Below are 42,280 nucleotides of genomic sequence, written 5' to 3' on the forward strand. Positions count from 1 at the left end.
TACCATGTAGAGGACTTTCGCCTCCCGATCCATGCCGGCTTTTACCGGCGCTTTCGGCCTGATCCTTGGATTTTCAACTTAACCCTTGCCTTTCATATCCGGTACGTGCTAGAGTCACTCCAACTAAGCAAGTTTGTGCAGGTTTTTTTCGACGCCCAACCGCTTGACAAGGTGTCAACATGGATCAAAACACGCAGACCCGTTTGGGGATGCGTGTTTTTTTATTTTCCGGGCAACTGACCGGCACAACAAAAAGTTCCCAACAAGGGAAACGTGGAGAAAAAAGATGGCTGAAGGTACTGTAAAATGGTTTAACGACGCAAAAGGTTTCGGTTTTATCGAACAGGACAATGGACCCGATGTGTTCGTTCATTTTTCTGAAATTCAAGGGGACGGCTTCAAATCGCTCGCCGAGGGAGACCGTGTCAGCTTCGAGGTCACCCAGGGGCAGAAAGGCCCGCAGTCGGCCAGCGTGCGCAAAATCTGAAATCCGCGGGACGTCGCAGACCACGACAGTCTTGCGGTTCTTGCATTTGCTCAAAAGGCCTCGCGGATTTTCGCGGGGCCTTTTACTGTTCACAGATCAAAACACGCTCCCCGGGAAGGATGGAATAAATGGCCAGAAAACCGAACTACAACTATGAAAAACGCCAGAAAGAACTGGCCAAGAAAGCCAAGAAGGAAGAGAAGCTGAAACGTCGCCAGGAGCAGAAAGTGGAGTCCGCCAGCGACGACGCAGAATAACCGCCCCCGGGCAACACCCGGCAGCAGTCGCGGAAAACCAGCGGCAACCGGGTGGCCATCAACCAGGCTCGCCGGCCAGCTCCTCGAAACGATTCTCCGCCACGTTCTTGCGAGCATGCCGCGGATCGAAGATGCGGCCATTCATGGCGATGTAGACTCCGGCCGGAAGAATCTGGGACGCGGTCAGAGCGCTGGCAACATTGAACAGCGCATCGGTGGAGCGGAACCTGGCCGGCTGCATGGCACCGGTCAGAACAATTGTCTTGCCGGTTATGCCGACCAGCGCCTTGCCGGTTTCAACCATGGTGTCGGTGCCATGGGTGATGACAATCTTTTCGGCAGTCGCCTCTTCCGCGGCCCGCCGGAGGAGAGCGCGATCGGCATCGGTCATCTCCAGGCTGTCCTTACGCAGCACTGATCGCACCTCGACGTCGAGGGTCAGGTTCGCTTCCCTGAGCAACTCGCCGATCGGTGATTCGCCGACCTGAAAACTGCTTTTGGCGTCAAAATAGATCTTGTCGATGGTACCGCCGGCCGTCAGAATCAGAATATCCACGATTAAAACTCCTGTTTTCTTACCCGGCTGCCCTGCCGGGTGCCGCGCCGTTCCAGCTCGGCGTCGATGGCGTTGAGGACTTCCCATTTCTTCAGCGACCAAAGCGGCGCCAGCAGGTAATCACGCGGGCCGTCACCGGTCAGGCGATGGATCAGGGTTGTCGGATGCAGCCGTTCGAGAACATCGCAGACCAGCGTGACATACTCATCCCGCTCCAGCAGGCGGAATTCCCCGGCCCGGTAGCGCTCACCCAAAACCGTCCCCTTCATCACATGCAGCAGGTGCAGCTTGATGCCGTCAACCCGCAACCGGGCCATCTCGTCAGCCGTCTGCAGCACCTGCCGGCGCGATTCACCCGGCAAGCCGAGGATAACGTGGACACAGACCTTGAGCCCCCGCTCTTTCGCCCGCCGGTAGCTATCGAGGAAACAGGCATAATCGTGACCGCGGCGCAGCCACTCCAGGGTCGCATCATGGCTGCTCTGCAAACCGATCTCCAGCCAGAAACAGGTCCGGCGATGGTAGTCGGCAAGCAGGTCGAGAACCTCATCCGGCAGACAGTCGGGCCGGGTCCCGACCGCAAAACCGATGACATCGGCTACGGCGAGGGCTTCATCATAGAGCGTCCGCAATCGTGCCACCGGGGCAAACGTGTTTGAAAATGGCTGAAAATAGGCCATGAAGTGTTTTGCCTTGTACTTGCGGGTCATGACCTCCTTGCCCGCCTCGATCTGCCCGCGAACCGAGAGCCGACGTTCCAGGCCGAATGAGCCCGACCCTCCCGGATCACAGAAAATACACCCGCCCCCCCGGCGGCCGCCATCGCGATGGGGGCAGCCGAAACCGGCATCGACGGAAATCTTGTGCACCCGACCGCCGAAGCGTTGCTTGAGGTCCTCGGAAAACAGATTGTAACGCTTCGACCGCATGCGGTCTTTATGACATGCCCGACCCGATCCGGCAAGTCCCTTCCCGATTCGCAACCTGCCCGTCACAAACCGTTGCAGCCCCTGAAAGGATTGATATACTTGAAAAGTTCTGCTGATCCAGAACCAGGAAATACCGGCGGCAACCGTGACAACCGCCCATTGAAATGACTTTCCCGGGAGGACTCTTTGAAAGCCGTGATCATGGCCGGGGGCTTCGGCACCCGCATCCAGCCGTTGAGCATCAACCTGCCGAAACCCATGATCCCCCTGGCCAACCGGCCGATCATGCTGCATGTCATCGAACGCCTCAAGGCTCACGGCATCGATGAGCTGATCCTGCTGCTCTACCACCAGCCGGAAATCATCAAGAATTATTTTCGTGACGGCAGCGAATTCGGCGTCCATATCACCTATGTCACGCCACTGGAAGACCTGGGAACCGCCGGCGCGATCAAGGCCGCTGCCAAATTTCTCGATCAACGCTTCCTGGTGGTCTGCGGCGACCTGCTGACCGATATCGACTTCGACAGCGTTCTGCGGTTCCACCGGCAGCATCAGGCTATCGCCACCATCGCCCTGAAGCCGGTTCCCGATCCCTTCCAGTACGGGATGGTCATCACCGACCAGGAAGGACGCATCAGTCGTTTTCTGGAGAAACCGGGACCGGGCGAGGTTTTTTCCGACACGGTCAATACTGGCATCTACGTCGTCGAACCACAGGTTCTCGACTTTATCCCCCACTCCGGCCCGAGTGACTGGTCAGGGGACATCTTTCCGGCCATGCTTGCCGCGGGGGTCGAACTGTTCGGTTGCCGGGTCGACGGTTACTGGGCCGACATCGGCAATACCGACGCCTATCTTGAAGCCTGCGCCGACATCTGCTCCGGGCGCATCAACGTCGGGCTGCCGGGAGAACCCGACGCCGCTCACCCCCAGTTTTTCGCGGCCGAAGACACCCTGATCGGCGATGACGCCAGGCGACAGCTCGAAGGGCTGGTGGTCCTCGGCAGCAACAGCCAGATCCGCGGCCGGGCCCGGGTCGGCAACTGCATCATCGGCCGCAACTGCATCATTGAAGATGGCGCCGAACTGCGCGACACGGTTCTCTGGGACAACGTCTTTGTCCGCAGGAAAGCCAGGATCACCGGGGCGGTCCTTGGACACCGGGTCCGTATCGGCGAGGATGTCGACATCGAACGGCAGGTGATTATCGGAGATGAAACCACCATCGGTGACCGGGCCCTGTTGAAATCGGCTGTCAGGATCTGGCCGCGCAAACGGGTCGAAAGCGGCGCCACGGTCACCAGCAATCTGATCTGGGGTGAAAAATGGCGCAAGACACTGTTCGAAGGACCGCTGATCAGCGGACTGACCAACATCGAGCTGACTCCTGAATTCACCGCCCGGCTCGGCGCCGCATTCGGTTCGACCCTGCCGCGCAACACCTCGGTCCTCGCCGGGCGGGACACCATCCTCTCTTCACGAATGCTGAAACGCTCTTTCGTCGGCGGCCTGCTGTCAGCCGGAATCAACGTCCATGACATCAAGATGTCCTCCCTGCCGGTCATGCGTCGCCGGCTGGCGGCATCGGATGAGGTCGGCGGGGTCTATTTCAGACAGTCACCCCGCGACCAGGCCAGCACCGAAGTGGTCTTCTATGATGCCGAGGGGCTTGAGTTTTCCACCGCCATGGCGCGCAACGTCGAACGTATCTATTACCAGGAGAACTTCCGCCGGGTCCATCACAGTGAACCTGGCAGCATCCTGGAGTTGCCGCGCATCTACGATGACTACCGTGAACGCTTTCTCCAGGCCCTTAATCCGCACCTGCTGCGCCAGGAACGCCCCAAGGTCGTTATCGACCTCAACCACTCACCAGCCGGCGACCTGTTGCCGCAGTTGCTGAGCGATCTCGGCTGCGACGTTGTCGAACTCAACTCTCATGTCGCCGAGCATGGCTCGGGAGCCACCCCACACCAGATCGAAAAAGCGATGCGGCAATTATCGGACATTGTCGTCAGCCTCAAGGCCCGGGCCGGTTTCTGGATCGGCCCTTCAGGAGAGACCCTGACCATCGTCGATGATCAGGGGAAGGTCCTGGAACATGCGGAGAGCCTGACCGCCATCACCGCCCTGGTCAGCCATGAACGCCGCCCCGGCTGCCTGGTGATGCCGGTCGCCTCGCCCAGGATCGTCGACGATCTGGCACAACAGGGAGATCTCGATATCCGCCGCTGCAAAGCTGACGGCCGCTCCCTGATCGAAACAGCCCTTGACGAGGATGCCCAGCTGGCCGCCAGCCTCGACGGCCGCTATGCCTTCACTCACTTCCAGGCCAACTTCGACGCCCTGTTTGCCGTCGCCAGAATTCTCGAACTGCTGGTCTCCGGCAGACATCGCCTTAGCGAACTGCGGCAGGCGGTTCACCGTCGCAGTTACCTCAGCTGCCAGGTTCCCTGCAGCCAGGAATACAAGGGCGGGGTCATGCGGCGCATGAGCGAGGACTCGGCTGGGCGAAAGGCGTCCTTCATTGACGGCGTCAAAATCGAGGAACCTGACGGCTGGGCGCTGGTACTCCCGGACGAATACCGTCCGGCGATCCATATCATCACTGAAGCCGATGACCCGGAACGGGCGCGACAACTGCTGCACCATTATCAGAAAAAAGCCACCGACTGGCGGAACGAACTCGCCGCAGAGTCCTGAAACCGTGAAAGTCCTTCTTGTCGCCTCCGAAGTCGCTCCGTTCGCCAAAACCGGTGGGCTCGCCGATGTCACCGGCGCCCTGCCGCGCGCCTTGACCCGGCTCGGTCACGAGGTGCGCGTCGTTCTGCCCTGTTATCCGGAGGTTGTCAGGCGAGGCTTTTCGCCACGAGACAGCGGGCTGAACTTCACCATCGAGCTGGGACCACGCCGTTGCCGGACCCGGGTGCTGGAACTCGACCGGGACGGAATAACGACCTGGTTCATCGAACAACCCGAACTCTTCGATCGCCCCGGGCTCTACGGTTATTCCAGTGGCGACTTCCCCGACAATATCGAACGCTTCGGCTTTTTCTGCCGGGCGGTTCTCGCCCTGTTGAAACAGGGCGGTTTTCGCCCCGACATTCTGCATCTCAATGACTGGCAGACCGGACTGATCCCGCTGCTGCTGAAAACTGATCACATCGGAGAGCCCTTTTTTCGCGACCTGGCAACCCTGTTCACCATCCACAATCTTGGCTACCAGGGCCTTTTCCCGGCTTACAATCTGTACCGGACCGGCATCCGGCTGGACCCCGCCCACCGGCGTCAGATCACCCATCATGGCCGGATCTCCCTGCTCAAGAGCGGCATCCTCTTTGCCGATCGGATCAACACCGTATCACCGAACTACGCCCGGGAAATCTGCACACCGCAATACGGAGCCGGCCTGGAAAACCTTCTGCAGACGCGGCGCAAGCGACTGAGCGGCATTCTCAACGGCATCGACCCCGACGACTGGAATCCTCGCCGGGATACCGAACTGCCCGCGAATTACGATTCCGACGACCTCTCCGGCAAAGCCCGCTGCAAACAGCACCTGCAACAGGAACTCGGCCTGCAGGAGGATGAAAACCGGTTGCTGGTCGCCCTGGTCACCAGGCTGGTCCCGCAAAAAGGACTTGACCTGCTGGCGGAGATCTGGAACAAACTGCGGCAGCGACCGATTCAGCTGGTGCTGCTCGGCACCGGAGACGAGGACATACGCCGGCAATTGGAATCCCTGCGGCGCGATCATCACCAGGTCGCCCTGCGCTTCAGCTTCGATGAACCCCTGGCGCGACGCATCTATGCCGGTGCCGATCTGTTCATGATGCCGAGTCGTTACGAACCCTGCGGCCTGGGGCAGTTGATTGCCCTGCGCTACGGAGCGGTTCCCCTGGTCCGGGCCACCGGCGGACTGGCTGATACCGTCATCGACATGGATGACAACCCTCAGCAGGGCACCGGATTCCGCTTCATCGCCCCCGAAGCCGATGCCCTGCTGCAAGCCATCGATCGGGCCCTGGCCCGGTTTGCCGAAAAAGACGGCTGGAGAAAGCTGATACGACGCGGCATGCGCCGGGATTTTTCCTGGCGGCGCTCGGCCGCCGCCTATCTTGACCTGTACCGACAACTCCGGGAATACGCAGATGACTGAAGAGAAGAGCAAACACTCCACGGACGACACGGCACCGCCGGAAGAAACCGAACGCTACCCGGAACTGGCGGAACTGCAGCGCGAAATCGACCGCCGCATTCGCGACAACCAGAAGTTCCTCGATCACTTTCTCGACGAAGACTTTCCCGATGAAGAAGACGATGCTCCCACCGAAGAAGAACCTTTCCCCGAACTCTGACCTGACGCAAATTCGATAAAACGGCTTTATAAACAATTCCCCCTAAATCTTCCCGCCCCCCGCTCCGATACGCCTACCTGACATGGCTGACGGCAACAGCGTCACCTCTTTTGCGCACAAAATGCGTCTATTCACCGGCTATTTACCGGTAATTAAAGATTAGAGCTGTCAAATGCCAAGCAATAATTTTTTCTCATTTCAGATGACCACCCCCAAAACACATCAGATAACACGAACTTGGAATGCGTTAATTAATCATGGCACAAATTGGCACAAATCCTGAAAGTTAAATATGCAAAAGATCAACTATAGGGATCAATGGATTTTTGCGAACAAGGTTTTACCGTCGCAAAAAAAAATGCCCGTCAGGCTCCTTGCCGCAACGGGTCCGACAACTCTCTTAAACCCCGATGGAGGAAAAGATGAAACTGATCAGCAAAACAATCGCGATTCTGGCTGTTGCCGCCTTCCTCGCCACCCCGGTGCTGGGCGCCGAAGGGGGCAACCCGAAAAAGGGCAAATACCTCTACAAGAAGAACTGCAAAACCTGCCACGTCGCCGGGGCTGAAGGCGGCGCTCTCACGCCGCTGTCGAAGACCCAGTCGCAATGGGACCGTTTCTTCAAAAAGAACAAGCATAAAGCGAAACCGGAAATCTGGGGTAAGTACAGCGAGAAAGATCTGAAGGATATCAACCAGTTCCTCTTCGATCATGCCGCCGACTCCGACCAGCCGGAGACCTGCGGCTGAGTCGCAAAGGTTGTCAAATCAGGGAACATACATTCCAACAGGAGGCAAATCCATGAAGACGATTCTTGCGTTGCTGCTCGCCGGAGTACTGATGGTACCCGCCCTGGCGTTCGGTACCTCGATGGATGACCTGGAGAAAAAGATTCAGGATCTCAATGAGCAGATCAACGACCTGCAGGACCAGATCGACAAGAACACCATGCACTCGGCCACCGACCGCATCAGCTTCTATGGTGACCTGCGTGCCAAGGCCGATTCATTGCATTACAAGGACCTGACCAACGTCCAGCCGGCGTTTGTCAACGACCCCGGCACCGGCCTGCTGGTGCCCAACTTCAACCCCGACGGTACCCTGAAACGCAAGACCGACGACTTTGACAACAACCTGCTCTACACCACCCGTCTGCGGCTGGGCATGAAGGCCAAAGTGGCCAGGAATGTCAAATTCCACGGCCGCCTGCTGATGTACAAGAACTGGGGTGATTCGACCGGGGTCAAGGTGTTCGATTCCTGGAATTCCTTCACCATGGACGGCACCAACAGCGGCAACACCACCGGCGATTTCCTGCGGGTGGAACGCGCCTACTTCAGCTGGAGCGATATCGGCCACAGCAACTTCTATCTCTCCATCGGCCGTCGTCCCTCGACTTACGGACCGCCGACCAACATCCGTGAAAATGAGATGCGCGGCGGCACCCCCTCGGGGCACCTGGTCAACTTCAACTTCGACGGCATCACCGTCGGCTACAAGCTCGGCAAAATCACCGGCTGGGACGGCCAGGTGGTCCGTTTCTGCTACGGTCAGGGGTACGAGTCCGAATTCGGCAACGGCGAACTGTTCAATGAAATAGACCTCGAAGACACCCATCTCGGCGGTTTCAACATCGATCTGCTCAATGACGGCACCAACTTCATCCAGCTGACCCTGTTCGGCGCCAAGGACATCACTGACGGCTTCAAAGGCGTGCTGGCGGTTCCCAACAGCTTCCTGCCGGCCAGCTTCCAGGCCGCCATCTTCCCCGGCTTCAACATGCTGACCCGGGTGCAGGCGACCCACAACATCGGCGACGAGCTGCTCGGCGGTATCGGCTTCATGCGTGAAGAAGACAACGGCATCAAGTGGTTCACCAGCCTCGGCTGGACCCGCACCGACCCCAATGGTGAAGCCGGCCTGTTCGGCGGCCTGAACAAGGATGCCGAGATGATCCCGGTCGACGCCAACGGCAATCCGGCGACCATCGGCGTGGACGCGGTCGCCTTCGCCCCGACCGGCAGGACTCTCGACGACAGTGCCGAGAACGGCTACTCGATCTATGCCGGCGTCCAGGTTCCGGCGCCGATGGGCAAGCTGGGTCTCGAATACAACTACGGGTCCAAATACTGGCTGCCCTTCACCCAGGCCCAGGACGACATCGTCGGCAGCAAGCTCTCCACCCGCGGCCATGTCGGTGAAGCTTATTACATCGTCGATGTCAATCCGCGCATGTTCATGAAGTTCGGCATCATCTACTACGACTACGAGTACACCGGCAGCGGTGCTCCGGTCGGCGAACCGAAGAAGATCGATGATGTCAAGGACGGCAAGGCGTATTCCATGCTGCCCGCCATTGACAAGGTCTATGACATCAATGCCTCGATAACCGTCAAGTTCTGACCCGAGCGGGCAAAGGGGGAGGGACAGCCTCCCCCTTTGCCCGCCCAGACGCATCCAAGTATCTGAATTAATCGAACAAACAAGGAGCAAAGGAGTCTGCCGTGTCCCTGATCAATAAAAAACTGAGCCGACGCCGTTTTCTCGGCATGTCGTCCTGCACCCTCGCCACGGCGGTGGTCGGCTCACAGGTCAAGGTTCTGCACGCCCTGGCCAAAAACGGAGACGTCACCACCCCGCAACGGGGCAAGGATGACGATGTTTTCACCAGCTGCGGCATGTGCGTCAACAAATGCGGCGTCATTGCCCGGGTCCGCAACGGCGTCATTGAAAAACTCGACCCGAACCCCAACTTCATCAAGAGCCGGGCGATGCTCTGCGCCCGCGGCAATGCCGGGGTCGGCGTGGTCTATGATCCCGACCGGCTCAAGTACCCGCTGATCCGCACCGGCAAGCGCGGCGAAGGCAAGTTCCGCCGCGCCGGCTGGAAGGAAGCTCTCGACCTGGTGGCGAAGAAGATGAACGAGGTGGCGGAAAAATACACCCGCGCCGGCGTCATGTTCGCCTCCACCGAGGGAACCTACCAGGATCATTTCTTCATGCAGCTGGCCGAATGTTTCGGTTCACCCAACAATGTCCGCCACCCGACACTGTGCCTCTCCTCCAACATCCAGGGGTTCATGGCGACCTTCGGCACCAATCCGACCCCGGACGTTCTCAACGCCGACTACATCATCATGAGCGGCGCCAACCGCAGCGAGGCCCTGATCACCCCCGACTCCATCGATATGCTGAAAGGGGACGGTGGCCGGCGCAAGCTGATCTACCTCGACCCCCGGTTCACCAAGACGGCGGCCAAGGCCGACCAGTGGTATCCGATCAAGGCCGGCACCGACCTCGCCTTCGTCCTGGCGATGATCAACGTCATCGTCAACGAAGGCCTCTATAACCGCACCTTCGTCAAGGAGAACTGCGTCGGCTTCGACAAGCTGGTGCCGCACGTCCGCAGCTATACCCCGGAATGGGCCGAGCGGGAATGTGAAATCCCGGCCGCGGATATCCGCCGTATCGCCCGCGAGTTCGCCCTGGCGGCACCGAAGGCCATCTATTACCACGGACGGCGCTCCTCCTTCATGGCCAATGATACCCAGTTGCGTCGCGGCATCGCCATCCTCAACGCCATCATCGGCAACTGGGATGTCAAGGGCGGCATGGTTCCCAACAGCCGCATCAAGATCGGCAGGCACGATTACCTCGCGCCCTGGTACGACGATGTACCGGACCGACTCGATGCCGGCAGCGTCGCCTACCTTTCGGAAAACGACGGCGCCTGGGTTCCGTTCCGTGACCGGGTGCTGGCCGGCAAACCCTATCCGGTCAAGGGCATGATGGTCTACAAACAGAACGTGCTGGCCTCGGTTCCCGACCGCGCCAGGAGTCTGAAAATGATGGACCAGATGGACTTCATCTGCACCATCGACATCACCATGAGCGATACCGCCTGGTATTCTGACGTGGTCCTGCCCGAAGCGACCTACCTCGAACGCCAGGATCCGCTTGAATCGATCGGCGGCATTCTGCCGGTAGTGGTCTGGCGCCAGCCCTGCATTAAGGCGATGTTCGAAAGCAAACCGAACATCTGGATCATGAAGGAAATTGCCAAACGCCTCGGCAATGAAGTCGCCGAACAGTTCCAGTTCACCATCGAAGAGGTGATCCAGACCCAGGTCAAAGGACAGCCGCAGATCCTCAAGGCCCTGCAAACTCAGGGCGTCTACTATGAAAAAACAGATCCGACCTACGGCAGGACCCTTGGCAAACGGCTCCGCACCAAGAGCGGCAAAGTCGAGATCTATTCGGAAAAATATGCCAAAAAGGGGCTGGACCCGCTACCGGTCTATGAAGCACCGAAAACAACCCCGGCCGGAAAATACCGTCTGCTGGTCGGTCGTCACGCCTTCTTCACCCATGGCACGACGTCAAACAACCCTTACCTGAACGCCATCATGCCGGAAAACACCCTCTGGCTGAATACCGAAGAGGCCAGACGCCGGGGATTGCAGAACGGCATGCGGGTCACCGTCCGCAGCGAGGTGGGCGCCCAGACCCTGAAGCTGGAGGTGACTGACAAGATCCGCCCCGACTGCGTTTACATGGCGCACGGTTTCGGTGTCCTGTCGAAAGGACTGCGAACGGTTTATGGCAAAGGCGGCTGTGATGCCGCCCTGATCGGCAGCAGTTACGACAAGATCAGCGGCAACGCCGCTCTGCATGAGACCTTCGTCCAGATCGAGCGTGCCTGAGACGCGAAACAAGGAGTAACGCCACCATGAAGAAAGATAAACGCTACGCCATCGTGCTCGATACCAGGCGCTGCATCGACTGCAAAGCCTGCACGGTGGCCTGCAAGACCGAAAACAACGTGCCCCTCCCGGAAGACACCTGCCGCAACTGGGTCACCGAGGAGCCCCTGCGGGGCAGCTACCCCAACCTGGGGCAGAGCTTCGCTCCCAGCCAGTGCAACCAGTGCGAGAACCCGCCCTGCAACAGCGTCTGCCCGACCAGCGCGACGGGGATTACCGAGGGCGGCATCGTCACCGTCAACCCGGACAAGTGCATCGGCTGCAAGTACTGCATGCTCGCCTGTCCCTATGACGCCCGCTACTACAACGAGGAAACCGGCGCCATTGACAAATGCACCTTCTGTATTCAACGCCTGGCAGTCGGACGGATTCCCGCCTGTGTTGAGACCTGTCCGACCAAGGTGCGGACCTTCGGCGACCTGAATGACCCCTGCAGCGAGGTTTCCATCCTGCTGGCCAAGAACCGGCACCGGGTTCTCAAGCCGGAACTGGGGACCAAACCCTTCCTGTTCTATCTGATTTAGGAGAAGACCTATGTCAACCATTGCCAAAAAACCCGGCCAGCTGCTCTGGTTCGCACTGCTCAGCCTCTGCCTGATCGCGGCTGCCGGCGCAGCCGGCTACAGCTTCATGGTCGGCCACGAGCAGGCCTTCAACGTCAACCGCGGGGTGCCCTGGGGAATCCTGATCGCGACCTATGTGTTTCTGGCCATCTCCTGCTCCGGACTGTGCCTGATTTCCAGTCTCGGACACGTGTTCGGCTTCCACGAATTCACCCTGATCAGCAAGCGGGCCATCCTGCTGGCCATCCTCTGCCTGATGGGCGCCTTTGGTGCCATCGGTCTGGACCTGGAACATCCCTTCAACATGATCTACACCCTGCTGTCGCCCAACTTCAGTTCGGGGATCTGGTGGATGGGGACCATCTACGGTATTTACCTGGGAATCCTGGTGGTCGAGTTCTATGCCCTGATGACCGACAACCACAAACTGTCGATCGTCACCGGCTCTCTCGGCTTTCTGTTCGCCATCGCCGCCCCGTCGGTCCTCGGTTCGGTCTTCGGCCTGACCCTGGCGCGCCCCTTCTGGCACGGGTCGTTCATGCCGGTCTACATCATCATCACCGCCCTGGTCTCCGGCACCGCCCTGATCATCATGGTCATGTACTTCCATCATTTCGTGCGCAACCTGGAGATGGATAAACAGGACCGGCGCCTGATCCGGCTGCTGGGCCGCATCCTGGCGCTGATGATCTTCGTCCTGATCTTTTCCGTGTTCTGGAATGTCATCGTCGGTCTCTACGGCAAGCAGCCCGGACACTACGAACCGGTCATGGCCCTCATCTCCGGGAAACTGTCACTGAATTTCTGGATGGGAGAAATCATCATCGGCCTGGTGGTGCCGCTGCTGCTGCTGATGCGCCATGACCGCACCCCGTTCAGCACCATGATGGCCAGCCTGCTGGCCCTGATCGGCATGTTCTTCATGCGCTACGACATGACCATTGCCGGCCAGCTTTACCCGCTGAGGCTGCAGGAGTACGGGCTGGAGGACGGGCTGTTCAGCTACTCACCGTCACTCAGCGAAGTGCTGATCGTGATCGGTTGCCTGGCCTTCAGCGCCTTCGCCTACACCCTGGCGGAAAAACTGCTCAAGCTGGACACCGACAGAGAACAGCATTCCTGATCCGACAGGCTGTCGCCTGAATCCGTGGGTTCCTGCCGGGCAAGAGCAAACGACTTGCGCTCTTCTCCGGCAGGGGCTCACCGATTCAGGCGGCGTTGTTCTCACGTGGAAACATGAACCGGCGACGGGGAGGAAATGATGCTGCAGATACTGCTCCTGATCCTGCTCATTCCTGTTAATCTGCTGGCCCAGCCGATCGACATCGGCGAACCCTTTCCGGAACTGCCGCTGAAGGCCCCGGCGACCGATGCCCAACGGTCCTACCTCGGCATCGGCGAACAGGATCATTTCCGTCTCAGCGACATTCCCTCCGACGTGGTCCTGGTCGAGGTGCTCAACGTCCTCTGTCCCCACTGCCAGAAACAGACCGCGCCCTACAACCGGCTCTTCGAAATGATCGAAAAGGATCCGCAGACCCGCGGCCGGGTGAAAATGCTCGGCATCGCGGTCGCCAACTCACCGGCACAGATCGAAGACTTCGTCACCGTCTACGATGTCGCCTACCCGATCATCGCCGACAGCGATTTCAGCCTGCACATGGCGATTCGCGGCGGTCCGACCCCGCTGTCGATCTATGTCCGGCAGGCCGGTCCCGGACAACCGGGCATGGTCGCCGGCAGCCATCTCGGCGAAGACCGCGACCTCCCCCCGCTGTTCGCCTACCTCAAGGAACTGATCAGCATGCGGGCCGCCGACTTCGAAGGCCTGGCCGACCCGCCGCAACCGGTCTATCCACCACCACTGCGGATTTCCGAAAGCCGCCTGCGACAACGCATTCAGAAAGGATTCTCCCGACTGGGCCGGATGCGGGAACTGCACCGACTGCAACTGCCCTCGCTGGACCGGGTCTATGCCGCCATGGTCGACGGACGCCCCCTCTACGCCGCGGTCATCAGCCGCCGGGCGATATGCGACGTCTGTCACAACGTCCATTTCCTGGCGTTCTTCAATCTCGAAGGCAAACTGCTGGCCTTCGAACCGCTGCACCTGACCCGCTACGGCAATGAATTATGGGATGAACAGGAGGTGGAACAGATGCGCCGCCGGGTGGTCGGCGGACAGCTGGGGAGGGGATGGACATTCGATCCCGAGGTCGACGCGGTGAGCAGCGCGACCATGACCTCGGCGATTATTTTCGACAGCCTGCGACGGGGTTCAAAACTGCTGGAGGAGATCCGCCGGGCGGAAACGAACTGACAGTACCCGTCATATCCTCCAGGATCAGGTCAACTTTTCCAGCCAGGCCGACTCCTGCCGGACGAAGACCAGCAGCGCCCGCGCCGCCCAGGGATAGAGGCCGTCACCCAGGGGCCGCAGCCGCTCACTGAAAGGCTCCAGCCAGGGCAGCAGCAGGGTGGTGAGAAAGTCCCGCTGCGCGGTCGTCATCTCCCGCACCTTTTCCAACTGCCGCTCCGAGAGGCCATCAACTTCCCTGCCGACCAGGAAATAGAGATACTCCAGTTCGGTGCTGAGGAAATCGGCGGGTTCGCCATCATCGTCGAGACTGAGCCCCCGGGCGCGATAGCAGTCGGCCACCCGGACTGTCGACGCCCCCATCAACCGGCCATCGTCATCAAGATAAACGGAACCATACAACGGCGCCGGAATTCCTCCCTGACGGGCAATAAACAACCCGGTGTACTCCTCCTGCAGATCGGCAACGTTCTGCGGAACATCAACCGGCCCGGGAAGCTGCAGCCAGGCGGCGATCTCGTCAATCCTGCCGGCGGCGATCTCCTGCAGCAATCCGGCATCCGGGTATCGGAACAGCTGGGAAAAAAAACGATAAACCTGCAGCCTCTGGCGAACATGCAACATCGGGCGGCTCCTTTCAATCGGGCAAATATATAGATATACGAATATAATTGGAAATGCAACCGGTTTCTGTCACCGGCTCACCGTAAACGCTGAAAAGATTTATTGTTTTTTACCACATTTCAGTGTATAAAAGCAGCATTCCAGCGGAGGAGGCTAAACCATCATGTTCGGACTCGGCACACAGGAACTGGTCATTATTCTGGTCATCGTTCTGGTGATCTTCGGCGCGGGCAAACTGCCGCAGGTCGGTGGAGCGCTCGGCAAGGGCATCCGGAATTTCAAAAAAGGGATGAACGACGCTGACGAGGATCAGGAGCTTGAACGGATCGACGACGAGAAAAAGGACGACGAAAAGAAAGACAGCTGAAACCACGAGATCGCGGTTGCAGCCTGAAAAAATAAAAACAGCCCGTCCCTGTTCATCAGGTGGCGGGCTGTTTTGTGTAAATCCGAATCAGTGAGCCCCTTGTCGGCGGATAGCACAAGTCATTGACCTGCCTGAGCTTCCCAAAAATCACCAGCGAACTCTATGGGTGCGCTTCAGATTTTCGGAAACCTCATTCAGATCAAGCACTTGCACTCTCCATCCAACAGGAACTCACAGATTCAGGATTGATCGCACTGTCTTCAGCCGCGAATCGGCTCGATGGTGATCACCACCCGGCGATTCAACTGCCGACCGGCCTCATCGGCGTTGCTGGCAATCGGCTTGCCTTCGCCGAAACCGATGACACGGATCCGGTCGGGATTGACCCCGTTGCCGACCAGGGCGTTCTTGACCACCTGCGCCCGGCGTTCAGAAAGCTGCTGATTGTACTGTTCACTGCCGGTGCTGTCGGTATGGCCGGCAACCAGCAGGGTGGTCTGCGGGTACTGGTTGAGAACCTTGGCCACCCGGAATATCTCATCATGGGCTCCCGCTTTAAGGGTCGCCGAGTTGACATCGAACAGCACATCCGATTTAAAGGTCAGCGCCAGGGTGTCGGCGTTGCGCCGGATGTTGGCACCTTCAACCGCCGCCAGTTCCTGGCGGAAGGCCGCCTCCTGGGCGTCCATGTAGGAACCGATCTGGTTGCCGGCGATACCGCCGACCAGAGCGCCGATGCCGGCCCCGATCAGGGTCGACTTGGTGTTGCCGCCGATCGCCTGGCCGAGCAGCGCGCCGCCGACAGCGCCGACCCCGACCCCAACCCGGGTTCCCTGTTCGGCCTTGTTGGCCGGAGGCGCACAACCGGCAACAAAGAATGTCAGCACCATCAGAACAATCATCAGGTTACGCATTTGAACATCTCCTTTACTTGTGGACAGGACGACGCCGCATATTCGATCCTGCTGGTTTAAATCCTAACATAATCCCCGCGAGACGACTTTTCAATCATTCAATTCCCCCCGGGCCATCCTGCTGTCGATGCCCCACCGTCCCGGCCCAGATCCACCGGCTGTTTTGCGGAACGAGGGTGACGGGACGGGTGGAGATGCGCGGCGCCGCGCCGTTTCGGGCGCAGACGTAGCCGCGCTACATCGAGCACCGAAGCGGTGACGGCAACAAAGCAGATTCACCCGTAACGACAGCCGAATCCCGAAATTGCCGGTGGATTTGGGCCGACCGACAGCCTTGTCAGAAACCTGCCTGACATGCTATTTTAACAGGCTTCGACAGACCCTTTAAGGAGTGAAACCATGAGCATGACCCGTGAACAGGTCGCGCATGTCGCCCGACTTGCCCGCCTCGATCTGGCCGACAATGAACTTGACCGCCTGGCCGCCGACATGGATGCGATCCTCAGTTACGTCGACAAGCTGAATGAACTCGATATCGACGGCATCGAACCGACCGCCCACGCGGTGCCGATGGAGAATGCCTTCCGCGAGGACCGGGTCCGCCCGTCCATCGGGACCGAAAAGGCGCTGGTCAACGCGCCCGCGGCCGACGACAGCTGCTTCCTCGTTCCCAAGGTCATTGAATAATCCCGCGTTTCGCCAAACCTGAACCGACAAGGTTGACAAGCCATGCCCTTTATCGATCTGAACCTGCAGCAACTGCAGAGCAAACTGGCCGGCGGCGAATTCAGTTCCCGGGAACTGACCCGGGCCTACCTGGACCGCATCAACGCCACCGGCGGGAGCCTCAACAGCTTCATCACCATCTGCGAAGAATCGGCGATGGCCGCCGCCGAAGCAGCCGACATCCGTCGGAAAAAAGGCGATGCCGCGCCGCTGACCGGCATCCCGCTGGCGGTCAAGGACATCTTCAACACCGAGGGCATCCGCACCACCGCCGGGTCGCGCATTCTCGAAAACTATGTCGCGCCCTACGATGCCACCGCCGTCGCCCGGCTCAAGGAACAGGGCGCGGTGCTGCTCGGCAAGCTCAATATGGACGAGTTCGCCATGGGCTCCTCCAACGAGAATTCGGCCGCCGGTCCCTGCCGCAACCCCTGGGATCCGAGCAAGGTACCGGGCGGCTCCTCCGGCGGCAGTGCCGCCGCGGTCGCCGCCCGCCAGGCGGTGGCGACCCTCGGTACCGACACCGGCGGCTCGATCCGCCAGCCGGCCGGCCACTGCGGCGTGGTCGGACTCAAACCGACCTACGGCCGGGTCTCGCGCTACGGCGTCATCGCCTATGCCTCTTCCCTTGACCAGGTCGGCCCGCTGGCACGCACGGTCGGGGATTGCGCCCTGCTGCTGCAGGCGGTAGCCGGTTACGATCCGGCCGACTCGACCTCGGTCGACACCCCGGTCCCCGACTACAGTGCCGCTCTCGGCGAAGATGTCAGGGGCCTGAAAATCGGCCTGCCGAAAGAATATTTCATTGACGGGCTCGATGCCGATGTCAAACAGGCGGTCGAGACGGCAGTCGCCGTCTACCGCGACCTCGGCGCGGAAATTGTCGAGGTCAGTCTGCCGCACACCGACTACGCCGTCGCCTGCTACTACCTGGTGGCCACCGCCGAAGCCTCCAGTAACCTGGCCCGTTACGACGGGGTGCGCTACGGCCGCCGGATCGACAACGGCTCGGGCCTGATCGACATGTACTGCAGCAGTCGCGCCGAAGGCTTCGGCGACGAAGTCAAACGGCGCATCATGCTCGGCACCTACGCCCTGTCGAGCGGCTACTACGACGCCTACTATCTCAGGGCCCAGAAGGTCCGCACCCTGATCCGCGACGATTTCAACAAAGCCTTCGATCAGGTCGACCTGCTGCTGACGCCGGTCTCGCCGACCCCGGCCTTCAAACTCGGAGAAAAGGTCAACGACCCGCTGCAGATGTACCTCTCGGATATCTTCACCATCCCGGTCAACCTCGCCGGAACCTGCGCCATGAGCGTCCCCTGCGGCTTCTCCGGGCAGAATCTGCCGATCGGCCTGCAGCTGATCGGGCGGCCCTTCGGCGAAGAAACCCTGCTGCGCGCCGGCCACGCCTACCAGCAGGTGACCGAATGGCATTTGCAAAAGGCAAAAATTTAGAACCGATCCACCCCGGGAATGACGACACGGAGAAAGGCAAGTTGGAACTGGCCGCCGAGGCGGCGAGCTGTCGATCCTTTTTTCTCCCTGGCTCCGTGGTGAAACAGAACTGCTTCTGAAAGGTAGCACCATGTCCTCACTCTTCGAACCGGTCATCGGCCTGGAAGTTCACGTCCAGCTGACCACCGACACCAAGATCTTCTGCGGCTGTTCGACCGAATTCGGCCGGACCCCCAACAGTCAGACCTGCCCGGTCTGCCTCGGGTTGCCCGGCGCCCTGCCGGTCCTCAACCGCCAGGTGGTCGAGAACGCCATCAAGGCCGGGCTGGCGACCAACTGCCGGATCGCCCCGCGTTCGGTCTTCGCCCGCAAGAACTATTTCTACCCGGACCTGCCCAAGGGCTACCAGATCAGCCAGTTCGAACTGCCGATCTGCGAGCATGGCTGGCTTGACATCGAAACCGAAGGACGCGGCCCGCAGCGCATCGGCATCACCCGCATCCACATGGAGGAAGATGCCGGCAAACTGCTGCACGCCGAAGGGGAAGGCGGCTCGCGGGTCGACCTCAACCGCGCCTGCACGCCGCTGCTGGAGATCGTTTCCGAACCGGACATGCGCAGCGCCGACGAGGCCATCGCCTACCTGAAGAAACTGCACCAGATCGTCGTCTACCTCGGCATCTGCGACGGCAACCTGGAAGAAGGCTCCTTCCGCTGCGACGCCAACGTCTCGGTCCGCCCGCGCGGCCAGGAGGAGTTCGGCACCCGCGCCGAGCTGAAAAACATCAACTCCTTCCGCTTCATCAGGGAGGCGATCGACTACGAGATCGAGCGCCAGATCGAATTGATCGAGGACGGCGGCACGGTGATCCAGGAAACCCGCCTGTTCGACAGCGACAAGGGCACCACCCGCTCGATGCGCGGCAAGGAGGAGGCCCACGACTACCGCTACTTCCCCGACCCCGACCTGCTGCCGCTGACAGTCGCTCCGGAATGGGTCGAACGGGTCCGCACTGAACTGCCGGAACTGCCGGAAGCCAAGCTGGCGCGCTACCAGCAGGAACTCGGCCTCAAGCCCTACGACGCCGAAGTCCTCACCGCCGACCGCAAAGTGGCCGAATACTTCGAAGCCTGTCTCGCCCGGCATGACAATCCGAAACTCTGCGCCAACTGGGTGCAGGGGGATATCCAGCGCAAACTGAACGAGACCGGGCTGGCGGTCAACGCCATCCCGGTCACCCCGGAACTGCTCGCCGGCCTGCTGAAGCGGATCGACGACAAAAGCATTTCCAGCAATATCGCCAAGCAGGTCTTCGAACTGATCTGGGAGAGCGGCAAGGATGCCGACACCATCATCGAGGAGAAAGGGCTCAAACAGGTCACCGACAGCGGCGCCATCGAGGCGCTCGTCGACGAGGTGCTGGCGAACTGTCAGCCGCAGGTCGAACAGTACCGTTCCGGTCAGACCAAGGTGCTCGGCTTCATGGTCGGCCAGGTGATGAAAGCCAGCAGGGGCAAGGCCAACCCGCAGCTGGTGAATGAGCTGCTGCGGAAGAAGCTGGATTAACAAGACCTCCGGCCGCCAAGATCGCCAGGACATTCAAAAGCTCTTAACGCTGAGACGGAGAGAGGCAAAGGCGGAGAGAAAGACAAGACATCCTGGCGGGGGTTAAAACCATAAGCCAGTTATGATTTTCTTTGCGGCTCTCCCTCTCTGCGCCTCTCCGTTAAAAATCGGTTTTCCTGGCGACCTTGGCGTCTTGGCGGCAAATAAAAAAGGAATACTCCCATGCAGACCAACATCCCCAATCGTTGCGCCACCGCCGGGGGGACCGGCATCAAGCCGTTGCGCTACGCCGGCGGCGTGCTGCAGATGCTCGACCAGCGCAAGCTGCCGACCGAGGAAATCTGGCTCGATTACCGCGACTACCGCGAGGTCGCCGAGGGAATCCGGACCATGGTGGTTCGGGGCGCCCCGGCCATCGGCTGCGCGGCGGCCTTCGGCGCCTGGTTCGGCGCGCGGGACATCGAGGCGGAAAAAACCGGGGACTTTCTCGATCGATTCGCCGCCGTCTGCGACCACCTCGCCGCCAGCCGGCCGACCGCCGTCAACCTCGCCTGGGCGCTGCAGCGGATGCAGGGTTTCGCCCGCAACCACGCCGACCGGCCGGTTGAACAGATCAAGATCGCGCTGGAATACGAGGCGCTGGCGATCCTCGAAGAGGATGAACGCATCAACCGCGCCATGGGCCGGCACGGCCAGGAACTGATCCCCGACCCGGCACGGGTTCTCACCCACTGCAACGCCGGGGCGCTGGCCACCGGAGGTTACGGCACCGCCCTCGGCGTGATCCGCGCGGCGGTGGCCGCCGGCAAGCAGGTCGCGGTGCTGGCCGATGAAACCCGCCCCTTCCTGCAGGGCGCGCGACTGACCGCCTGGGAACTGCAGCGGGACGGCATCGACACCACGTTGATCTGTGACAACATGGCCGGCTACCTGATGAGCCGGGGACTGATCGACTGCGTCATCGTCGGCGCCGACCGCATCGCCGCCAACGGCGACGTCGCCAACAAGATCGGCACCTACACGGTGGCGGTGCTGGCGCGCGAACACCAGATCCCCTTCTACGTCGCTGCGCCGGTGTCGACCATCGACCTGAGCCTCGCCGACGGCAGCCTGATTCCGATCGAGCAACGCGACCGGCGCGAAATCACCCATATCGGCGACATCCAGCTGGCACCGGACAGCATCGGCGTCGTCAACCCCGCTTTCGATGTCACCCCGGCACGACTGGTCACCGCCATCATCACCGAACACGGGATCGCCACGGGAGACTATCCCGCCCGACTTGCCGAGCTGGTCAACTGCGGAGACTGAATGGACAATCGCGAACTGAGCGATCGACTGCAGCAGGCCTGCCGGGACCGGGACAATCCGGAACTGGTGGAGCTCTCCGAGCTGCTCGGATTTGCCGACGGCAAAAAGACCACCGTCAACCTGCTGCTGCTCAACGAGCTGACCGGCGACCCGCTCCTGCTGGCCGCCATCGCCGAAGATGCCGCCGCGACCGCCGACCCCGACCAGGCCCTGAACAACCTCGAACGCCTCAGCTGGTCGCTCCCCAAAGAGGGGCTGATGCCGGTATTGCAGCAACCTGATGAACGCCGGCACCTGCTGACCATCCTCGGAGCGTCCGCTTTCCTCAGCTCGATCCTGTGCCGAAAAAACGAATATTTTCATGACCTGTTTGTCGGCGGCAACCTCACCACCGCCTGCGACCGGGAACAGATGCTGGCACAACTGCGGCAGAAGATTCCTTTGGGGAGTGATTTCGCGGCACTGCAGAAAGGGCTGCGGGAATTCAAGTATCACCAGGTGCTGCGCATCGGCGGTCGCGACCTCTGCGGCCTGGCCGACTTTCAGCAGACCGGAGCCGAACTTTCCGACCTGGCCGCCGCCTGCCTGCAGCGCGCCTACGAAATCTGCGACAAGCTGCTGCGCGACGAATATGGCACGCCGCTGCTTGAAACCGGGGACGACTGCTGTCCCCTGGAAGCCGAATTCACCATTCTCGGCATGGGCAAGCTCGGCGGCCGGGAATTGAACTTCTCCTCGGATATCGACCTGATCTACTTCTACAGTTCCGAACGGGGGCAGACCGCCGGCCATCCCGACCAGCCCGGAAGCGGCAGACAGATCTCCCTGCATCAGTACTTCTGCAAGCTGAGCGAACAGATCGGCCGCGCACTCGGCCAGGTGACCGGCGACGGCTTCGTCTTCCGCGTCGATCTCAACCTGCGCCCCGAGGGCAGCCGCGGCGAACTGGCGACACCACTGCGGGGCGCCGAAGCCTACTACGAAAGCTGGGGGCAGAGCTGGGAACGTACCGCGCTGCTCAAGGCCCGCCCGGTAGCCGGCTCGATCTCTCTCGGAGAGCACCTGCTCAAATCCCTGGAACCCTTCATTTACCGCCGTTATCTCGATTACGGGATGGTCGAGGACATGAGAGGGATGAAGCAGCGCATCGACCAGAGTCTGGCCCGCAGGCAGGAAGCCGACACCAATCTCAAGCTCGGTCGCGGTGGGATTCGTGAAATCGAATTCTTCATCCAGGCGCTACAGGTCGTCCATGCCGGAAAGAACCCGCGGCTTCGGGTCCGCAACAGTCTCGACGCCCTCGACCAACTGCTGGCCGAGGGGCTGATCCCCGAACGGGATCACTCAACCCTGCGCGAAGCCTACATTTTCCTGCGCAATACCGAACATCGCATCCAGATGGTCCAGGAGGGGCAGACCCACAGCCTGCCGTCCAGACCCGAGGAGCTGCGTGCCCTGGCGCGACGCAGCGGCTTCGCCGACGCAGCGGCCTTCCTGACTGAACTGCAGCGTCACCGGGATGCCGTCGCCGAGCTGTTTCACAGCCTCTTCTACACCAGCGACGAAGAACTCGGCAGCGGCATCCGTCCCGAAATCGGCGTTCTGCTCGATGAAAGCACCGATCCCGATTTCGTCAAGGACCTGCTCGAAGAGAACGGCTTCCGCAACCCCGACGGGGCCTTCGAATCCCTGCAGATCCTCCGTCACGGCCCGCCGCACAACCCGATGGCGCCACGTTCCCGCCGCCAGCTGGAAAAACTGGCGCCGCAACTGCTGCAGGCGGTGATCGATTCTCCCGAACCGGACATGGCCCTCGGCAACCTGGAAAACTTCGTCGTCGCCCTGCGCGCGCGGGCGACCTTCTTCTCGCTGCTGGCCCAGAATCCCGAAGTCATCACCCGGCTGGTCAATCTCTTCGCCACCAGCCAGTTCCTCTCCCGGATCTTCATCCAGAGCCCGCAGGTTCTCGACTCCCTGGTCAGCCCCGACTCTGTGCGGATCAAGGAGCTGGATGATTTTCGCCGTGACCTGCGCGTCCAGTTGGAAATGGTCGACCATTACGAAGATCAGCTCGATGCCCTGCGCCGTTTCCGCAAGGAGGAAATGCTGCGCATCGCCCTCAACGACATGCACGGTCAGGCCCTGCAGGGCCAGACCGCCCGCCAGCTTTCCGAACTGGCCGAAGCCTGCCTCGAAGCCGCCGTCGAACTGGCCCGGCAGGAGCTGCTTCCGCGTTTCGGTCTGCCCTTCACCGGTGACGGGGAGCCGGCCGGATTCGTCATCCTCGGCATGGGCAAACTCGGCGGCCGGGAACTGAACTACCATTCCGACCTCGACCTGATTTTCGTCTACCGGGGCGAGGGGGAAACCCGCCCGGTGGAAGGAACCGACCCGGGGCGGTTCCGCGTCCAGAGCAACCGGGAATACTTCTCCCGCCTGGCACAACGGATCATTTCCGTCCTGACCCTGGTCACCCGCGAAGGCAAGGTCTACGAGATCGATGCCCGGCTGCGCCCCTCGGGCAACCAGGGGCCGCTGGTCACCAGCCTGGATGCCTTCGAACGCTATCATCAGGAATCAGCCCAACTCTGGGAGCGCCAGGCCCTGACCAAGGCCCGGGCGATGGCCGGACCGGAGGAGCTGATCGCTGAACTCACCCGCCTGGTTGACAGCATTCTCTATCGGCAGCCGCTGCCGGAGAACGCCGCAGAGGAAATCAGGCGCCTGCGGCAACGCATGGAAACCGAGATCGCCCGCGAGGATGACGCGCATTTCAACATCAAGACCGGCCGCGGCGGCATGGTCGATGTCGAGTTTCTCACCCAGTACCTGCAGCTCAAACATGGCGCCCGACACCCCGAACTGCGCGCCCGAAACACCCTGCAGACGCTGCAGGCGCTTGCCGATCTCGGCTTGCTGACCGAAACCGAGAACCAGTTGCTGAGCAGCGGCTACAAATTTCTGCGGCGCCTCGAAAACCGGCTGCGACTGGTCCATGACCAGTCGATCAATGAACTCTCCGGCGACCCGGCCTACCTGCGCAAACTCGCCAGGAGACTCGGGTATCCTGAGAAACCGAAAAAACCCGAGGTGACGTTCCTCGAAGATTACCGGGCCGTCACCGGCAACATCAGGGCCATTTTTGAGCATTACCTTGCAAGTTGAACCGGGACAAAAAGGAGGGGCAGGATGGGAAAACATATCTGGATCATCGACGATGATGCCAACATCTGCAAGTTTCTCAGCGAATCGCTGAAGCTGAAGGGTTATCGGGTTGAAACCTTCGGCACGGCCGAAACGGCTCTCGAAAAACTGGCCCCCGGCAGCTGTGATCTGGCCCTGGTCGACATTATGCTGCCCGGCATGTCGGGGATCGACTTCTGCCGTCAACTGCGCACCCAGCCTGCCCTGAGCGATCTGCCGGTGATGTTGATGACAGCCTTTTCCCGTGAAGCCGAGCAGGTGCAGCGGTACCAGGGGCTGGGCATCGTCGACTGCCTGTTCAAACCCTTCACCCTTCCCGTCCTGCATCGCCAGATCGCCACCATCCTCGGCGAGCGGATGGCCGAGTCAACCACAGAACCACTGCATATCGCCGGGGACCTGAGCGAGACCTCCTTCCCCCGACTGCTGCACAACCTCTACACCCTTAAAACAACAGGCCTGCTGCAACTGACCCGCGCCGGCATGAAAAAGGTTATCTACATCAGGAACGGCTACCCGATTTTCGCCCGTTCCAACCTGGTTCGGGAATGTCTCGGGCAGATGATGGTTGACGACGGTCTGATCAGCGCTGAACAGTGCGCTGAGTCCCTGCAGCAGGTCAAAAAAAGCGGTCGCCTGCAGGGAACGGTGCTGATCGACATGGGGCTGCTCACCCCGCATCAGCTGCGCGACGTGCTGCGGAATCAGATTGTCGAAAAACTGCTGGAAATCTTTTCCTGGCCCGAGGGAAAGTACCAGTTTGTCCAGGGGAAAAAATTCAAACAGGGGGTCACCAGTATCGACTGTTCACCGGCCGCTCTCATTTACCAGGGCATCAGCCGCCATTACAGTGCCGCCCGCATCGCCAAGCTGCTTCTGCCCCACCGCCACCGCTACCTGTCCCAGGCCGAGAGCCCCCATTACCGTTACCAGGAAATCGGCCTGACCCGCCGGGACGAAAGAGTCTTCGCGCTCTGCAACGGCCGGCTGACGCTCGAAGAGATCAGCAACCGTTTCCCGCTGGCACGCACCGAAACCGATCAGCTGCTGGCGGCGCTGCTGCTCTCGGAGATGGTCGAAAGCCGCGAAGTCCAGTCCTTTTCAGGAGAACCCGGGGCAGAGACGATCAGTGCCGAAGAGCATGAGATGCGCAAAACCTTTCTGGCCGAATACAGCGACCTGATCCAGCGCGACTACTTCAAGCTGTTCGCGGTGGGTGAGGATGCCAACAAGGCGGCCCTGCGCAAGGCCTATTTCTCCCTGGCGAAGAAATACCATCCTGACCGTTATCTGCAGATGAAACTGTCGGAGGATCTGCGCGGCAAGATCAACGAACTGTTCCAGCGCATCGGCGAAGCCTATGAAACCCTGTCCGACCCCGTGCGCTGCAAAAACTACCGGGAGACACTGAAGCAGGCCCGCGGTGGCGTCAAGACCAAGGTCGAAGATATCCTGCGGGCGGAAACCGCTTTTCAGAAAGGGCGGCACATGATCCGCTCGCGCAATTTCTCCGAGGCCCTCAAGCAACTGCAGATTTCTGTCGACAACAGCCCGGAAGAACCGGAGTACATCACTCTCTACGCCTGGGCCCTCTACCGGTCAAAAACCGACATCCCGGGGATCCGGGACAAGGCGGTTGAACTGCTGCAACGTTCGGCGGTCCTCAACGGCGAACATGATCTGACCCACCTCTATCTCGGACAGATCTTCAAGGATCAGGGACGCGAACGAGAGGCGGAAAAACAGTTCGAACTGGCCATCCAGTGCAATCCCGACTGTACCGAGGCACTGCGCGAATTGCGACTTTTCAATCTGCGGCGTGAAAAAGAGGACAAAGAAAAGAAAGGCGGTCTTTTCGGCCGCCTGAAAAAACGCTGATCGACGATCCCGTCGGTGACGGGATCGAGGGCCCGCGCTGACGGAAGGGACGGGCTCAGGGTCGGGGCGGGTTCAATTGACCATCTGGCTGCCGCCGTAAAACTGCTGCAACGCGGGCGGCAGGGTGAAGTAGGCCAGACCGGCGCTGAAAACCTCCGGAGCAAGCCTTTCCCTGAGCCGGGCCAGGTAACGCCCGAGAATGAATTCGCGCAGCTGCTCGCACTCCTCCTGAACCTGACGGGCAAAAAGAACCCCGGTGTCATAACCATCCGTCACCGCTCCCGGTCGTTGAAAACTGTAAATCACGGAAGCCGCCAGGCTCATCGGCCGACCGGCCAGGGAGAATTCCAGTTCCAGTTCCTCCTCCCGGGCCAGCTCCATGGGCAACCGCAACCGGCCGCCACGGTCCGAAAGGCTGGTCAGGTTGGAGGCATAATCCCCGCCCCGGCAACAGACCCGGGCCGACAGATCAATATCGAGCCGCATATGGCGACGCGGCGGACGGTGGAACCGATGTTCAAGGCGGGTATAGAGTTCCTCGATCGGCAGCGGCAGCGGCAGCTTGTCGCGGCTGCTGTAGCGGGAATGGCCGAGCCACAGCACCGGCTGGTCAGGCGGCGCCTCGCAACACCCTTCCTCGGCCAGCAGCAAAACTCCATCCACTATTTCCGGCTGCAACGAAAAGCGCCAGCCCTCAAGGAGTCCGGCCAGCACCTGCCGCAGGGCGGGATCGGTGGTGCAGATACAAACTTTTCGCTCCATGCCACGCGGGATCGTCCTCTCACTCAGCATCGTTCCTCCCGAAGGCCCCATGCATGTCAATGACAATTGCTGTGCAGTCATCGGCCAGCGGGTCACGGACCCCGAAACGCTGCAGCGAGGCGAAAACCTCGTCCAGGAAATCGAGGTGGTCTTCACGATGATCCCGCACCAGCCGTTCCAGCCGTCGCCGCCCGAACTGCTCCCCGTTGCGGCCTTCGGCCTCGGTAATGCCGTCGGTAAAGAGCAGCAGCCGGTCGCCGCTACGCAGGCGGAACAGTTCCAGGTCAAGTTCCGGCTGATCGAAATAACCGAGCGGCTGCCCACTCGGTTTCAGGCGGAAAAGCTCATCACCACGCCGCACCACCGGTGCGACATGCCCGGCATTGACATACTCCATGCAGAGGCTGTCGGGGTTGATCACGCCGCAGAAGAGGGTACTGGAAAAGAAATAGTCATATTTTTCGGAACGTTTGGCAAACAACCGCAGAAAGGTGTTGATCTCACGCAGAACCCGCAACGGGTCGCAATCCTGAGCGGCGCTGCGATGAATAAAACCATACAGCAGCCCCATGACCAGCGAGGCCTGCAGACCGTGGCCGGTGACATCGCCCAGAAAGATCAGCTGACAACCGTCACCGAGGGTGATGAAATCGAAATAATCCCCGCCGACCCCCTGGGCCATGCGGTTCTTGATCCCGATGCAGCTCCAGCTGCAGACCGGTGAACTTTTCGGGAACAGCAGCTGCTGGACACCGCTGGCCAGGTCCAGATCGAGATTAAAAGAGCAGTTGCAACTCTCCGCTGTGCCGTTTTTTTTCCCCTTGACCATGCGCCTAGTATAACGGACTCCCCGCCATTGCCAAATACGGATCGGAATTAATCCTGCGGGAACCTGCGATCGAGCAGATGGCGCGGCTGGAGATTGCCGAGAGCGCCGATCAGGCTCTTCTTGATCTGCGGAATTTCGCCCTTCAGCTCGCGAATCAATCCCTTCATCCGCTGCCGTTTCTGATCGACCTCGCCGCAGACCGGGCAGGCGCAGCAGATCACCGGCAGCTTCTGCTGCCGCATGAAGCGGATGATCTCTCCCTCCTCGACGTAAACCAGCGGCCGAATGACGGTATGGCGACCGTTGTCGGCCCGCAGCTTGGGGCTCATCGCCTTGAGACTGCCGACATAGAACTGGTTGAGCAGCAGGGTTTCGATGAAATCGTCGAGGTGATGACCGAGGGCGATCTTGTTGCAGCCCAGCTCATCGGCCAGCGAGTAGAGGATACCGCGCCGCAGCCGGGCGCAGAAGGAACAGTAGGAGGAACCGGGCCGCCGCCTGCTCTCGATAATCTCGTAGGCATTGGTCGACTCCATCCGGTACTCGAACCCATGTTCGACCAGGTGACGCTCGATGACCTCCTTGCGAAAACCGGGAAAGCCGGAATCAACGGTGCCGGCCACCAGTTCATACCTGACTGGCGAACGCCGCCGCAGGGAATCGAGAATATGCAGCAGGGTGTAGGAATCCTTGCCGCCGGAAACACCGATCAGGATGCGGTCACCCTCCTCGATCAATCCGAAATCACCGACCGCCCGGCCGACCCGGCGGCGGATTTTTCTGAACAGGTTGTCTTCTTCAAGTGCCACGGGTGCCTCCGCTGGTGAGCTGAAGAGCCTTTTTAATCCATTTCGCCCTCCGGAGGCAAGTCCCGGGGCCCTCTTTCCTCAACATTCTCCCTCATCGCCGACCCGGTGGTCACCATGGCTGCGGCTCAAACCGAACAGCCCGCGCACATCTTCAAGAATCATGTAGAAACTGGGGATCAGCAGCAGAGTGATAAAGGTGGCAAACATGATGCCGAAACCGAGGCTGATCGCCATCGGAATCAGGAACTGGGCCTGTACGCTGGTTTCGAGAATCATCGGCATCAGGCCGCAGAACGTGGTCAGCGAGGTCAGCAGAATCGGACGGAAACGCCGCTGCCCGGCCTGCAGCAGGGTCCGCTGCAGATCCTCGCCGCCACCACGACGAAGGATGTTGGCATAATCGATCAGCAGCAGCGAATCATTGACCACCACCCCGGACAGGGCGACGATGCCGAACATGGAGAGAATGGAGAGATTGAAGCCCATCAGCAGGTGCCCGAACAGGGCGCCGACGATGCCGAACGGGATCGCCGCCATGATCAGCAGCGGCTGACTGTAGCTGCGCAGCGGAATCGCCAACAGGGCAAAGATGGCGAACATGGCGAGAGCGAAACCGCGCTTCATGCTGTCCAGAGATTCGGCCTGCTCCTTCTGCTCGCCCTCCATATCGAAACTGAGTCCCGGATAATCGTTGGCCAGCCGGGCCAGCAGCCCGCGTTTCAGATCCCGCAGGATTTCATCGGCATTGCCCCGTTTGCTGTCAACCCGGGCGGTGACGTTGATGACCCGCTTGCGGTCGGTGCGGTTGATCTGCGAATAGCCGCGGCCGGGGATGATCTCGGCGGCCCGCAACAGCGGGATTTCGCCCCCGGCGGGCGTACGAATCCGCAGCTGTTCAAGATTCCACAGATGTTTCCGTTCCGACTCGGGGTAGCGCACCAGCACCTTGACCTCGTTGCGGCCGCGCTGCAGACGCAGCGCCTCGACCCCGTAAAACGCGTTGCGCAACTGGCGACCGAGGTCCTGCTCGGTCACCCCGAGAGTCCGCGCCTCGGCCGTCAGCCGCACTTTCAGTTCCCGCTTGCCGAGAGCGTAATTGTCGGCAATATCCCCCACCCCCGGATAGTCGGCAAGGGCGGCCTTGATCTTTTCCGCCACCTGATCGAGGACGGCAAAATCCTCATGGGCGATCTGGATATCGATGTTCGCCCCGAGGCGCACCAGGTTAGAGGAAAAGCTCAGGGTTTCCGCCCCCGGCACCTCGCCGGTCAATTCCCGCCAGCGGTCACCGATAGCAGCCGCCGCCACGCCGCGCTTCTCGCTCTGGGTCAGCAGCATGGCGATATTGGCGATATTGCTGGCGGTGGTGGTGTCATCGCCGCCCGGCCCCTGGGTCCCGGAAATCCTGCCGCCGACCACCGCGTAAATGTGACGCAGCACGCTGCGGCCGTCCGTGCGCTCGGCGTTGAATTCGGCCACGGTCTGCTGCCCGGCGGCCATGATGCGTTGCACCACGCGGTCAGTTGCGTCAATCGGCGTTCCCGGCGGCAGCTCCAGATCGACCGTCACCAGGTCGCCGTCGACTTCGGGCATGAAATGGAATTTCAACAGCCCGCCGCGCACCGTACCGACCGCCAGCAGCAGCAGCGCCAGGCCGAAGGCCAGTGTGGCATAACGATAGCGCAGGCAGAAATCGAGGGTCCGTCGGTAGGGACCGGCAATGAAACGATCGAGTTGTCCACCGAACCAGCGCCGCACCCGGTCAATGCGGCCGAGCAGCCCCTTGTCGAGCGGCCGCCGTTTCCCCAGCGAAAGATGGGCCGGCAGCACGAACAGGCTTTCCACCAGCGAGACCAGCAGAATAATGATGACGATCTTCGGAATGACGCCGATGAATTTGCCGATCATACCGCCGGTGAAAAGCAGGGGGGCAAAAGCGGCCACCGTGGTCAGAACCGAAAAAATCACCGCCCGGCCGACCTGAATCGTCCCCTCCTCCGCCGCCAGCGGGTAGGGTTTGCCCAGTTGCCGTTGATCATAGACATTTTCGCCGACGACGATGGCGTCATCGACCACGATCCCCAGAGCCATGATGAACGCGAACATGGTGATCATGTTGATCGAAACATCGACCGCCGGCATGAAAAAGAGCGCGCCGCAGAAGGAGATCGGAATCCCCAGCATCACCCACAGGGCGAGACGCAGCTCAAGGAACAGACCGAGGATGATGAACACCAGCACCAGGCCTATCTTCGCGTTGCGCTGCAGCAGGTCGCGACGGCTCTGGAACATTTCCGAGGTATCGTTCCAGCCGGCGATGTGGACCGAGTCGGGCAGTTCCAGGCGCCGCTGCTTGATATAGTCGAGGACGATCTTTGAGATCTCGGTCGGCTTCTGCTTGCCGACCCGACTGACCTTGACCATCGCCGCCCGCTTGCCGTCGAAGCGGGCCGAGAGATCGGTTTCGGCAAAACCATCCCTCACCATGGCGATATCACCGAGCCGCACCTCGGTTCCATCCGGCTGGTTGATAATAACGATGTCGCGATAACCCGGCCCGTAGTAGCGCCTCTCCTTGGTGCGGATCAGGATATCCCCGCCGGCGGTCTTCACCGTTCCCCCCGGCAGGTCAAGTGAGGCGGAACGAATGCGGGCGGCGATCTGATCAAGCGTCAGGCCGTAGCGGCGCAGGTTCCGTTCCGGAACCTCCACCGAAATCTGGTAGGGCCGCACCCCACTGAGATCAACCTGGGTGATTTGCGGGTATTCCAGCAGGTCATCCCGCACCCGTTCGGCCTGCTCCCGCAGGCTGCGCTCGGAGAGATCACCGTAGACCACCACCGAAATCACCTCGTGGCGATTGAGCAGCTTGCTGATCACCGGCTCTTCGGCATCCGCCGGGAAGGTGGTGATCCGGTCGACCTCGCTCTTGATGTCGGCCAGCACCTGATTGGCGTCGGCATCCGGATAGATCTCGGCGGTCACCGTGCCGAACCCTTCGGCGGCCTGGGCCTTGACCTGTTTAATGCCGTCAACCCCGGTCAGGTTCTCCTCGATCTTGAGAATCACCCCTTCCTCGACCTCTTCCGGACCGGCACCGGGATAGGCAACCGAAACCTGGATCATATCAAGGGAGACTTCGGGAAAGACTTCCTGTTTGACGGTGAAGCCGAGAATGATGCCGCCGACGATGAAGACCATCATCAGCAGATTGGCAGCCACGTGGTTACGGGCCATCCAGCGGATCGCAGCATTCATGTCAGTTCTCCGCCGTGCGCAGCAACAGTCCGTCGGCGGCACCCGAAATCGGTGTCAGGACCACCTGCTCACCGCCCTGCAACCCCGAGCTGACCAGCACCGTATTTTTTTCCCGTCGCACCACTTTGACCGGCACGATACGCAGCTTGCGGTCTTCCATGATCCAGACCCGATCTCCTTCACGCATCGCCCGCCGTGGAACTTCGACCACACCGGGCAGAGTATCCCCCTGCAGCTGGACAGTGACGAAACTGCCGAGCGCCAGTTCGGGCCGATTCTCGGCTCGCGGGTTGCGGCCATAAGGGTCGGCGACACTGACCGCCAGGCGCGCCATGCGACCACGCGGATCAACCTCCCCGAGGGAACGGACGATATGCCCCGACCACTGCCAGCGCTGTCCGTCACTGCGCAGGGACACGATCGCCGGCGAACCCTGCTCGCCGGGAGATCGCGGCACCTGCAGCCAGTGCAGGTCACCAAGCGGCAGCGGCACGATGATCTCCGCCTCATCGGTGCCAACCAGAGTCGCAACCTTGGTGCCGGAACGGATGTATTGACCCAGGTCGACATTCTCACTGCGAACAAGACAATTGTACGGAGCCGTCACCCGAGTGCGCTGCAGATCGAGCTCCGCCTGACGCAGGGCGGCGCGGGCGGAAAGCAAGGCGGCCTCAGCACTTTTCAACTGCGGAGCATAAACCACCAGCGGATTCGGTTCCTCGTCGGGATGCAGCCGCTGCCATTCCTCGCGACCGATATCGGCCCGGGCTTTGACCGTCTGCAGATCCAGTTCGCTGCGGCTCAGGTTGGCCCGGGCCCGCTCGACCGCCAGTTCGAAGTCGATCGTCTCGATGGCGAACAGCTCTTCACCCTGCCTGAAAAAGCCCCCCGCCACCAGGTTCGGAGCGACACTGACCACCTTACCACTGACCTGGGGGACGATATCGGTCTGTCGCCGGGCCTGCACCGTACCGGTCGCCTCGATCCGCAAGCGGTAATCGCCGCGCGTGACGCGGGCCGTTTCAACCAGTACGCCGCGAAACGGGGTGACCTTTTTCACCGGAACCCTGCGCTTTTTGACCATCACCGTCATCCCGCCGATGCCGATCGCCAGGATCAGCAGCGGCAGACCAATTTTCATCATCAGGCCCTTGTTACTCATGGCTCACAGACTCCTTGTGACCGGCAAACCTCTGACTGATTTCTTTCTCCATCCACGTCCCTCCAAGAGCCCTCGCAAGGCTGATGCGGTCACTGATCAACTGCCGCCGGGCGGCAAGCAATTCACTGCGGGCCTGGAAATCATTCCGCTGGGCCGTCAGTACCGGCAGGTAATCGGTCAATCCGTACAGGTAGTTCTGCAGGGCGAGTCGCAAGCTTGCCGAGGTGGCATCGACAGTGCGCTGCAGGGTTTCAAGCCGTTGTTCGTCGGTTTGATTGGCAACCAGAGAATCCTCAACCTCGCGGTAGGCATCCAGCACCGCCTGCCGATAGCTCGCCAGCCGTTCCCGCACCACCGCGCGATTACGCTCGACCTCGGCCCGACGGCGGCCGCCGTCAAGGAGCGTCACGGCCGGCTGAACAATCAACTGCCAGAAATTCCCGGTAATCGCGCCGATACCGAAATCTGTCTGCAGATAACCGTAATTCGCCGCCAGGTTTAAAGTCGGCAGACGATCGGCGATGGCGGCGGCAACCTCATCATCAGCCGAACGTAATTGATGGAAACGCGCCGCGACATCGGGACGACGTTGAAGAAGACTGGCCGGCAGACCGGTCGGGAATTGATCCGCAAAGGAGGGAAGTTGATCCAGGGTACCGGCCGCACCACCCGCGGGATAAGACCCCAGCAAGGTCGCGATGCCGTGCTCGGCCGTCGCCAGCGCCTTGGCAAACCGGGGACGGCTGGACTCGGCTGCCGCCAGCGTCTGTCGTGCCTGGTAGACATCAACCGCCGGCACCAGACCGAGTTGATAACGGTCTTCGACGCGTTGCAGCGTTTCCCGGTAGGAAACAATGGTCTGATCTGTCAGGGCCAGTTGGGCCCGCTGTTCAACGGCCAGAAAATACAGATCGGCCAGTTGCGCGCTGAGACTTATATAAAGACTTCGCAACTGATTTTCGCCGGACCGCAGCAACTCGGCCGCGGCCTGCTTGCGGCTCCTCAACTTACCCCACAAATCAAGCTCGTAGCCGCTCTGGGCCGAAAACCGGTAATTGTAGACGCGCGCGGCCTGAATAAAACCGGGAACCAGCTCATGGCTTCCCTGGCCGCCCAGCCCCAGGCTCGGCCAGAGCGTGCTGCCGGCAACCGTCAAGGCCGCCCGGGCCTGCTCGACGCGGGCAAATCCCTCCTCCAGCTGGAGATTCTGCTCAAACAGCCGGGTCATGAGCCGGTTCAGATCTTCATCACCGAACGCCAGCCACCAGCAATCCGGCGGACTTCCGGCCTCAGTCCCCGGCGTTGCCGCCAGGTACGTCCGGGGAAGATCGGGGGGAGGTGAAACGGCGGTCGGCTGATACAGGCTGCAGCCGGACAACAGCAGAACACCTGCAAACAGCGGCAGGAAAATTCTCATTCCGGCGCCTCCATCCCGGCCAGGGTATAGTCGAGCAGGAGATCTGCCAGCCGGACCATCTTCATTCCCGGGAGGATGCCGGGAGGGAGGTCCTGGCAGCGATCATGACAGCGCATCACGTGACTCAGCGAACCGACGGCGAAATGCATCCGCCAGGAAAGGGTGGAAAAGGACAGGTGCGGCAGGGCCTGATGCATGGTTTCGAAGAGGCGCAGGATGAACGGTTCCATGCGGCGCAGGAAAATATCGCGACCGACCCCTCGCGGATCGGCAAGGATGCGGCCGACCAGGGTGATGAAATGTTCGGGCCCCTCCCCCTGCTCGCGCAGTTCGATGGTCGGCTCAACCAGGGCGCGCAGCACCTGGCGCGGATCAGGACGCCGACCCTCCGCCTCCGCCGCGGCCAATTCCGCATCGAGCATCTCTGCCCGACGACGGTTGAGCGGCGTCAGGCGGCGCTCGATGACCGCTTCCAGCAGTTCCTCCTTGGAACCGAAATGGTAGTTGACCGCCACCAGGTTGACCCCGGCGTTACTGGTGATGGCACGCAGCGAGGTCGCGTGGAAACCATCCGCGGCAAAAAGTTTTTCCGCCACATCGAGAATTTTCACCTTGGTATCGGGTTGACTCATGGACACTCCTCGGGAACAATACCTGGCAGCCCGGCGGATCTAACCCGCCAGTCGCGGGAATGCGTCACAGGCGCAATTTGCAGGTATAATTCAAACGAACGTTTGAGTCAACACCAAAAGCAGGGGACACTCCCGATCCTGATGTCTTCATCCGCTTCGACAACCTCCCACCTGAAGCGCCTGGTCCCCCTACTCTGCTGGTGCGTCTTCTGCTCGGTCCTCAACGGCACCATGTTCAATATCGCGGTGCCCGACATCGCCCGCGACTTCGATCTTTCCGCCGCAAATGTCAGCTGGGTGATCACCGGCTACATCGTCATCTTCGCCATCGGTTCGATCAGCTACGGCAAACTCGCCGACGCCTATTCGGTACGCCGCCTGCTGACCATCGGCCTGCTGCTGTTCAACACCGGCGCCCTGCTCAGCCTGCTCGCCGGCAGCTATCCGCTGCTGGTCGCCGGGCGTCTGGTCCAGGCCGGCGGCGGTGCCGCCATCCCGGCGCTGGTGATGATCATCGCCACCCGCTTCGCGCCGGTCGAGCTGCGCGGCCGGGTGCTCGGCGCGGTCAGCGCCACGGTTGCCCTGGCCATGGGACTCGGACCGCTGATCGGCGGGCTGCTGGCCGGAGCCATTCACTGGCGCTGGCTGTTCATCCTCTCCTTCGCCACCCTGCCGGCGATCCCGCTGCTCGGCCTGGTCCTGCCCCGCGAACCGCGCCGGCCGCTGCGCTACGATCTGGCCGGGGCCTGCGGGCTGACCCTGCTGGTGGCCGCCCTGCTGATCGCCCTGACCACTCGGCAACCGTGGTTTCTGGTCCCGGTTCTGCCTCTCGGCCTGCTCCTGACGCGGCAGATAAGACGTTCTCCCTGGCCTTTCATCCCCCGCAATCTCCTGCGCGACCGTCTCTATCGCCGCGGGCTGCTGGTCACCTTCCTGGGCATGGGCACCGTCTTCGGGCTGCTGTTCACCACCCCCCTGCTGCTGCGCCAGGTGCATGACGTCTCCACGACCGATATCGGTCTGATCATTTTTCCCGGGGCCCTCTGCGGTTCACTAGCCGGACTGCTCGGCGGGCGGCTGACCGACCGCTGGGGTGCGCCGCCGGTCGCCCTGTGCGGGTTAGTGATCCTCAGCTGCGGTTACCTGCTGCTGGCGGCCCTGGGAGGCACCGGTACGCTGCTGGTTCTTCTGCTGCTGGTCCTCTGCTACAGCGGCTTCGCCCTGCTGCAGCCGGCACTCGGAAAAATCGTCTCCCTGCAGCTGCCGGCTGAGCAGAGCGGCATCGGCATGGGTTTCTACAACCTGATCTATTTTCTCTCCGGGGCCTTCGGCACCGCTCTGGTCGGGGGCATGCTCGAAACCCTGGACCGGCCGCCGGCCTGGCTCGGCGAACCGCTCATGGCCCGCTACCGCGGCGTCATGCTGCTGCTCGCCCTGGCCGCCGGCGCGGCGGCGCTGATTTTCCGACTCAGTTTCAGGGGAGATAGGGATGCGCAACGATAATTTCGTATCGCCCGAATCGCGCTTTCCCGTCGCGCCCGGCACCTACCTGCTGCAGCTGTTCTGCCCACAGCCCCGCACCCTGACGATCGGTCGTCTCGGGGAACTGGAGCTGGTTCCCGGCTGCTATCTCTACCTCGGCAGCGCCCATGGCCCCGGCGGCCTGGCCGCCCGGCTCGGCCACCACCTGCGCCCGGTGCGCAGGCCGCACTGGCACCTCGACTACCTGCGCCAGGGCGCCGAAATCCACCAGGTCTGGTACAGCACCGACAACCACGCCGACGAATGCCTCTGGGCCGCCGCCCTGTCCCGGATCCGCGGCTGCGTTCCCATCTCCGGCTTCGGCGCCAGCGACTGCCGCTGTCCGAGCCATCTCTTCCGGCGCACCGCACCGCCGGCCCTGAGCAGCTTCCGCCGCCGGTTAAGGCAACTCTGCCCCGAGCATGGCCGGATCATCTCTGTTCTGGATCAGGATTAATTTTCGCGGAGATCTTTCGCAATCTGGAAAAACAGCAGGGTCCGCTGATCATCAGACGTGGTGCAGGATATCCACAGTTACGAACGGGACCAAGAGTGGCTGGCGTTGCTGAAAATCCTGGCCGTCGGCAATCGCCAGATCGAAGAGGGCCGGGTCCAGGCGGCTGAAGATGTTGTCGGCCGGTTGAGAGCCAAGGGGCGTGAGAGTTAATGGCCGGCAAGGTTTTTTTGACCGACAATGCCGCAAGCGACCTTGATGAGTTTTATGCCCACGTTGCCCGACACGACATACCGGAGAAAGCCGATGATCTGCTGCACCGGATAGAATCGGTTTTCTCCTGTCTGGCCGAGATGCCGCAGCGCGGCGCCTGCCCCCGGGAACTGCGGGAACTCGGAATCCGGGAATTTCGCGAAGTCTTCTACAAACCCTGCCGCATTATCTACCGAATCATCGGCGAGGATGTCTACGTCATGCTGATAACCGACGGCGCCGGGACATGCAGACCCTTCTGCAGCGCCGGTTGTTGTAGGGGCGATCAGCCGCCCTACCCCCCGTCAAGCCTCGGGGTTTGGAAAAAATAAGTGAAAGGCATAATTACATGGGCGTCCCTATTGGGCTATATTGGGCTCCTGGAAGATATGGCCGACATTGGGGCTGACAGAATTATCCGGGGCGTGGTTAAATTGAAATTGCAAAATCTATTCACTTGTATATATTTGAATAGGTTTTGCACCAAGGGGCCTCCATGGATCGAAAACAGCAGATACTGGATCTTGCCAGGGCGAAAGGGCTTATCCGGGCCGCAGACGTTAAGGCCGCAGGTATTTCCAGAAACTACCTGTACCAAATGCACAAGGAAGGACTTCTGCAGAAAAAAGCCGTTGGGCTTTATAGCCTTCCGGGCGTCCCCGTGACCGAACACTCGGCACTGACCGAGGTTGCAAAAAGGCTCCCTCACGCTGTCGTCTGTCTTGTCTCGGCACTGAACTACCACGGGATCACAACCCAGATCCCCCATGAGATATGGCTGTCCGTCCCCAGGGGGTCGTGGCGGCCCGACGTTGCATACCCTCCGCTTAACCTGACTTATGTTTCCGGCGAGGCGTATTCATTCGGCATCCAGGAACACGTCATAAACGGGGTTGCGGTTAAAATCTACACCCCCGCAAAGACGGTTGCCGACTGCTTCAAATTTCGCAATAAGGTCGGCCTCGATGTCGCCATTGAGGCACTTCGCGAGGTTTGGCGCTCACGAAAAGCCACCATGGACGAACTGTTCGAAGCCGCCGGAATCGACAGGGTATCAAAAATCATGCGTCCCTACCTGGAGGCAACCGTGTGAGCCAGAACAACAAGAAAAATATTTCACATTCGATCTTTCAGCGACTGCTGAACAGAGCCAAAAGCAACAGGGAAGATTTTAACCTCCTGCTCTCTCGCTACGGAATGGAGAGGTTCCTGTATCGACTCAGCATCTCGTCACACAACGATCGGTTCATTCTGAAAGGGGCGAGTCTGTTCCTGGTTTGGAAAGGGCAGAGTTACCGCATCACCAGAGATGCGGATCTTCTCGGGTTGGGCAATTCTGACCTGGAACGGCTTGCAGAAGTGTTCCGTGGCATCTGCAGCGTAGAGTGTCAGAATGATGGCATGATTTATCTTCCCGACTCCCTGAAAGCGGAAGAGATCCGCGAAGAGCAGGAGTATGACGGGGTGCGTATGACCCTAATCGGGTTGCTGAATCAGGCCCGGGTTCCTCTGCAAATTGATATTGGTTTTGGTGATGCGGTAACACCTGATCCCGAAGACGTCGAATATCCGACGTTGTTTGATGGTCCACCGCCACTATTGAAAGCCTATCCGCGATACACACTGGTGGCCGAAAAGTTGGAATCAATGGTCAAGCTCGGCCTTGCGAACAGCCGGGTGAAGGATTTCTATGACATCTGGCTGCTTTCGAAGATTTTTTCTTTTGAGGGAACTGTCTTGCAAAAGGCGATCGGAAACACTTTCAACCGGAGGCGCACTCCACTGCCTGTATCCGTGCCCCTTGCATTCACTCCCGTTTTTTTTGAGGATCCCCAGAAGAAGGTGCAATGGACGGCTTTTATCAAAAGATCAAAACCTGACATCCAGGCAGCAAATCTTGCCGCTGTAATCATGGACATATCAGGATTCCTTTCCCCCGTGATCGAGAGCTTGCGCTCGGACGTCCCGTTTGAAACCTTGTGGTTGCCAGGTCAAAGATGGGGTGCCCGGTCATAGGCACTCACATGCCTCTCTGTGACAGGTCTTGAATTATCAGTTTTCAGTGTTAACGATCTTGCTGATGGTGGTGTAATGCAGCCCGCCGGCCCGGGCAATCTCGGTCAGGCGATAACCATGTACAAGGTGAGCCTCACGGATCAGGCGATTTCGTTCCGGCTTTGAAAGGGATTTGTCCCGCGGCAGCAGGGACTCCAGAGCCGGGCGACCGATGTGACGCTGATGTCGCGGGATTTCAGCGGCGAGGTCCTGATCTTCCAGCAAGTCGCGGATTCTCTGCAGAAAGGCGTCCCCTCCCAGCACAATCTGCCCGCGCAGCTGAGTCCAGGGCGAACGAATTGGCATTGTCAATCCATCTTCGATGAATTGTCGGTAGGCAATCCGCGCCTTGCCCCGGCTCCGGAAAAAGTTTCCCAGCACCCAGTCGGTGGTTAAGAATGACGGACAAGGCTGTTTGCCAAGCGTCGCCAGGTAGCTGTTCCAGGGATGGTGCGACGGGTGCTCGCAAGCGCCCGCCCGGACCGGGTTGAGGACAACATAGCGGCACAGTTCGAGCAGATGACTTTGCTTCTCGACCAGGATGGACTTGAAACGCCCCTGGAAGACATGGCCGACACGACCATGCTTCCTGTTGAAGGTCTGAGTATAGACACCGTTGAGTTGCCGCATCCCGGCGGAGAGATTCCCTTCCGGCGTTTCGATCAGCAGGTGGTAATGGTTGTCCATCAGGCAGTAAGCGTGGCAGAGCCAGTTGAAACGTTTCACCACCTGGGTCAGAACCTTGAGAAACAGCTGCCGATCGCCGTCTTCGCGAAAGATATCCGCCTTGGCGTTGCCGCGGGAGGTGACGTGGTAGACGGCACCGGGGAATTCAATGCGCAGTGGTCTGGACATGGGGGGAGGATAGCATGGAAAACTGATATTTCAAGACCTGACCCCAAGGTCTCTGCTGCACCGCCTCGGCCAGGTGCAGTATCGGGGGATGTTGGGGGTATCGGACAATCCATGAACTGGCTGCAAATCCGGCTGTTTGCCCCAGATTTAAGCTCCTTATTGCCCTATAGCACACGGCTGTGCTGCAGTTTTGACTGAGCTAGACCTTAATCCGGTTCCAGCCATTTTGACCTGGGCGAAATATTGCGTGAACTTTTAGTGGCGTGCGTGTGGTTCGGGGATCAAGTGCATGAAAAAATGGAAGGCTGAAATAGTACAGGCGAGTTGCTGCACTGAAACGCAGTCTGCCTAAGGGGCGACCGTCAAAATCATCAATCGAATATTCAGCCATTCGAATCGGCCTGAGTTTGTGACTTTTATGAATCAGAACTGACGAGTAGCCATAGCTAACCTCGGGTTCACAGTCTGGACTGATGGTGTCTTCAGAAGAGTTACAAAAAAGTGTTACAGTGTCGTTAATGCCAGGTGCGCGGGCTAGATACTCACCATAAAAACCTCTTGCAATATCGCCAAATGCAGAATGCTCAGGTTTGGGGTTGCATTCAATGACAGATAATAAATCAAGTTTCTGGCGAGTCTCAAAAAACAGCTGATTGGCCTTTTCGATAATGACATTGATATTTGACTGATAAATATCCCGGTAGGCGTAATCAAGACAGATGAGTGTCATGAAATTGTAGCAACTTGGTTGACAGCGAAATAAGGGGAAAATTTTCCCGCAATAGAGATAATGGTCGCTATCAAGTGTTTCTTCACCTCTAAAGGGATGACTTTTGGCCTCAAAAAAGACTCGCTGACCACCGTCATTTTCTTTTACAATAACCAGACAACAGTTCACAGGAAGAGTTTCGATGGCGCCTGAATCGAGGTCTTCAATCACAGATCCCAAGGCTTCTTGGTTGTCGACATCAAATTGCTGAAGCAGTTTTTTGTAATCACCGAGATTGATTGGCCCTAGCCCAAGAACTGTTATAGTATTTGGGCGAATGTTATTAAGTAGATCAAATGCTTCAGATAGCCGCGAGTGGGGGAGGATTGCCTCGGGAAAAAAGATAAAGTTAACTTTTTTCAGATTGCCTTGGCCATCGATGATCAAGTCAATAATTGAACGAACCGTTTGCCAGTTTTGTTCTGGATCTGCCAGATGATAAACAAAATCTTTTTTCTCCAAGTTGTTGGGTATCTGGCATGATAAAATGTGCAGATGTTGCCTGGGTGGGAACTTGATCAGAAGTCTTTTTTCAACAATTTGAAACATGATCAATCTTCGGCTATCTCCAGGATGAAACTCGATATCCCGTGTCAGCTCTACACTTTTCTAGTAAAAACCCCGCCCAAAGGATGGGGAGGGGGTACTTCGTACTAAATACAGGGGGTCAATTTGTTCGGCAAAAAGCTCATTTCATCGCTGACTGCAGAGCCTCCTCCCCCGGATCAGAAATAAATGGTTTGGTTGGTTCGTGGACCGTTTCTAATTTCCGTCCATTTGTTCTCAACATAGCACCACATTCGGTGCATTCCAGCAAATCTTTGCTGAAACCATCGGCGTGCAAATCAACTTCCAGGTGGTTTTGATGGTTACAATAAGGGCAGTTCATAGTTTCCTCCGTGTGAGTATTTTTAACTAAAATATCCCCCCACGAAAACCATGTAAAGCAATAATTATTATAATTGGAAATTAGAGTTGCACCACTCTGAGGTAGGCTGGAAAAAGTGGACACCAACCTGATAGCCTGTGAGGCTCAAGGAGGTGTCCATTGGAACGAATCCCGAGACAGTTTTACACCCAGGAGTTCAAGGAGGAGGCCGTCAGCCTGGTTGAGAATGGTGGGCTGACTGTGGCTGAAGTCAGTCGGCGGCTGAGCAGCCACCTAGGTAGAGTAGAGAGCTGGTTCCTTTAACCACAGGCGCAGCTTATCCGTTTCCGGC

Annotated in this window: 39 protein-coding genes; 25 read left to right on the plus strand and 14 right to left on the minus strand. The window is 59.9% G+C overall.

Annotated features, from left to right (window positions below; genetic code table 11):
• The first annotated feature begins 286 nt into the window (after positions 1–286).
• Positions 287–487, plus strand: a complete 201-nt coding sequence (locus tag C2E25_RS12945; RefSeq protein ID WP_103116154.1) for a cold-shock protein — start codon at positions 287–289, stop codon at positions 485–487.
• 128 nt (positions 488–615) lie between these two features.
• Positions 616–744 carry a hypothetical protein gene (locus C2E25_RS17985; protein ID WP_269845114.1) on the plus strand — a complete coding sequence of 43 codons (129 nt, stop codon included), beginning with the start codon at positions 616–618 and terminating at the stop codon, positions 742–744.
• A 58-nt stretch (positions 745–802) separates the two neighbouring features.
• On the opposite strand, the gene C2E25_RS12950 is transcribed toward C2E25_RS17985, so the two are convergent.
• Positions 803–1,303: an asparaginase gene (locus tag C2E25_RS12950; RefSeq protein WP_103116183.1), complete on the minus strand. Its 501-nt coding sequence runs from the start codon at positions 1,301–1,303 to the stop codon at positions 803–805.
• On the minus strand, positions 1,303–2,229 hold the full coding sequence (locus tag C2E25_RS12955; RefSeq protein WP_103116155.1) for a TIGR01212 family radical SAM protein: 927 nt from the start codon (positions 2,227–2,229) through the stop codon (positions 1,303–1,305). The genes C2E25_RS12950 and C2E25_RS12955 overlap by 1 nt, the downstream gene beginning before the upstream one ends.
• Positions 2,230–2,424: 195 nt before the next feature.
• On the opposite strand from C2E25_RS12955, the gene C2E25_RS12960 reads away from it, so the two are divergent.
• From C2E25_RS12960 to C2E25_RS13000, 9 genes are all read left to right on the plus strand, one after another.
• A complete protein-coding gene (locus C2E25_RS12960; RefSeq protein ID WP_332882182.1) occupies positions 2,425–4,935 on the plus strand; it encodes a mannose-1-phosphate guanyltransferase in 2,511 nt (836 codons plus the stop codon).
• A 4-nt stretch (positions 4,936–4,939) separates the two neighbouring features.
• Positions 4,940–6,391, plus strand: a complete 1,452-nt coding sequence (glgA, locus tag C2E25_RS12965) for a glycogen synthase GlgA (RefSeq protein WP_103116157.1) — start codon at positions 4,940–4,942, stop codon at positions 6,389–6,391.
• Positions 6,384–6,590: a hypothetical protein gene (locus C2E25_RS12970; RefSeq protein WP_103116158.1), complete on the plus strand. Its 207-nt coding sequence runs from the start codon at positions 6,384–6,386 to the stop codon at positions 6,588–6,590. Before glgA ends, C2E25_RS12970 begins: the two co-directional genes overlap by 8 nt.
• 422 nt (positions 6,591–7,012) lie before the next feature.
• A complete protein-coding gene (locus tag C2E25_RS12975; RefSeq protein WP_085011044.1) occupies positions 7,013–7,339 on the plus strand; it encodes a c-type cytochrome in 327 nt (108 codons plus the stop codon).
• Between the two features lie 52 nt (positions 7,340–7,391).
• Entirely contained in the window at positions 7,392–8,993 is a 1,602-nt protein-coding gene (locus C2E25_RS12980; RefSeq protein ID WP_103116159.1) for a DUF3373 domain-containing protein, read from the plus strand.
• Positions 8,994–9,094: 101 nt separating this feature from the next.
• Positions 9,095–11,293 (plus strand): molybdopterin-containing oxidoreductase family protein, encoded by a 2,199-nt coding sequence (locus C2E25_RS12985; protein WP_233189428.1) that lies wholly within the window; start codon positions 9,095–9,097, stop codon positions 11,291–11,293.
• Positions 11,294–11,319: 26 nt separating this feature from the next.
• Positions 11,320–11,877, plus strand: coding sequence for a 4Fe-4S dicluster domain-containing protein (locus C2E25_RS12990; protein WP_085011042.1), 558 nt, complete (start codon positions 11,320–11,322; stop codon positions 11,875–11,877).
• 10 nt (positions 11,878–11,887) lie between these two features.
• Entirely contained in the window at positions 11,888–13,039 is a 1,152-nt protein-coding gene (gene nrfD, locus C2E25_RS12995) for an NrfD/PsrC family molybdoenzyme membrane anchor subunit (RefSeq protein WP_103116160.1), read from the plus strand.
• 138 nt (positions 13,040–13,177) lie between these two features.
• The gene (locus tag C2E25_RS13000; RefSeq protein WP_158247259.1) at positions 13,178–14,236 is read left to right on the plus strand and encodes a peroxiredoxin family protein; all 1,059 of its coding nucleotides are present in this window, start codon (positions 13,178–13,180) and stop codon (positions 14,234–14,236) included.
• 24 nt (positions 14,237–14,260) lie between these two features.
• On the opposite strand, the gene C2E25_RS13005 is transcribed toward C2E25_RS13000, so the two are convergent.
• Positions 14,261–14,857, minus strand: a complete 597-nt coding sequence (locus C2E25_RS13005; protein WP_103116162.1) for a TorD/DmsD family molecular chaperone — start codon at positions 14,855–14,857, stop codon at positions 14,261–14,263.
• A 163-nt stretch (positions 14,858–15,020) separates the two neighbouring features.
• On the opposite strand from C2E25_RS13005, the gene tatA reads away from it, so the two are divergent.
• Positions 15,021–15,224, plus strand: a complete 204-nt coding sequence (gene tatA / locus C2E25_RS13010) for a twin-arginine translocase TatA/TatE family subunit (protein WP_103116163.1) — start codon at positions 15,021–15,023, stop codon at positions 15,222–15,224.
• A gap of 260 nt (positions 15,225–15,484) precedes the next feature.
• Here the strand turns inward: tatA and C2E25_RS13015 are convergent, their stop codons facing one another.
• Positions 15,485–16,138 carry an OmpA family protein gene (locus C2E25_RS13015; RefSeq protein ID WP_103116164.1) on the minus strand — a complete coding sequence of 218 codons (654 nt, stop codon included), beginning with the start codon at positions 16,136–16,138 and terminating at the stop codon, positions 15,485–15,487.
• A gap of 399 nt (positions 16,139–16,537) precedes the next feature.
• On the opposite strand from C2E25_RS13015, the gene gatC reads away from it, so the two are divergent.
• From gatC to C2E25_RS13045, 6 genes are all read left to right on the plus strand, one after another.
• Entirely contained in the window at positions 16,538–16,825 is a 288-nt protein-coding gene (gene gatC / locus C2E25_RS13020; protein WP_103116165.1) for an Asp-tRNA(Asn)/Glu-tRNA(Gln) amidotransferase subunit GatC, read from the plus strand.
• Between the two features lie 42 nt (positions 16,826–16,867).
• Positions 16,868–18,325, plus strand: coding sequence for an Asp-tRNA(Asn)/Glu-tRNA(Gln) amidotransferase subunit GatA (gene gatA / locus C2E25_RS13025; RefSeq protein ID WP_103116166.1), 1,458 nt, complete (start codon positions 16,868–16,870; stop codon positions 18,323–18,325).
• Between the two features lie 130 nt (positions 18,326–18,455).
• Complete coding sequence (gene gatB, locus C2E25_RS13030) at positions 18,456–19,892, plus strand: Asp-tRNA(Asn)/Glu-tRNA(Gln) amidotransferase subunit GatB (RefSeq protein ID WP_103116167.1); 1,437 nt, start codon at positions 18,456–18,458, stop codon at positions 19,890–19,892.
• Positions 19,893–20,114: 222 nt separating this feature from the next.
• Positions 20,115–21,203, plus strand: a complete 1,089-nt coding sequence (mtnA, locus tag C2E25_RS13035) for an S-methyl-5-thioribose-1-phosphate isomerase (RefSeq protein ID WP_103116168.1) — start codon at positions 20,115–20,117, stop codon at positions 21,201–21,203.
• Positions 21,204–24,368, plus strand: a complete 3,165-nt coding sequence (gene glnE / locus C2E25_RS13040) for a bifunctional [glutamate--ammonia ligase]-adenylyl-L-tyrosine phosphorylase/[glutamate--ammonia-ligase] adenylyltransferase (RefSeq protein WP_103116169.1) — start codon at positions 21,204–21,206, stop codon at positions 24,366–24,368.
• Between the two features lie 24 nt (positions 24,369–24,392).
• Positions 24,393–26,285, plus strand: a complete 1,893-nt coding sequence (locus C2E25_RS13045; RefSeq protein WP_103116170.1) for a response regulator — start codon at positions 24,393–24,395, stop codon at positions 26,283–26,285.
• A 72-nt stretch (positions 26,286–26,357) separates the two neighbouring features.
• On the opposite strand, the gene C2E25_RS13050 is transcribed toward C2E25_RS13045, so the two are convergent.
• The 7 genes from C2E25_RS13050 to C2E25_RS13080 form a co-directional block, all read right to left on the minus strand.
• Entirely contained in the window at positions 26,358–27,047 is a 690-nt protein-coding gene (locus C2E25_RS13050) for a PilZ domain-containing protein (RefSeq protein WP_158247260.1), read from the minus strand.
• A 19-nt stretch (positions 27,048–27,066) separates the two neighbouring features.
• Positions 27,067–27,876, minus strand: a complete 810-nt coding sequence (locus C2E25_RS13055; protein WP_103116172.1) for a PP2C family protein-serine/threonine phosphatase — start codon at positions 27,874–27,876, stop codon at positions 27,067–27,069.
• Positions 27,877–27,923: 47 nt separating this feature from the next.
• Positions 27,924–28,685: a tRNA 2-thiocytidine(32) synthetase TtcA gene (gene ttcA, locus C2E25_RS13060; RefSeq protein WP_103116173.1), complete on the minus strand. Its 762-nt coding sequence runs from the start codon at positions 28,683–28,685 to the stop codon at positions 27,924–27,926.
• Positions 28,686–28,763: 78 nt separating this feature from the next.
• Positions 28,764–31,943 carry an efflux RND transporter permease subunit gene (locus C2E25_RS13065; protein WP_103116174.1) on the minus strand — a complete coding sequence of 1,060 codons (3,180 nt, stop codon included), beginning with the start codon at positions 31,941–31,943 and terminating at the stop codon, positions 28,764–28,766.
• Between the two features lies 1 nt (position 31,944).
• On the minus strand, positions 31,945–33,105 hold the full coding sequence (locus C2E25_RS13070; RefSeq protein ID WP_103116175.1) for an efflux RND transporter periplasmic adaptor subunit: 1,161 nt from the start codon (positions 33,103–33,105) through the stop codon (positions 31,945–31,947).
• The gene (locus C2E25_RS13075) at positions 33,098–34,522 is read right to left on the minus strand and encodes an efflux transporter outer membrane subunit (protein WP_103116176.1); all 1,425 of its coding nucleotides are present in this window, start codon (positions 34,520–34,522) and stop codon (positions 33,098–33,100) included. Before C2E25_RS13075 ends, C2E25_RS13070 begins: the two co-directional genes overlap by 8 nt.
• Positions 34,519–35,154, minus strand: a complete 636-nt coding sequence (locus tag C2E25_RS13080) for a TetR/AcrR family transcriptional regulator (protein WP_103116185.1) — start codon at positions 35,152–35,154, stop codon at positions 34,519–34,521. The genes C2E25_RS13075 and C2E25_RS13080 overlap by 4 nt, the downstream gene beginning before the upstream one ends.
• Positions 35,155–35,295: 141 nt before the next feature.
• On the opposite strand from C2E25_RS13080, the gene C2E25_RS13085 reads away from it, so the two are divergent.
• The 6 genes from C2E25_RS13085 (at position 35,296) to C2E25_RS13110 (ending at position 39,397) form a co-directional block, all read left to right on the plus strand.
• Positions 35,296–36,657, plus strand: a complete 1,362-nt coding sequence (locus C2E25_RS13085) for an MFS transporter (protein WP_158247261.1) — start codon at positions 35,296–35,298, stop codon at positions 36,655–36,657.
• Entirely contained in the window at positions 36,644–37,132 is a 489-nt protein-coding gene (locus C2E25_RS13090) for a GIY-YIG nuclease family protein (protein ID WP_103116178.1), read from the plus strand. Before C2E25_RS13085 ends, C2E25_RS13090 begins: the two co-directional genes overlap by 14 nt.
• Positions 37,133–37,189: 57 nt before the next feature.
• Positions 37,190–37,342, plus strand: coding sequence for a hypothetical protein (locus tag C2E25_RS17710; RefSeq protein WP_199177431.1), 153 nt, complete (start codon positions 37,190–37,192; stop codon positions 37,340–37,342).
• On the plus strand, positions 37,342–37,713 hold the full coding sequence (locus tag C2E25_RS13100) for a type II toxin-antitoxin system RelE/ParE family toxin (protein ID WP_199177432.1): 372 nt from the start codon (positions 37,342–37,344) through the stop codon (positions 37,711–37,713). Before C2E25_RS17710 ends, C2E25_RS13100 begins: the two co-directional genes overlap by 1 nt.
• A 164-nt stretch (positions 37,714–37,877) precedes the next feature.
• Positions 37,878–38,474 carry a type IV toxin-antitoxin system AbiEi family antitoxin domain-containing protein gene (locus tag C2E25_RS13105; protein ID WP_103116179.1) on the plus strand — a complete coding sequence of 199 codons (597 nt, stop codon included), beginning with the start codon at positions 37,878–37,880 and terminating at the stop codon, positions 38,472–38,474.
• Positions 38,471–39,397, plus strand: coding sequence for a nucleotidyl transferase AbiEii/AbiGii toxin family protein (locus C2E25_RS13110; protein ID WP_103116180.1), 927 nt, complete (start codon positions 38,471–38,473; stop codon positions 39,395–39,397). The genes C2E25_RS13105 and C2E25_RS13110 overlap by 4 nt, the downstream gene beginning before the upstream one ends.
• 36 nt (positions 39,398–39,433) lie before the next feature.
• Here C2E25_RS13110 and C2E25_RS13115 read toward each other — a convergent pair whose 3' ends face one another.
• The 3 genes from C2E25_RS13115 to C2E25_RS13125 all read right to left on the minus strand — a co-directional run bounded on the left by C2E25_RS13115 (position 39,434) and on the right by C2E25_RS13125 (position 41,949).
• The gene (locus C2E25_RS13115; RefSeq protein ID WP_103116181.1) at positions 39,434–40,291 is read right to left on the minus strand and encodes a transposase; all 858 of its coding nucleotides are present in this window, start codon (positions 40,289–40,291) and stop codon (positions 39,434–39,436) included.
• 199 nt (positions 40,292–40,490) lie between these two features.
• Positions 40,491–41,609 carry a hypothetical protein gene (locus tag C2E25_RS13120; RefSeq protein ID WP_103116186.1) on the minus strand — a complete coding sequence of 373 codons (1,119 nt, stop codon included), beginning with the start codon at positions 41,607–41,609 and terminating at the stop codon, positions 40,491–40,493.
• A gap of 139 nt (positions 41,610–41,748) precedes the next feature.
• Positions 41,749–41,949 (minus strand): hypothetical protein, encoded by a 201-nt coding sequence (locus C2E25_RS13125; protein ID WP_103116182.1) that lies wholly within the window; start codon positions 41,947–41,949, stop codon positions 41,749–41,751.
• Between the two features lie 159 nt (positions 41,950–42,108).
• Here C2E25_RS13125 and C2E25_RS18145 point away from each other — a divergent pair, with 159 nt between their 5' ends.
• The gene (locus C2E25_RS18145) at positions 42,109–42,252 is read left to right on the plus strand and encodes a transposase (protein ID WP_420094635.1); all 144 of its coding nucleotides are present in this window, start codon (positions 42,109–42,111) and stop codon (positions 42,250–42,252) included.
• The last annotated feature ends 28 nt before the right edge of the window (positions 42,253–42,280 follow it).

This window comes from Geothermobacter hydrogeniphilus, assembly GCF_002898515.1.
Taxonomy (GTDB): Bacteria; Desulfobacterota; Desulfuromonadia; order Desulfuromonadales; family Geothermobacteraceae; genus Geothermobacter_A.

Excerpts from the sequence above, each read along its gene's own strand:
- C2E25_RS12945 (WP_103116154.1), top strand. The coding sequence starts at position 287 with ATGGCTGAAGGTACTGTAAAATGGTTTAACGACGCAAAAGGTTTCGGT.
- C2E25_RS17985 (WP_269845114.1), top strand. The coding sequence starts at position 616 with ATGGCCAGAAAACCGAACTACAACTATGAAAAACGCCAGAAAGAACTG.
- C2E25_RS12955 (WP_103116155.1), bottom strand. The coding sequence starts at position 2,229 with ATGCGGTCGAAGCGTTACAATCTGTTTTCCGAGGACCTCAAGCAACGC.
- C2E25_RS12970 (WP_103116158.1), top strand. The coding sequence starts at position 6,384 with ATGACTGAAGAGAAGAGCAAACACTCCACGGACGACACGGCACCGCCG.
- C2E25_RS12975 (WP_085011044.1), top strand. The coding sequence starts at position 7,013 with ATGAAACTGATCAGCAAAACAATCGCGATTCTGGCTGTTGCCGCCTTC.
- C2E25_RS12980 (WP_103116159.1), top strand. The coding sequence starts at position 7,392 with ATGAAGACGATTCTTGCGTTGCTGCTCGCCGGAGTACTGATGGTACCC.
- C2E25_RS12990 (WP_085011042.1), top strand. The coding sequence starts at position 11,320 with ATGAAGAAAGATAAACGCTACGCCATCGTGCTCGATACCAGGCGCTGC.
- nrfD (WP_103116160.1), top strand. The coding sequence starts at position 11,888 with ATGTCAACCATTGCCAAAAAACCCGGCCAGCTGCTCTGGTTCGCACTG.
- C2E25_RS13000 (WP_158247259.1), top strand. The coding sequence starts at position 13,178 with ATGCTGCAGATACTGCTCCTGATCCTGCTCATTCCTGTTAATCTGCTG.
- C2E25_RS13005 (WP_103116162.1), bottom strand. The coding sequence starts at position 14,857 with ATGTTGCATGTTCGCCAGAGGCTGCAGGTTTATCGTTTTTTTTCCCAG.
- tatA (WP_103116163.1), top strand. The coding sequence starts at position 15,021 with ATGTTCGGACTCGGCACACAGGAACTGGTCATTATTCTGGTCATCGTT.
- C2E25_RS13015 (WP_103116164.1), bottom strand. The coding sequence starts at position 16,138 with ATGCGTAACCTGATGATTGTTCTGATGGTGCTGACATTCTTTGTTGCC.
- gatC (WP_103116165.1), top strand. The coding sequence starts at position 16,538 with ATGAGCATGACCCGTGAACAGGTCGCGCATGTCGCCCGACTTGCCCGC.
- gatA (WP_103116166.1), top strand. The coding sequence starts at position 16,868 with ATGCCCTTTATCGATCTGAACCTGCAGCAACTGCAGAGCAAACTGGCC.
- gatB (WP_103116167.1), top strand. The coding sequence starts at position 18,456 with ATGTCCTCACTCTTCGAACCGGTCATCGGCCTGGAAGTTCACGTCCAG.
- mtnA (WP_103116168.1), top strand. The coding sequence starts at position 20,115 with ATGCAGACCAACATCCCCAATCGTTGCGCCACCGCCGGGGGGACCGGC.
- glnE (WP_103116169.1), top strand. The coding sequence starts at position 21,204 with ATGGACAATCGCGAACTGAGCGATCGACTGCAGCAGGCCTGCCGGGAC.
- C2E25_RS13045 (WP_103116170.1), top strand. The coding sequence starts at position 24,393 with ATGGGAAAACATATCTGGATCATCGACGATGATGCCAACATCTGCAAG.
- C2E25_RS13050 (WP_158247260.1), bottom strand. The coding sequence starts at position 27,047 with ATGGAGCGAAAAGTTTGTATCTGCACCACCGATCCCGCCCTGCGGCAG.
- C2E25_RS13055 (WP_103116172.1), bottom strand. The coding sequence starts at position 27,876 with ATGGTCAAGGGGAAAAAAAACGGCACAGCGGAGAGTTGCAACTGCTCT.
- C2E25_RS13065 (WP_103116174.1), bottom strand. The coding sequence starts at position 31,943 with ATGAATGCTGCGATCCGCTGGATGGCCCGTAACCACGTGGCTGCCAAT.
- C2E25_RS13070 (WP_103116175.1), bottom strand. The coding sequence starts at position 33,105 with ATGAGTAACAAGGGCCTGATGATGAAAATTGGTCTGCCGCTGCTGATC.
- C2E25_RS13075 (WP_103116176.1), bottom strand. The coding sequence starts at position 34,522 with ATGAGAATTTTCCTGCCGCTGTTTGCAGGTGTTCTGCTGTTGTCCGGC.
- C2E25_RS13080 (WP_103116185.1), bottom strand. The coding sequence starts at position 35,154 with ATGAGTCAACCCGATACCAAGGTGAAAATTCTCGATGTGGCGGAAAAA.
- C2E25_RS13085 (WP_158247261.1), top strand. The coding sequence starts at position 35,296 with ATGTCTTCATCCGCTTCGACAACCTCCCACCTGAAGCGCCTGGTCCCC.
- C2E25_RS13090 (WP_103116178.1), top strand. The coding sequence starts at position 36,644 with ATGCGCAACGATAATTTCGTATCGCCCGAATCGCGCTTTCCCGTCGCG.
- C2E25_RS13100 (WP_199177432.1), top strand. The coding sequence starts at position 37,342 with ATGGCCGGCAAGGTTTTTTTGACCGACAATGCCGCAAGCGACCTTGAT.
- C2E25_RS13105 (WP_103116179.1), top strand. The coding sequence starts at position 37,878 with ATGGATCGAAAACAGCAGATACTGGATCTTGCCAGGGCGAAAGGGCTT.
- C2E25_RS13115 (WP_103116181.1), bottom strand. The coding sequence starts at position 40,291 with ATGTCCAGACCACTGCGCATTGAATTCCCCGGTGCCGTCTACCACGTC.
- C2E25_RS13120 (WP_103116186.1), bottom strand. The coding sequence starts at position 41,609 with ATGTTTCAAATTGTTGAAAAAAGACTTCTGATCAAGTTCCCACCCAGG.
- C2E25_RS13125 (WP_103116182.1), bottom strand. The coding sequence starts at position 41,949 with ATGAACTGCCCTTATTGTAACCATCAAAACCACCTGGAAGTTGATTTG.